Annotated in this window: 49 protein-coding genes and 1 pseudogene (1 of these 50 running past the window's edge); 36 read left to right on the top strand and 14 right to left on the bottom strand. The window is 40.1% G+C overall.

The features are described from left to right. Nucleotides 1-3,101: BapA/Bap/LapF family large adhesin (locus AC1M83_RS08690; protein WP_481590467.1), on the top strand; the 3,101-nt coding region annotated here is incomplete at its 5' end. Nucleotides 3,102-3,917: 816 nt separating this feature from the next. Here AC1M83_RS08690 and AC1M83_RS08695 read toward each other — a convergent pair. The 3 genes from AC1M83_RS08695 to AC1M83_RS08705 form a co-directional block, all read right to left on the bottom strand. Beyond that, nucleotides 3,918-5,201, bottom strand: coding sequence for a ribonucleotide-diphosphate reductase subunit beta (locus AC1M83_RS08695; protein ID WP_035267248.1), 1,284 nt, complete (start codon nucleotides 5,199-5,201; stop codon nucleotides 3,918-3,920). A gap of 145 nt (nucleotides 5,202-5,346) precedes the next feature. Next, nucleotides 5,347-5,478 carry a preprotein translocase subunit YajC gene (locus AC1M83_RS08700; RefSeq protein ID WP_481587302.1) on the bottom strand — a complete coding sequence of 44 codons (132 nt, stop codon included), beginning with the start codon at nucleotides 5,476-5,478 and terminating at the stop codon, nucleotides 5,347-5,349. Between the two features lie 370 nt (nucleotides 5,479-5,848). Further along, entirely contained in the window at nucleotides 5,849-8,674 is a 2,826-nt protein-coding gene (locus AC1M83_RS08705; RefSeq protein WP_481590468.1) for a ribonucleoside-diphosphate reductase subunit alpha, read from the bottom strand. Nucleotides 8,675-9,277: 603 nt separating this feature from the next. Between AC1M83_RS08705 and bfmR the strand changes: the two genes are divergently transcribed. Further along, nucleotides 9,278-9,994, top strand: coding sequence for a response regulator transcription factor BfmR (bfmR, locus tag AC1M83_RS08710; RefSeq protein WP_035267251.1), 717 nt, complete (start codon nucleotides 9,278-9,280; stop codon nucleotides 9,992-9,994). Nucleotides 9,995-10,041: 47 nt separating this feature from the next. Beyond that, nucleotides 10,042-11,691 carry a sensor histidine kinase BfmS gene (gene bfmS, locus AC1M83_RS08715; RefSeq protein WP_035267252.1) on the top strand — a complete coding sequence of 550 codons (1,650 nt, stop codon included), beginning with the start codon at nucleotides 10,042-10,044 and terminating at the stop codon, nucleotides 11,689-11,691. 56 nt (nucleotides 11,692-11,747) lie between these two features. On the opposite strand, the gene AC1M83_RS08720 is transcribed toward bfmS, so the two are convergent. Continuing rightward, nucleotides 11,748-12,104 (bottom strand): hypothetical protein, encoded by a 357-nt coding sequence (locus tag AC1M83_RS08720; RefSeq protein ID WP_481590469.1) that lies wholly within the window; start codon nucleotides 12,102-12,104, stop codon nucleotides 11,748-11,750. A 469-nt stretch (nucleotides 12,105-12,573) separates the two neighbouring features. On the opposite strand from AC1M83_RS08720, the gene ndhC reads away from it, so the two are divergent. The 15 genes from ndhC (at nucleotide 12,574) to AC1M83_RS08795 (ending at nucleotide 29,575) form a co-directional block, all read left to right on the top strand. Then, entirely contained in the window at nucleotides 12,574-13,122 is a 549-nt protein-coding gene (gene ndhC, locus AC1M83_RS08725) for an NADH-quinone oxidoreductase subunit A (protein ID WP_035267255.1), read from the top strand. 6 nt (nucleotides 13,123-13,128) lie between these two features. Then, the gene (locus tag AC1M83_RS08730) at nucleotides 13,129-13,809 is read left to right on the top strand and encodes a NuoB/complex I 20 kDa subunit family protein (protein WP_035267257.1); all 681 of its coding nucleotides are present in this window, start codon (nucleotides 13,129-13,131) and stop codon (nucleotides 13,807-13,809) included. A gap of 88 nt (nucleotides 13,810-13,897) precedes the next feature. Beyond that, nucleotides 13,898-15,685 carry an NADH-quinone oxidoreductase subunit C/D gene (gene nuoC / locus AC1M83_RS08735; protein WP_035267259.1) on the top strand — a complete coding sequence of 596 codons (1,788 nt, stop codon included), beginning with the start codon at nucleotides 13,898-13,900 and terminating at the stop codon, nucleotides 15,683-15,685. A gap of 12 nt (nucleotides 15,686-15,697) precedes the next feature. Continuing rightward, on the top strand, nucleotides 15,698-16,207 hold the full coding sequence (gene nuoE, locus AC1M83_RS08740; RefSeq protein ID WP_035267260.1) for an NADH-quinone oxidoreductase subunit NuoE: 510 nt from the start codon (nucleotides 15,698-15,700) through the stop codon (nucleotides 16,205-16,207). Continuing rightward, nucleotides 16,204-17,535: an NADH-quinone oxidoreductase subunit NuoF gene (gene nuoF / locus AC1M83_RS08745; RefSeq protein ID WP_035267262.1), complete on the top strand. Its 1,332-nt coding sequence runs from the start codon at nucleotides 16,204-16,206 to the stop codon at nucleotides 17,533-17,535. Before nuoE ends, nuoF begins: the two co-directional genes overlap by 4 nt. Before the next feature lie 11 nt (nucleotides 17,536-17,546). Next, a complete protein-coding gene (gene nuoG / locus AC1M83_RS08750) occupies nucleotides 17,547-20,225 on the top strand; it encodes an NADH-quinone oxidoreductase subunit NuoG (protein WP_035267264.1) in 2,679 nt (892 codons plus the stop codon). A 3-nt stretch (nucleotides 20,226-20,228) separates the two neighbouring features. Continuing rightward, on the top strand, nucleotides 20,229-21,239 hold the full coding sequence (nuoH, locus tag AC1M83_RS08755) for an NADH-quinone oxidoreductase subunit NuoH (RefSeq protein WP_035267266.1): 1,011 nt from the start codon (nucleotides 20,229-20,231) through the stop codon (nucleotides 21,237-21,239). Between the two features lie 18 nt (nucleotides 21,240-21,257). Continuing rightward, a complete protein-coding gene (gene nuoI / locus AC1M83_RS08760; RefSeq protein ID WP_035267267.1) occupies nucleotides 21,258-21,800 on the top strand; it encodes an NADH-quinone oxidoreductase subunit NuoI in 543 nt (180 codons plus the stop codon). Then, nucleotides 21,800-22,318 (top strand): NADH-quinone oxidoreductase subunit J, encoded by a 519-nt coding sequence (nuoJ, locus tag AC1M83_RS08765; RefSeq protein ID WP_171076777.1) that lies wholly within the window; start codon nucleotides 21,800-21,802, stop codon nucleotides 22,316-22,318. Before nuoI ends, nuoJ begins: the two co-directional genes overlap by 1 nt. Then, a complete protein-coding gene (gene nuoK / locus AC1M83_RS08770; RefSeq protein ID WP_004695395.1) occupies nucleotides 22,318-22,626 on the top strand; it encodes an NADH-quinone oxidoreductase subunit NuoK in 309 nt (102 codons plus the stop codon). The genes nuoJ and nuoK overlap by 1 nt, the downstream gene beginning before the upstream one ends. After that, nucleotides 22,623-24,518 carry an NADH-quinone oxidoreductase subunit L gene (gene nuoL / locus AC1M83_RS08775; protein WP_481590470.1) on the top strand — a complete coding sequence of 632 codons (1,896 nt, stop codon included), beginning with the start codon at nucleotides 22,623-22,625 and terminating at the stop codon, nucleotides 24,516-24,518. Before nuoK ends, nuoL begins: the two co-directional genes overlap by 4 nt. 1 nt (nucleotide 24,519) lies before the next feature. After that, the gene (gene nuoM / locus AC1M83_RS08780; RefSeq protein ID WP_092766950.1) at nucleotides 24,520-26,139 is read left to right on the top strand and encodes an NADH-quinone oxidoreductase subunit M; all 1,620 of its coding nucleotides are present in this window, start codon (nucleotides 24,520-24,522) and stop codon (nucleotides 26,137-26,139) included. Nucleotides 26,140-26,142: 3 nt separating this feature from the next. Next, the gene (gene nuoN / locus AC1M83_RS08785; RefSeq protein WP_035267275.1) at nucleotides 26,143-27,699 is read left to right on the top strand and encodes an NADH-quinone oxidoreductase subunit NuoN; all 1,557 of its coding nucleotides are present in this window, start codon (nucleotides 26,143-26,145) and stop codon (nucleotides 27,697-27,699) included. A 132-nt stretch (nucleotides 27,700-27,831) separates the two neighbouring features. Beyond that, nucleotides 27,832-28,467: a uracil phosphoribosyltransferase gene (upp, locus tag AC1M83_RS08790; RefSeq protein WP_035267277.1), complete on the top strand. Its 636-nt coding sequence runs from the start codon at nucleotides 27,832-27,834 to the stop codon at nucleotides 28,465-28,467. Nucleotides 28,468-28,585: 118 nt separating this feature from the next. Further along, nucleotides 28,586-29,575, top strand: a complete 990-nt coding sequence (locus AC1M83_RS08795; protein ID WP_035267282.1) for a hypothetical protein — start codon at nucleotides 28,586-28,588, stop codon at nucleotides 29,573-29,575. Nucleotides 29,576-29,603: 28 nt separating this feature from the next. Here AC1M83_RS08795 and gigC read toward each other — a convergent pair whose 3' ends face one another. Continuing rightward, entirely contained in the window at nucleotides 29,604-30,482 is an 879-nt protein-coding gene (gene gigC / locus AC1M83_RS08800; protein WP_180028048.1) for a LysR family transcriptional regulator GigC, read from the bottom strand. 84 nt (nucleotides 30,483-30,566) lie between these two features. On the opposite strand from gigC, the gene AC1M83_RS08805 reads away from it, so the two are divergent. Next, nucleotides 30,567-31,328 carry a ferredoxin--NADP reductase gene (locus AC1M83_RS08805; protein WP_035267285.1) on the top strand — a complete coding sequence of 254 codons (762 nt, stop codon included), beginning with the start codon at nucleotides 30,567-30,569 and terminating at the stop codon, nucleotides 31,326-31,328. 102 nt (nucleotides 31,329-31,430) lie between these two features. On the opposite strand, the gene AC1M83_RS08810 is transcribed toward AC1M83_RS08805, so the two are convergent. Further along, on the bottom strand, nucleotides 31,431-31,853 hold the full coding sequence (locus AC1M83_RS08810; protein ID WP_035267287.1) for a hypothetical protein: 423 nt from the start codon (nucleotides 31,851-31,853) through the stop codon (nucleotides 31,431-31,433). Nucleotides 31,854-32,011: 158 nt separating this feature from the next. On the opposite strand from AC1M83_RS08810, the gene AC1M83_RS08815 reads away from it, so the two are divergent. From AC1M83_RS08815 to AC1M83_RS08825, 3 genes are all read left to right on the top strand, one after another. After that, nucleotides 32,012-32,263 carry a hypothetical protein gene (locus AC1M83_RS08815; RefSeq protein ID WP_035267289.1) on the top strand — a complete coding sequence of 84 codons (252 nt, stop codon included), beginning with the start codon at nucleotides 32,012-32,014 and terminating at the stop codon, nucleotides 32,261-32,263. A 201-nt stretch (nucleotides 32,264-32,464) separates the two neighbouring features. Then, the gene (locus tag AC1M83_RS08820) at nucleotides 32,465-34,144 is read left to right on the top strand and encodes a mechanosensitive ion channel (protein ID WP_481590471.1); all 1,680 of its coding nucleotides are present in this window, start codon (nucleotides 32,465-32,467) and stop codon (nucleotides 34,142-34,144) included. Nucleotides 34,145-34,210: 66 nt separating this feature from the next. Then, nucleotides 34,211-34,420 carry a hypothetical protein gene (locus AC1M83_RS08825; RefSeq protein WP_092766956.1) on the top strand — a complete coding sequence of 70 codons (210 nt, stop codon included), beginning with the start codon at nucleotides 34,211-34,213 and terminating at the stop codon, nucleotides 34,418-34,420. 118 nt (nucleotides 34,421-34,538) lie between these two features. Here the strand turns inward: AC1M83_RS08825 and AC1M83_RS08830 are convergent, their stop codons facing one another. Next, entirely contained in the window at nucleotides 34,539-35,738 is a 1,200-nt protein-coding gene (locus AC1M83_RS08830) for a BaiN/RdsA family NAD(P)/FAD-dependent oxidoreductase (protein ID WP_092766957.1), read from the bottom strand. A gap of 102 nt (nucleotides 35,739-35,840) precedes the next feature. Continuing rightward, complete coding sequence (locus tag AC1M83_RS08835; RefSeq protein WP_481590472.1) at nucleotides 35,841-36,701, bottom strand: 1-aminocyclopropane-1-carboxylate deaminase/D-cysteine desulfhydrase; 861 nt, start codon at nucleotides 36,699-36,701, stop codon at nucleotides 35,841-35,843. 144 nt (nucleotides 36,702-36,845) lie between these two features. On the opposite strand from AC1M83_RS08835, the gene AC1M83_RS08840 reads away from it, so the two are divergent. From AC1M83_RS08840 to AC1M83_RS08850, 3 genes are all read left to right on the top strand, one after another. Further along, nucleotides 36,846-37,040 carry an NF038215 family lipoprotein gene (locus AC1M83_RS08840; protein ID WP_092766959.1) on the top strand — a complete coding sequence of 65 codons (195 nt, stop codon included), beginning with the start codon at nucleotides 36,846-36,848 and terminating at the stop codon, nucleotides 37,038-37,040. A gap of 187 nt (nucleotides 37,041-37,227) precedes the next feature. Then, the gene (locus AC1M83_RS08845) at nucleotides 37,228-37,851 is read left to right on the top strand and encodes a LysE family translocator (RefSeq protein WP_481590473.1); all 624 of its coding nucleotides are present in this window, start codon (nucleotides 37,228-37,230) and stop codon (nucleotides 37,849-37,851) included. A gap of 133 nt (nucleotides 37,852-37,984) precedes the next feature. Next, nucleotides 37,985-39,103: a DUF6670 family protein gene (locus AC1M83_RS08850; RefSeq protein ID WP_481590474.1), complete on the top strand. Its 1,119-nt coding sequence runs from the start codon at nucleotides 37,985-37,987 to the stop codon at nucleotides 39,101-39,103. Nucleotides 39,104-39,165: 62 nt separating this feature from the next. On the opposite strand, the gene AC1M83_RS08855 is transcribed toward AC1M83_RS08850, so the two are convergent. Further along, nucleotides 39,166-39,522 (bottom strand): hypothetical protein, encoded by a 357-nt coding sequence (locus AC1M83_RS08855; protein ID WP_035267298.1) that lies wholly within the window; start codon nucleotides 39,520-39,522, stop codon nucleotides 39,166-39,168. A 75-nt stretch (nucleotides 39,523-39,597) separates the two neighbouring features. Further along, complete coding sequence (locus AC1M83_RS08860) at nucleotides 39,598-40,569, bottom strand: MBL fold metallo-hydrolase (protein WP_481590475.1); 972 nt, start codon at nucleotides 40,567-40,569, stop codon at nucleotides 39,598-39,600. Nucleotides 40,570-40,904: 335 nt separating this feature from the next. Between AC1M83_RS08860 and AC1M83_RS08865 the strand changes: the two genes are divergently transcribed. After that, entirely contained in the window at nucleotides 40,905-42,065 is a 1,161-nt protein-coding gene (locus AC1M83_RS08865; RefSeq protein ID WP_481590476.1) for a toll/interleukin-1 receptor domain-containing protein, read from the top strand. A 62-nt stretch (nucleotides 42,066-42,127) separates the two neighbouring features. Here AC1M83_RS08865 and metG read toward each other — a convergent pair whose 3' ends face one another. Then, complete coding sequence (metG, locus tag AC1M83_RS08870; protein WP_481590477.1) at nucleotides 42,128-44,188, bottom strand: methionine--tRNA ligase; 2,061 nt, start codon at nucleotides 44,186-44,188, stop codon at nucleotides 42,128-42,130. 184 nt (nucleotides 44,189-44,372) lie between these two features. Here metG and AC1M83_RS08875 point away from each other — a divergent pair, with 184 nt between their 5' ends. Both AC1M83_RS08875 and AC1M83_RS08880 read left to right on the top strand, forming a co-directional pair. After that, nucleotides 44,373-45,179: a hypothetical protein gene (locus tag AC1M83_RS08875; RefSeq protein ID WP_481590478.1), complete on the top strand. Its 807-nt coding sequence runs from the start codon at nucleotides 44,373-44,375 to the stop codon at nucleotides 45,177-45,179. Nucleotides 45,180-45,327: 148 nt separating this feature from the next. Further along, a complete protein-coding gene (locus tag AC1M83_RS08880; RefSeq protein ID WP_092766966.1) occupies nucleotides 45,328-45,678 on the top strand; it encodes a hypothetical protein in 351 nt (116 codons plus the stop codon). A 39-nt stretch (nucleotides 45,679-45,717) separates the two neighbouring features. Here AC1M83_RS08880 and AC1M83_RS08885 read toward each other — a convergent pair whose 3' ends face one another. Continuing rightward, on the bottom strand, nucleotides 45,718-45,987 hold the full coding sequence (locus AC1M83_RS08885; protein ID WP_481590479.1) for a hypothetical protein: 270 nt from the start codon (nucleotides 45,985-45,987) through the stop codon (nucleotides 45,718-45,720). Nucleotides 45,988-46,372: 385 nt separating this feature from the next. On the opposite strand from AC1M83_RS08885, the gene apbC reads away from it, so the two are divergent. The 8 genes and pseudogenes from apbC to AC1M83_RS08925 all read left to right on the top strand — a co-directional run bounded on the left by apbC (nucleotide 46,373) and on the right by AC1M83_RS08925 (nucleotide 55,415). Beyond that, entirely contained in the window at nucleotides 46,373-47,656 is a 1,284-nt protein-coding gene (apbC, locus tag AC1M83_RS08890; protein WP_481590480.1) for an iron-sulfur cluster carrier protein ApbC, read from the top strand. Nucleotides 47,657-47,799: 143 nt separating this feature from the next. Next, entirely contained in the window at nucleotides 47,800-47,955 is a 156-nt protein-coding gene (locus AC1M83_RS08895; RefSeq protein ID WP_155756999.1) for a hypothetical protein, read from the top strand. Between the two features lie 272 nt (nucleotides 47,956-48,227). After that, nucleotides 48,228-48,821: a LysE family translocator gene (locus AC1M83_RS08900; protein ID WP_035269555.1), complete on the top strand. Its 594-nt coding sequence runs from the start codon at nucleotides 48,228-48,230 to the stop codon at nucleotides 48,819-48,821. 114 nt (nucleotides 48,822-48,935) lie between these two features. Further along, nucleotides 48,936-49,505, top strand: a complete 570-nt coding sequence (gene dcd / locus AC1M83_RS08905) for a dCTP deaminase (RefSeq protein WP_004694514.1) — start codon at nucleotides 48,936-48,938, stop codon at nucleotides 49,503-49,505. A gap of 218 nt (nucleotides 49,506-49,723) precedes the next feature. Further along, nucleotides 49,724-51,133, top strand: a pseudogene (locus AC1M83_RS08910) (hypothetical protein); the annotation flags it as partial. 106 nt (nucleotides 51,134-51,239) lie between these two features. After that, nucleotides 51,240-51,929 (top strand): hypothetical protein, encoded by a 690-nt coding sequence (locus tag AC1M83_RS08915; protein WP_481590481.1) that lies wholly within the window; start codon nucleotides 51,240-51,242, stop codon nucleotides 51,927-51,929. A gap of 25 nt (nucleotides 51,930-51,954) precedes the next feature. Continuing rightward, nucleotides 51,955-54,423, top strand: coding sequence for a DUF6160 family protein (locus tag AC1M83_RS08920; RefSeq protein ID WP_481590482.1), 2,469 nt, complete (start codon nucleotides 51,955-51,957; stop codon nucleotides 54,421-54,423). Between the two features lie 32 nt (nucleotides 54,424-54,455). Next, nucleotides 54,456-55,415 carry a DUF6160 family protein gene (locus tag AC1M83_RS08925; RefSeq protein WP_481590483.1) on the top strand — a complete coding sequence of 320 codons (960 nt, stop codon included), beginning with the start codon at nucleotides 54,456-54,458 and terminating at the stop codon, nucleotides 55,413-55,415. 36 nt (nucleotides 55,416-55,451) lie between these two features. On the opposite strand, the gene AC1M83_RS08930 is transcribed toward AC1M83_RS08925, so the two are convergent. Together AC1M83_RS08930 and AC1M83_RS08935 are read right to left on the bottom strand one after the other, a co-directional pair. Beyond that, the gene (locus tag AC1M83_RS08930) at nucleotides 55,452-57,167 is read right to left on the bottom strand and encodes a proline--tRNA ligase (RefSeq protein WP_481589083.1); all 1,716 of its coding nucleotides are present in this window, start codon (nucleotides 57,165-57,167) and stop codon (nucleotides 55,452-55,454) included. Nucleotides 57,168-57,261: 94 nt separating this feature from the next. Continuing rightward, nucleotides 57,262-57,671, bottom strand: partial view of an efflux RND transporter permease subunit gene (locus AC1M83_RS08935; RefSeq protein WP_481590484.1) — the 3' portion only. The gene runs 2,695 nt beyond the window's last position; only the last 410 of its 3,105 coding nucleotides appear in the window; its start codon lies off the right edge, out of view; it ends in the stop codon at nucleotides 57,262-57,264.

The following is a 57,671-nucleotide window of genomic DNA, read 5'->3' on the forward strand; positions in this document are numbered from 1 at the left end:
CAGCGTTACCTGAGGCAGTACAAGCAGCAAAAGATGCGCTACAAGGTCGTTTAAATGATCTGGTTGATATCACTTTACCAACAGTAAATGATCAAAATGAAAATGATATTTCTGATGATATTGATACTTTACTAGCGGGGGTCGAAGCTTTAATAGAAAGTGCTGAAGAAGCTTATACAACGGCTGAAGAGGATTTAGCTGACGCCTTGCAAGACGGTACTGTAACACAGGCAGAGGCTGATAAATTGCAAGAGTCCCTAGAAGCTGCTCAGGCAGCAAAAACTCTTGCACAACAAGCATTAGACAATATTGATCAAACTTCAGACGCGATTGAAGCTGCAAAAGCTCTATTGCAAGAAAGAATAGATGATCTCGTAGATATTGAGGTACCTGAGCCATTTGCAACAGCGAATAATGATGTGCAATTGGTATTGGATATCACACCGACTGTAGATGTTAATGAAACACCAACAGAGCTTAACTCAACAGGATTTACAGTGGGTTCTGTTGGCTTAGGTCCAGTGTTAAATGCAAGTGTGCTTGAAAGCGTATTTAGCTCTTCAGTTTCCCTTTCAGTCGAAGAAGGCACCGAAAGAGATATTAGTTTCTATGCTGATGCTGGTGGTCTTACAGCAGGGACGATGAACTTATTTATGTATAAGTTAAATGAGTCAACTGGTGAATATGAATTAAAAGAAAAAATTGATAATTGGTATCTCGTTGTATTAGGTGGTGTGTCAGAAACGATAAGTCGTTCTTTAGATGAAGGAGAGTGGCTCATTGTATTAGGTAACGGCCAAGGGTTGTCAGCTGCTACGGGGTATACATTAAGATTTGAATCAGATGCTGTACGTGATTTTAATAATCCAGAAGCTGTGACAGGAACAATAAATGGTAATGTGATTACGGATCAGGATTATCAAAATGGTACAGATGTCGTCCCAGAGGGTAGTAAAATCAGTGGAGTTATTCATGGTGAAGATACCATTAATCAATTTACAGATGGTATTGCAACAATTAAAGGGGAGTATGGCACTTTAACTATCTCTGAAAATGGACAATATACATATACAGTAGATCCATTATTTAGAGATTACGGTGAAGTTGATCGTTTTGTATATGAGGTAACGGCACCAAATGGTGAAAAACGCACAGCTGAATTAAATATTGAATTAGTGCGTGTTGCCACAGATGAAAATGCCATCATTGATAATACAGTATTACTTGATGTTACTCCTGATTTAACTGAAACCACAGGCGAAGCATTAGGTATTTCAAATGCAGTCGCATTGAATTTACTTGATCTAGGTATTGCTGGTGATGTGTTGTCTGCAAGTGTAATTGGTACGGAAGGTGTCATGGACTTCACTGTTGAAGACGGTACTTTCCAAGAAATGACCTTTACCGGTTCCGCGGGCGGGGTAACGATACTTTCAACATTTAGTTTGGTTATCTATCGTTTAGATGAGAATACTGAACAGTTGGTTCAAGTACACGAAATTCCAAATTTTGTTCAAGTGCTCATTGGCGGTGGTGTTTCAACCCCGGTAACATTGAGTTTTGGTGAGGGTACTTACGTTGGTATTATCAAGCAAACTAGTGGTGTAAACGTAATTGGAGGAGCTTCAGCTCAAGTTACAGATGTCAATATTTACGATTATGCAAACCCAGAAACGATAACTGGATCAGTTCAAGGTGATGCGACTCCGATTACGACAGATAAATTAATATTGGTAAATAACACTGATGTGGTTGAAGGTGAAGCTTTAGTTGTACAGGGTCAATATGGCTCACTCAATATTAATACTGACGGTACTTATACCTACAATGTTACAGTTCCACAAAGCACAGTGGGTTGGACTCCACCATATGGTGAGATTGATCGTTTTGAGGTTGTAGTGGAACGAGCAGATGGTACAACTTACATTGAAGTTCTCAATATTAAGATTGATACCAATACAGTAGCTAACGATGCAGAAGTTGTAGAAGTTCAAGCTGCAAACTATTCAATGCTCAATGAATCTGTAGAATCTGGAATTATTGGATCTGCAAGTCGTACATTAGAATTTAAAGTTGAAGAAGGATCTTATATTAGTAGCTTAGATCTCCAAGGGAATATCACTCGTACTTTAACTAATGATAATCCTTCAATGAGTGTTGTGATTAATAAGGTGACTACTCAGCTTGTCAACGGCGTTGAACAGCAAGTGCTTGAACAAGTTTATACCGGAAATGTTAGTATTACATGGCCAGCTGGAACAATATTGAATCCTTCGACATCAACGACTTATGCCTCAGAAATTATTTTAGATGATGGCAAAGTGCTCGATGCAGGTGATTATGTTATTTCAATTAACACAACGAGTGGTACATTTAATTCAGTGAATGTATCTAGTGCATCAATTACTGGAATAATGGTCAATAATATTACTCCAACTGATACACCATTGCTTGAGGGTGATTTATTTGAAAATGATACAGCTATCGACCAAATTGATATTCTGAAAATTGGATCTAAAGAGCTTTATGTAAATGATCCAGCTAAAGGTGGTCAAGAGTTCACAGTTCAAGGTAAGCACGGTGTCCTTACTGTGTTCAAAGATGGCACCTATGAGTATCAACCATCAGGTTTAAGTGGAGGTCTTGAAACATTCACCTATACAACAGTTTCTAAAGCGGGAACATCACAATCTGCAACACTTGAAATTAATGTTTCGATGACGTTAACTGGAAGTGATGAGGCAGATACCGTACAAGCATCTGCTTCAATCGATACTTTTACTCTTGGTGAAGGTGCTGATACAGTCCTTTATGATGTGCTCAATCAAGCTCAACATACCGAAAGTCCAGATATTTGGACTGACTTTAATCAAGCTGAAGGTGATCGAGTTGATATTTCTGCTTTATTAAAAGATCAGAATGTTACATCGTCTAACATTGGTGAATTTGTAACGATCAAACAAGATGGTGCAAATACGGTGATTAGTGTTGATACTGATGGGGCTAAAACGAAATATAACCCAACTGAGCTTATTGTTCTGCAAAATACAGATAGCAGTCTTTATGCGATCGATGATCTGTTAAAATATAATCAAATTTAATTAAACAAATGAAAAGAGGTCTTTCGAGACCTCTTTTTATTTTTAAAAATGTGAAATCAAAAGTAATTGGTATGAAAAAAATAAAATTCTAATAATTTGAATAAATTAATTTTTGAAGAACAAAAATTTTATTTGTTATTTCGTCATTTGAAAAATATTCTAATAAAATAAAATTCATTATGGAGACGCGATTGCAACAAAAAAATCATATCCAAGCACCATTTTATAGAGCTTTATGTGTTAGTTATCAGGGGTAGACTTAATCATAAAAAAATGTTGTTTAGTATTTATTGATAATAAAAAATGGTAATGATTAAAAAAATTAAATTCCTACTCCAAAGAGATTTTCATCTCTATATTTAGACCTGTTTTTTGAACGTTATTAAATAGAATATAGAAATAAACACTCGCTCCGTTAAAAAAAGTTAACCTTGCTCATTTTTATTTGTGTTTTCAGGTGGCTAGTATGGAGGTAGTAGTAATGTCTAATTTTATAACTCGATATGTGTTGCAGAATTAGGTTATAGAGATCATTTTGCCTGAGTTTGAAGAATAATCCGCTCATTACTCATTATTCACATTGGATTTAAAGGAGTGCTTGCATAATTCGATATTCTTAAATTGGTTGAAAACTCAGTGCTTTAACTTTGATTGATTTTGATGCTTAAATAAACATGTGAATATGAAAATTTTTAATCTGAAAATTTAACCCTGCTATTTTATTTTTTTTATTCTTGTACCTTACACCTACTTGAGTCTAAAAAATAAAAGAGCCATATAAGGCTCTTTTATTTTTAAATACAATAGCGTGATCTATTACCAGCTTAACGCACCACCAGTTTGATAGTCTGTTACGCGAGTTTCGAAGAAATTCTTCTCTTTACGTAAGTCCATCATTTCTGACATCCACTGGAATGGATTGTTCACACCAGCAAATTGCTCAGGTAAACCTAATTGAGCTAAACGACGGTTTGCGATGAACTTCAAGTATTCTTCCATCATTGCAGCATTCATACCTAACACACCGCGTGGCATTGTGTCACGTGCATATTCGATTTCAAGCATTGTACCTTCAAGAATCATCTGAATGATTTCTTCTTGGAACTCAGCAGTCCACAAATGAGGGTTCTCAATCTTGATTTGGTTAATCATATCGATACCAAAGTTTAAGTGCATTGACTCATCACGTAAGATGTACTGGAATTGCTCAGCAACACCATTCATCTTGTTACGACGACCCATTGACAAGATTTGAGAGAAACCACAGTAGAAGAAAATACCTTCAAGAACACAGTAGAATGCGATCAAGTTGCGAAGCAAGATTTGATCTGTTTCCGGTGTGCCTGTTTTGAATGTTGGATCACTTAATTCTTGAGTGTACTTCAAGCCCCATGCAGCTTTACGCGCAACTGATGGAACTTCGCGGTACATGTTGAAGACTTCGCCTTCATCCATACCTAAAGATTCGATGCAGTATTGGTAAGCATGCGTGTGAATCGCTTCTTCAAATGATTGACGCAAGATGTACTGGCGGCATTCAGGGTTAGTAATGTGTCGGTAAATCGCAAGAACCAAATTATTCGCGACCAACGAATCGGCAGTAGAGAAGAAGCCTAAAGAACGCATCACGATGGTACGCTCATCTTCAGTTAAGCCATCTTCTGACTTCCAAAGTGCGATATCGTGGTTCATGTTAACTTCTTGTGGCATCCAGTGGTTTGCACAACCATCTAGATATTTTTGCCAAGCCCATTCGTATTTGAATGGTACAAGTTGGTTCAAGTCAGCGCGACAGTTGATCATTGCTTTATCATCAACTTGAACACGTTGAGCGCCCATTTCTAACTCTTCAAGACCTGGAGCAACGTCCAAATGTTCTAAGGCGTTAGATGCTCTTGCCAACGGATCGGCTGAATTTGTTGTTCCGTTTGAACTGGTTCGAGCGGGTTGTGCAGCTGCCACACGCGTCGGTTCGTTGCGTGCATCAGATACCACTTGTGGATTAGGCGCTTTTTGCGGTTCGATGGGCGCAGACTGCTGTGCTTGTGCAGTTTGTTTCGGTTCATCATCTTCGAAATCGTCCCAACTGAGGATAGACATATCAATTCTCTCTACGTTGCTTATATCTTTTATTCAGACATCTCAACGTGAGACATCCTACTATACGCTTATATTGTGTAAGCAAAATTAAGTTTTGCCGATGTATGTACTCAATTTGTTCGTTTGAGTAGATTGAATTTCCGCACTACTTATTTTGCTTACGCTTCTGTTGTTTGCGAATGGCTAAAAAGGCATAGACCATCGGGGTGTAGAAAAAAATAAAGGCAAAGACCAGTACCGCAAGTCCTAACATATAGTTATGGGTCATATGGTGCATGGTCTTTTCCTTATACGTTTATCTATTTTTGTGCTCAGTTTCGTAATAGTGATTATGGTTAATATTGTAAGTGACATTCTGGACAGAAGAATGGTCTAAGCTATTTGAGCCATTTTTTGTGTTCTGTACCAGAGAGTCATTGCTAATATTTTTGGTTTGGGAGTTTGATAAGTAAAATCCTCCACCAATTCCAGTTAATCCTAAAACAAGACTGAAAATAGATGTTCTTAATCTATTCATTTGCTTTCTCTAAAGAAAGCATGCTGAAAGTCATTACATCTAAACCAATACAACTATTCAGACATCTGACTCAAAACATGCTGTCATGTTGATTATCATCTTTATCTCAATGTAGCTGTATAAGCTTAAATTACTGACAAGCTTCACAATCAGGATTGTCAATTGAACATGCCATTGGCACTGGCGCTGCTTGTTCGAAGCCTTCTTCTGACGCTGCTGCTTCAGGTTTAGCTTCTTGAGCAACCACTGCCACTGGCGCTGCAACTGTCGCAGGTTTAACTGCGTTTAATGCACCTGTGTTAATCGTAGATTTCTCAGCAGATGTCGCACCCAATGCACGAAGGTAATAAGTCGTCTTAAGACCACGTAACCATGCCATCTTATACGTGATGTCCAATTTCTTACCGTTTGCACCAGAGATGTAAAGGTTAAGAGATTGTGCTTGGTCGATCCATTTTTGACGACGTGATGCAGCATCAACAATCCAACGTGCTTCAACTTCAAATGCTGTCGCGAAAATTGCTTTTAACTCTTCAGGAATACGCGCAATTTTTTGTACTGAACCTTCGAAATGTTTCAGGTCATTGACCATTACAGAATCCCAAAGACCACGTTCTTTTAATGCACGAACGAGGTAAGGGTTGATGACAGTGAACTCACCAGACAAGTTCGATTTCACATATAAGTTTTGGAATGTTGGCTCAATAGATTGAGATACACCACAAATATTTGAAATGGTTGCAGTCGGTGCAATTGCCATCACGTTCGAGTTACGCATACCATCTTTTTGAACCTTGGCACGTAACGTGTCCCAATCCAAACGTTGTGTGCGATCGACTTCAAACATACGTTCTGGGCGAGATTTCGCAACGAGCTCAAGAGAGTCAATTGGTAAAATACCTTGATCCCACAATGAACCTTTAAATGTTTCATACGTACCACGTTCAACCGCCAAATCGCTTGAAGTTTGAATCGCGTAGTAAGAAATCACTTCCATAGACTCATCTGCAAACTCAACCGCTGCATCAGAACCGTAAGCAATTTTCATTTCGTATAGTGCATCTTGGAAGCCCATGATACCCATACCCACTGGACGGTGTTTCAAGTTTGAATTACGCGCTTGTGGTACTGCATAGTAGTTAATGTCGATGACGTTATCGAGCATACGAACTGCAGTTTTAATCGTGCGAGCAAGTTTCTCACGGTCTAATTGACCACCTTGAACGTGTTGAACAAGGTTGATTGAACCCAAGTTACATACCGCAATTTCATCTTTGCTTGTGTTCAATGTAATTTCAGTACACAAGTTAGAAGAGTGCACCACACCTACGTGTTGTTGCGGTGAACGTAAGTTACATACGTCTTTGAATGTGATCCACGGGTGACCCGTTTCAAATAACATTGATAACATTTTGCGCCATAAGTCTTTCGCACGGACTTTCTTATGAAGCATGTCTGTTTCTTTCGCAATGCTTTCGTAGTAAGCATAACGTTCTGCGAATTCAGCACCCGTTAAATCGTGAAGATCTGGTGTTTCAGACGGGGTGAAGAGTGTCCATTCAGCATCTTCAAATACACGCTGCATGAACAAATCTGGAACCCAGTTTGCAGTGTTCATATCGTGTGTACGACGGCGGTCATCACCCGTGTTCTTACGAAGCTCTAGGAATTCTTCGATATCCAAGTGCCAAGTTTCAAGATATGCACATACCGCACCTTTACGCTTACCACCTTGGTTAACTGCAACTGCTGTATCGTTCGCTACTTTGAGGAACGGAACAACACCTTGCGATTTACCGTTAGTACCTTTGATGTATGAGTTCAAGGCACGAACTGGTGTCCAGTCATTACCTAAACCGCCTGCCCATTTAGACAACATTGCGTTATCACGCATAGCGCCATAAATATCGAACAAGTCGTCATCAATCGTTGTTAAATAACAGCTTGATAACTGAGGACGTAATGTACCTGAGTTAAATAGAGTTGGCGTAGATGCCATGTAATCGAAGCTAGAAAGTAAGTTATAGAATTCGATTGCACGATCTTCACGGTTGTCTTCATTGAGCGACAAGCCCATAGAAACACGCATGAAGAATAATTGTGGTAATTCGAAGCGTACGCCATCAGAGTGGATGAAGTAACGGTCAAATAATGTTTGAAGACCTAAATATGTAAATTGATTAGAGCGTTCTGGTTTAATCGCAGCCGCTAATTTTACAAGGTCAAAATTTAATAATTCTGGAGAAAGAAGCTCTAGCTCAACACCTTTTTTCAAGAAGGTTTCAAGCGCATCATTTTCAAGCGTGTCTTTAGATAAACCAAGAAACTCAAGACCTGTTGCAACTAAGTTGTCACGCAATAAACGTGCAGTGACATACGTATAGTTTGGTTCTTGTTCAATACGTGTACGTGTTGCCATCATCATCGTTGTAGAGATGTCTGATGCTTTAACGCCGTTGTATAGGTTTTTTACAGTTTCATCGATGATTGCTTGAACATCAATGCCTTCTAAGCCTTCGCTAGCTTTTTCAATCTTCGCTTGTAAACGACTCAAATCTAATGGTTGGAGCTGACCATTTTGACCTGTGATCTGAAGAGTAGGGTGATGATGAGCACCTAACTCTTTACGCGCTTCAGCACGTTGTTCACGATAGATCACGTATGCACGTGCCACTTTTTGTTCACCTGTGCGCATTAAAGCTAATTCAACTTGATCTTGAATTTCTTCAATATGAATCGTGCCACCTGAAGGTAAACGACGCTTAAACGTGTTCATCACCATCTCAGTCAGCTGAGTAATACGATCGTGAATTCTGCTCGAATCTGCACTTGGTTGACCTTCAACAGCCAAAAATGCTTTACCAATTGCTACAGAGATTTTATCTGCATCAAAAGTGGCAACATCACCAGTGCGTTTAATCACTTGAAGTTGACCAGGGGTTGTATTAGCGCTCATTTCAGCGTCGCTCCATTCTCATCATTTTTATGCTTATGGACCATTTGAATCGGATACAAACTCAAAAAATGAGCTATCGCGATATTTGAGGGTAAACACAAGACTTAGTGGTTTAATGTAAATTAAGACACAAGATACGGTAAATTTCAGGGTAGATCAATATTGACATTTTGATAATTTTTTTTCTGAGTTTAACACTCAAATTTCCCTATACTTTTTCCATGTTCAGCCATTTTGTTATGTAGTCAGCGTCACAGGGTGCTAAGCATAACAGAGACTTTTTAGAGTGCTTATAGATAAGTTTGTGGATAACTCTGAAAGTGCAAATTGCTTCTCGAAAATAATTTTTTTGAAATATTTTGTTTAAAAAATCATCAAATTGATTTGTGTTTGAAAGTTTAAAGTTGATTGAAAATATTGATCGACTTGGCAAAACTATCTATTTATCAATAGTTAATAAAAAGATAACAAAAGACTACGCTCGTGTATCAGTTTCGTGAACAGGCTCTTGTTTACAATGTAAACGTGTGTATATTGCAAAACATATCGATGTAAATCTGTGAAGTTTAATCAGCAGATATCGTAACAATATAGGGGCATTCTATGAGCCAAGAAGAAAAGTTACCAAAGATTTTGATCGTTGAAGATGACGAGCGTCTTGCGCGTTTAACGCAAGAGTATTTAATTCGTAATGGATTAGAAGTTGGGGTAGAACCAGACGGTAATCGTGCAATCCGTCGTATTATCGCAGAGCAACCGGATATGGTGGTGCTGGATGTTATGCTTCCTGGTGCTGATGGTCTAACTGTTTGTCGTGAGGTTCGTCCACATTATCATCAACCGATTTTAATGTTGACTGCTCGTACTGAAGACATGGATCAAGTATTGGGTCTTGAAATGGGTGCAGACGATTATGTTGCGAAACCAGTTCAGCCACGCGTTCTATTAGCGCGTATTCGTGCTTTGCTTCGTCGTACAGACAAAACACCAGAGGATGAAGTTGCTCAACGTATCGAATTTGATGATTTAGTGATTGATAATGGTGGTCGTTCTGTAACCTTAAACGGTGAGCTTGTAGATTTCACAAGTGCAGAATATGACTTATTATGGTTGTTGGCATCTAATGCTGGTCGTATCCTTTCACGTGAAGACATTTTTGAGCGTCTACGTGGTATTGAATATGATGGTCAAGACCGCTCAATTGATGTTCGTATTTCTCGTATCCGTCCAAAAATTGGTGATGATCCTGAAAATCCTAAACGTATTAAAACCGTGCGTAGTAAAGGATATTTATTCGTTAAAGAAACCAACGGGATGTAATCACATCCCCGCGGTAATGCCCTCACTCCTCAGAAGGTCATACCTTAGTGTCTAAACACAGTATATTCCTGCGTATCTACGCAGGTCTCGTCATTTTGGTGGTGCTGGTTGCCATATTTGGTTATTTGCTTGTGCAAATCATCAACTATCAACGCGCGCAGGAATACCGTGAGTCATTGACTGATGGGATTTCGTACGTCATTAGCGAGGGTGTTTCAAGACAACAAACCATGCAACAAAGAATGGATTGGATATCAGATGCATCTGATTTGCTCGAACTTCCAATCTATTATCTAGAATCTGATAAAGTCGAACTTTCACGCACCGAAAAATACCGTTTAGAAAAGCGCAAAGCAGTGGTGCGCTATGACGCCAAAGAAAGTATTGCTTATGTCATTATTGGTTTAATAGATGACCCTGAGCATTTACTTTATGTGAAAGTGGATAATATCGGTGAGCGTCAAATGAAGGCCTTGCCAATCTTTGTATGGGAATACTTGGTTTATTATCCAGGGCAGGAAAGGGAATATCTTGCAAAAATTAAGCAACACTTTTCTTATGATTTAAGCATTCAAAATCTGTCTGATCTCAATTTAGATTCCGAGCAAATTGGTCGTTTACGTGCGGATCAAGGGGTTATCCTGTATCAGGATAGCGCTAGCATTCGTGGTACTACGATTTCTGTCATTTCTCCAATGACGAATTCGTCTGGTGATGTCTTGGTGATGGGACCAGTGCCAATGTTCAATTGGATGCCATTCCAATTGGCGGCAGGGATTACTTTGCTGAGTATGTTTATTTTGTCGCTTGGTGTGTATGGTCTGATTGTCCCAATGCAACGCAAGTTGAAGCAAGTTAACTCAGCCTTAAATGTTATGCAAAAAGGGGATATGTCCGTTCGCGTTCCTGTCGAAGGATATGATGAGTTAGCACATTTGGCAGCCAGCTATAACAGTATGTCAGATCATATACAGCGTTTGATCGAAGCTCAGCGAGAGTTAATGAGAGCTGTATCACATGAGCTGCGAACGCCAGTCGCACGTATTCGCTTTGGTATGGAAATGTTGGTTGATGAAGAGGATTATGAGTATCGTCAGCAACAAGTAGAAATGATTGATAAAGACATTGAGGCTTTAAATACGCTCATTGATGAAATTATGACCTATGCTAAACTTGAGCAAGGCATGCCCTCTATTGATTTTAAGGAAATTCGACTATACGAAGTGCTTGAGCAAGTCGCTATTGAAACTAAAGCATTAAAAACCAATAAAAATATTCAATTACACTTGCCATCACAAGCTTTGGTGGTGGATGCGGAACGCCGTTATTTGCATCGTGTAGTACAAAACTTAGTCGGAAATGCGATCCGGTACTGCGATGATACAGTGCTGATCACTGGTGGAATTGATGCTCAGGGAATGGCGTATATTTCAGTTGAAGATGATGGTCCGGGGATTCCAGAAGAGGATCGTAAGCGAGTGTTTGAAGCTTTTGCTCGCTTGGATGATAGTCGTACACGTGCTTCAGGTGGATATGGTTTAGGCTTGTCTATTGTAAGTCGAATCGCTTATTGGTTTGGCGGTACGATTCAAGTAGATCAAAGTCCTAAAATGGGTGGTGCACGATTCACCATGCAGTGGCCAGCCAAAAGATTTAAAAAGAAGAAGATTGTTCAAACCAGTCAAACGTCAGAGTAAAGCGAGAATTAAAAAAAAGCGCGATTAAGCGCTTTTCTTATAATTTTTATTGCCTTTTATTGATAATTATTGGCATTGGGTTCAATAATGCGTTTTCCTTCCTTAAGTGCATTTAAGGCATCGGCATTGAAATCGATCAGTAAACTGTTATTGGTTGCATCAACATGATAATTGCTTATCAGTTTTTGATCGCCGTGAAGGGTCTCAACTGTATATTCATCTGCGATGTTGAGAATAGCATCAAGATTAGTGGTTGTAGAGGCGAGGTCTTGGCGGAAAATTTGATAAATATCGCGTAAATCAAAAATAGCATTCGTTGCATCAGGATGTTTTTTGATATAGCTGTCTAAATGATGGACGATCAACTGAGCAAATAAAAAATAGTTAGGTTTGTGTGTGAATTCTAGACTCATAGATCTTCTCCTTATTATTTAATTGAGCATATAACGAAAATCAGCACGATTTGTATAAAGTTAATTAAAACATTGTAAGCAATTAAAATTTAAAACTTTTAAAATAGAATAAATCAAAAATAATTGAGCCATATTGGTGCAAAAAAAGCTGACCTAACACGAATGGTAAAACTAAAAAAGTGATAGTGTCTGGATTGACGCCTCTTGAATTTTTTGAATGATTATTCGGAAAAAATAATCAGTTGTATCACCTTAATAACTTTCTACGATTAAATAAGGTTTTATTGACTTTAATCACCATGAAATCTGGAAAAAGGGCAAAATTCATCCTAAAGACTTAGAGGGATTGGCTAGCAACAGAAATCATAAATCAGGTACAATTGGCGGGATTAATTTTGTGTTTGGTGTATTTGAAGGCCAATACATACATTCTTTGTTAATAAATAGGCCTGCCAGGAGTTATCCCCGCATGAGTGCCATTACTCCATACGATTGGGCAATAATTGCCTTCGTGATCGGCGTTACATTTTTATGCGTCTTTATGCTCACTGTCCCGCTACTCCTAGGGGGTAAATCGTGGGGACGTGCTAAGCAAGAGCAGTTCGAGTCAGGCGTAGTTAGTGCTGGTGGAGCACGAATTCGTCTATCTGCAAAATTCTATTTGGTTGCAATCTTCTTCGTTGTGTTTGACTTAGAAGCGCTCTATCTCTATGCATGGGCTGCGTCAGTTCGTGAAGTGGGTTGGATCGGTTTTGCAGCAGCAGCTGTATTTATTTTAGTTTTACTCGTTGGCTTGATTTATGAGTTGTCTACTGGTGCATTAAATTGGGCGCCATCTGATAAGCGTAAAGCAGCAGGGATTAAACCTAAAATTGGTTCGCCAAATATGGATCTCGCAGAAATTACTCGCTTCAACTCAATTGAGGAGTTGGTGGTTGACCCTACAGGTCAAATTCCAGCGCAATCATCTGGTCGTGTAAAAGCTTCGCCAACGACTACATCATCTGATAAGGAGTAATACGGGATGAAATATACATTAACCCGTGCGAATCCGGATGCTGATCAGTATCCACTTCAAGAGCGTATCGTTGTAGAAGATCCGCTTCTACAAGAAGAAGTGAATAAGAATGTGTTCATGACTCGTTTAGAGGATTTGGCGCATACAGCAGTAAACTGGGGTCGTAAAAACTCAGTTTGGCCGTTCAACTTTGGTACATCTTGCTGCTACGTAGAGTATGCAACGACTTTAACAGGCGTGCATGACTTGTCACGTTTTGGTGCCGAAGTAATTCGTGCTTCACCACGTCAAGCGGACTTGATGATTGTTGCGGGTACATGCTTCGTCAAGATGGCACCTGTAATTCAACGCCTTTATGAGCAAATGTTAGAACCTAAATGGGTGATCTCAATGGGTGCATGCGCAAACTCTGGCGGTATGTATGACATTTACTCGGTTGTACAAGGTGTCGATAAAATCATTCCAGTGGATGTGTATATTCCAGGTTGCCCACCGCGTCCTGAAGCATTAATCCAAGCGTTGATGTTATTGCAAGACCAAATTCAATTAGAGCGTCGTCCGCTTTCTGCGGTGATCGGTGATGATCTTAAGCCAGTTTATAAGCCAAAGATGCAGCCTGAACGTGACCGTAAGAATGCTGAACGTATTGCAGTAAAACACTTACGCTCTATGGATGAAATTAAATAATCTTAACGGCAAATAATATTGATGCACCCGCTTGGGTGTAATTGTCGTTTTGGTTGAATGAATTTGTATTAAATAGGAAGCCAAGCCAATGGCTGAAACTGACATTGCTATGCCAGAATCAACTCCAGTTGATTCACGCCCAGCATTTGCAATTGTAGAAGAGCTCAAAACCAAGTTTGGTGAGAATTTCTACGTGCAAACGACTTTTGAAGACTTTCCAACAGTCTGGGTTGAGCGCTCACGTGTACAAGACGTATTAATGTTCTTGCGTACAGTGTCACGTCCTTACGTGATGTTGTTTGACTTGTCAGCGGTAGATGAGCGTTTACGTACTCACCGCGATGGGTTACCTGCGTCTGACTTCACTGTGTTCTATCACTTGTTGTCACTAGAGCGTAATACGGATATTCGTATTAAAGTTGCGTTGAATGAGTCTGATCTCAATATTCCAACAGCAACCAACATTTGGCCAAATGCCAACTGGTACGAACGTGAAGCTTACGATATGTTCGGCATTAACTTCGAAGGGCATCCAATGCTCCGTCGTATTTTATTGCCAACGTATTGGGAAGGTCATCCGTTGCGTAAAGAATATTCTGCACGTGCGACTGAATACACACCTTATCGTCAGAACCAAGCGAAACAAGATTTCGAACAAGAGCATTTACGTTTTGTACCTGAAGATTGGGGTCTAAAACGCGGTAATGCTGATGAAGACTTCATGTTCTTGAACTTGGGTCCTAACCATCCATCTGCGCATGGTGCATTCCGTGTGATCTTGCAGTTAGATGGCGAAGAAGTGAAAGACTGTGTGCCTGATATCGGTTATCACCACCGTGGTGTGGAAAAGATGGCTGAACGTCAAACTTGGCATTCATTCATTCCGTATACTGACCGTGTTGACTACTTAGGTGGTTGTGCGCAAAACATGCCTTATGTGATGGGTGTGGAGCAGATGGCAGGGATCACTGTGCCAGAACGTGCGCAATGTATTCGTGTCATGATGTCGGAACTATTCCGTATTAATAACCACTTGCTTTATATCGGTACAGCGATTCAGGATGCCGGCGGTATGACCCCAGTATTCTATATGTTCGCCGATCGTCAAAAGATCTATGACGCGATTGAAGCAATCACGGGTTACCGTATGCACCCAGCATGGTTCCGTATCGGTGGTACTGCACACGATCTTCCAAACAACTGGCAACATTTGATCCGTGAAATTTTGGATTGGATGCCTAAACGTTTGAAGGAATATCATACTGCAGCACTTAAAAACTCGGTATTTGAAGGTCGTACCCGTAATGTTGCGCAATACGATGCAAAATCTGCATTGGCATGGGGTGTAACAGGTACAGGTTTACGTGCAACAGGTATTGATTTTGACGTACGTAAATATCGTCCATATAGCGGTTATGAAAATTACGACTTCGAAGTGCCTGTAGAATACGAAGGCGATGCATATGCACGTGTGATCGTTCACTACCGTGAAATCGAACAATCTTTAAAAATCATCAAACAGTGCTTGGATAACATGCCATCTGGTCCTTATAAAGCGGATCACCCATTGGCTGTTCCACCACCGAAAGATAAGACACTACAAGACATTGAAACTTTGATTACGCACTTCTTAAGCGTGTCATGGGGTCCTGTCATGCCAGCAGGTGAAGCATCTGTTATGGCGGAAGTGGTAAAAGGTGCATCGAACTACTACTTGACTTCAGACAAGTCAACGATGAGTTACCGTACCCGTATTCGTACACCAACCTTCACGCACTTACAGCAAATTCCTTCTGTAATTAACGGCAGTCTTGTATCTGACTTAATCATTTATTTAGCGACGATTGATGTCGTAATGGCTGACGTGGATCGCTAAGGGGTACGCATTATGATGATTTTGACTGATAAAAAGCCACGTGTGAATGTCGAAGGGATTTTAACTGCGGAAGAAATCCACGAAATCGAGCATCACATTGGTCATTACCCATACCCACGTGCGGCATGTTTAGATGCACTTAAATGTGTTCAACGTCGTAATGGTTGGGTGGATGATGCGCAAATGAATGCGATTGCGCAGATGTTGTCAATGAGCCTTGCTGATTTGGAAGGTGTGGCAACATTCTATAACCGTATTTACCGCCAGCCAGTAGGTCGCAACGTAATTTTGCTTTGTGATTCTATTGCTTGCTTCTTGATGGGTGCAGAAACTTTAGCAGAAGCATTCCAACGCGAACTCGGGATTTCATTTGGTCAAACGACTGCTGATGGTCGTTTTACTTTGCTCCCGATTTGCTGTTTAGGAAACTGTGATAAGGGTCCAACCTTGATGATTAATGAAGATACTCACGGCCTAGTAGAAGTTTCTTCAGTGAAACAGTTATTGGAGAAGTATGTATGAATACTGAACCAAAACCGATTTATGGCGACGGTAACCCAGAAACTCACCCATTAACATGGCGTTTGAGCAAGCAAGAATTTGTTCATAGTGTAGAAGACTATGAATCTCTTGAAGGGTATGAGGGTTTCAAGAAAGCACTCACAATGCCGCCTAAAGATGTATTGGAAATCATTAAAGCAGCGACTGTTAAAGGTCGTGGTGGTGCTGGTTTCCCTGCAGGGATTAAATGGTCGCTCATGGCGCCAAATGACAATTCAGGTCCTCGTTACTTGATTTGTAATGCCGATGAGATGGAACCAGGTACATTCAAAGACCGTTTGTTGATGGAAAAACTTCCTCATCAATTGATCGAAGGGATGTTAATTGCAGGTTATACACTTGAAGCAACCCATGGTTATATTTTTATCCGTGGTGAATACATCGAAGCTGCGAAGTATTTGAACCAAGCTTTAGAGCAAATTCGTGCCAAAGGTTACTTGGGTGAAAACATCCTTGGTTCTGGCTGGAACTTTGAACTACATGTGCACACTGGTGCGGGTCGTTATATCTGTGGTGAAGAAACTGCATTGATCAACTCGCTTGAAGGTCGCCGTGCAAATCCACGTACAAAACCACCATTCCCACAAGTTGCAGGTGCTTGGGGTCGTCCTACGATTGTGAACAACGTAGAGACCTACAATAACTTACCTGCAATTATGCTGCGTGGTCCTGAGTGGTATATCAATTTATCTGCAGGTAAGTCGAAAGATCCAGGCACTAAAATTTATGGTGCATCAGGTAAAGTGAAATTCCCTGGTCTTTGGGAGCTTCCATTCGGTACAACTGCACGTGAAGTGATTGAAGAACATGCGGGTGGTATGCGTGATGGCTTAAAGCTTAAAGCATGGTTACCAGGTGGTGCATCAACTGACTTTTTGGCAGCTGAACACATCGATCTTCCAATGGATGCGGAAAGCATCATGAAAGCAGGTTCGCGTTTAGGTACGTGTTTGCTCATGGTGGTTGATGAAACTCAATGTATGGTTTCAGCAACACGTAACTTAGAAGAATTCTTTGCGCGTGAATCATGTGGTTTCTGTACACCATGTCGTGATGGTTTACCTTGGGCGGTGAAAGCGCTTAAAGCACTTGAAGATGGTACAGGCAAGAAAGAAGACATCGATCATTTGCAAGAGCTTACACGTAAGCTTTGGATTGGTAAGACTTTCTGTGCTCACGCTCCTGGTGCTATGGAACCACTCATGGGTGCACTCAAATATTTCCGTGGCGAATTTGAAGCAAAAGTGGTGAATGCCGCTGCTCAAGTTAGCAACGTAGAACAAGCTTAAGGAATTCGACTATGGCTACAATTCATGTCGATGGCAAATCGTATGAAGTCAATGGCTCAGAGAACTTGCTACAAGCATGCTTGTCTTTGGGTATTGATATCCCGTACTTTTGTTGGCATCCATCCTTAGGTTCTGTCGGTTCTTGCCGTCAATGTGCTGTAACTCAATACGCGAATCCAGAAGATACTCGCGGTCGTTTAGTTATGTCATGTATGACACCTGCAGCTGACAATACCTACATCTCGATTGAAGACAAAGAAGCAAAAGATTTCCGTGCATCTATTGTTGAATTCTTGATGACGAACCACCCACATGACTGTCCAGTCTGTGAGGAAGGTGGTCATTGTCACCTTCAAGATATGACTGTGATGACACAACATGACCGTCGTCGTTACCGTTTCACGAAACGTACGCATTACAACCAAGAACTTGGTTCGTTTATTGCGCACGAGATGAACCGTTGTATCGCATGTTACCGTTGTGTTCGTTACTATAAAGACTACGCAGGTGGCACAGACTTCGGTGTATATGCAAACGCTTCACGTGTTTATTTTGGTCGTCCAGAATCAGGTACTTTAGAGTCTGAGTTCTCGGGCAACTTAACTGAAGTATGTCCGACGGGCGTATTCACAGACAAAACACACTCTGCACGTTATAACCGTAAATGGGACATGCAGTATGCGCCAAGCGTCTGCCAAGGCTGTTCTTCAGGTTGTAACATCTCTCCGGGTGAGCGTTATGGTGAATTACGTCGTGTAGAAAACCGTTTTAACGGTGAAGTCAACCAATACTTCCTGTGCGATAAAGGCCGTTTCGGTACGGGTTATGTGAACCGTGAAGACCGTCCACGTCAACCGCAATTCCGTTCAGGTAGCAATGTAGAGACTGTTTCAGTTGATACAGCGTTAGACACCGTGATTGAGAAAATCCAAGGCAAAAAAGTATTGGGTATTGGTTCTCCACGTGCATCTCTTGAGTCTAACTTTGCGCTTCGTGAATTGGTTGGACAAGCAAACTATTCAACAGGTATGTCTCAAAAAGAGCAAAACTTGGTTGAACTTGCTGCATCCATTATGCAAACTGAGGGTGTATATAACCCAGGTATGCGTGAAATTGAAAGTTACGATGCTGTCTTAATTCTCGGTGAAGATTTAACTCAAACTGCACCACGTATGGCATTGTCTGTACGTCAAGCTGCGAAAAACAAAGCCAAAGAAATGGCTGCAGAACGCCGTACACAAGAATGGTTGGCTGAGCCAGTACAACGTATTGCTCAAGACGAAAAATCACCAATTTATATCTTGGCTGCGACTCAAACACGTTTATCTGACGTAGCTACTGGTGAAGTCGTTGCTTCTCCAAATGATATCGCACGTTTAGGTTTTGCTGTTGCTGCGGCGGTGAAAGGTGAAAGTATTACCGGTTTAGAAGAAGATGCAAAAGCATTTGCTCAAACCATTGCTGACACTTTAAAAGCTGCAAAAAAACCATTGATTATCTCTGGTACAAGCTTGCAAGAAGCTGCAATTATGGAAGCTGCTGCACAAGTTGCACAGAATCTGGGTAATGCGGGTCTAACTTTGACTGTTCCTGAAGTGAACTCAATGGGCTTAGCAATCTTTGGCGGTAACAGCCTTGAGCAAGCATTTGCACAAGACTATGACACTGTCGTGATTGTAGAAAACGACCTTTATCGTCGTTTACCTGCAGTGCAAGTAGATGCTGCTTTGTCTGGTAAAGACGTGATCGTGCTTGACCATTCAGAAACTGAAACGGTGAAAAGAGCGAATATCGTTCTTTCTGCAGCGAGCTTTGCTGAAGGTGACGGTACTGTGGTATCTCAAGAAGGCCGTGCACAACGTTTCTATCAAGTATATGACCCAAGTTACTACAAACCAGAACTTGCGATCAAAGAATCTTGGCGTTGGTTACATGCCATTGAAACTGGCGTGAAAGGCAAAGCAATTTCTTGGACTGTGCTTGATGATGTCATCGAATCAGTTGCCAAGAATGTACCTGCGCTTGAAGCGATTCAAGATGTAGCACCAGATGCAGGATTCCGTGTCCATGGTCTTAAAGTGGCACGTGAACCACGTCGTTACTCTGGTCGTACTTCACTTCGTGCGCCGTTATCTGTCCATGAGCCTAAACAACCAACTGATCAAGACTCTGCATTAACATTCTCTATGGAAGGTTATGTCGGGAACCAAACGCCGTCAGCGTTAGTTCCATTTGCATGGTCAGCAGGTTGGAACTCGCCACAAGCTTGGAATAAGTTCCAAGAATCAGTGGGCGGTTCTTTAAAAGGTGGTGATTCAGGTATTCGTTTATTTGATCGCCTTGCGAAATTACCAGCACGCACATACGTTGCACCAGCACCAGTTCTTGTAAATGCTGAGAGTTTCCGCCTTGTTCCAATGCATCATATTTTTGGTTCTGGTGAATTCACAGTGAAAACACCTGCAATGGAGTCTCGTATTCCAGAAGCGGTATTTGCAGTGGGTGAGCAAGATGCAGCGCGCTTGAATGTGAAAGACGGCCAAAACATTACTGTGAAAGCAGGTGAGGCTTCGATCGTTCTTCCTGTTCAAGTCATTGAATATTTACCTACAGGTTATATTGGTTACCCAATTGGTCTCGCGCCAACGGTATCGTTAGCTGAGCCTGTATCAGTCGCGGTAGGAGCATAATTCATGGAACAAGAATTAATCCGTCAAACGCCGCTTTGGGCTGAGAACTGGCCAATTGCCTACTCTGTAGTTCAAGCGATTGTGATCTTGCTCGTTGTAGTTTTGATTGCTGCGTTGATGTCTTTCATTGAGCGTCGTTTACTTGGCTTGTGGCAAGACCGTTACGGTCCAAACCGTGTAGGTCCTGGGGGGATGTTCCAGATTGTTGCCGACATGCTGAAAATCATGTTCAAAGAAGACTGGACACCAAAGTTTGCAGATAAATTGACTTTCCGTTTAGCTCCAGCAGTTGCGATGGCAACTGCGGTGCTATCGTTCATGGTTATCCCTGTATCACCTTATTTAGGTGTTGCAGACATGAGTATCGGTCTATTGTTCTTTATGGCAATGGCGGGTATTGCAGTGTATGCAGTTTTATTTGGTGGTTGGTCATCAAATAACAAATATGCATTACTCGGTGGTCTTCGTTCAGCAGCGCAAACGATTTCTTATGAAGTCTTCTTAGGTATTTCTTTGATGGGTGTGGTTGCGATTGCAGGCTCATTCAACATGCGTGAAATCGTAGAAGCTCAAAAAGATGTATGGTTTGTTATTCCACAGTTCTTAGGTTTCTTAATCTTCGTGGTCGCTGGTGTTGCGGTAACGCATCGTCATCCATTTGACCAACCAGAAGCGGAACAAGAATTGGCGGAAGGTTACCATGTCGAATATGGTGGTATGAAGTGGGGGATGTTCTTCGTTGCGGAATACGTCAACGTTGTCCTGATCTCAGCTTTGATCGTAACCTTATTCTTCGGTGGTTGGTTAGCACCATTTGGTCTAGATTTCCTACCTCCAGCATTCTGGTTCATGATTAAAACAGCATTCTTTGTGATGATGTTTGTCTTGGCACGTGGTTCATTAATGCGTCCACGTTATGACCAAGTGATGAACTTTGGTTGGAAGATTTGTTTGCCTTTAGCGTTGGTCAACTTGTTGGTGACTGGTGCTGTGATTCTGATGAATCAGGCCTAGGACAGCAGGGAGAACATTATGTATAAAATTCTAGCTGGGTTTGGGTCAATTGTACGTTCGTTGTGGATGGTATTCAGCCACGCAACACGTAAACGTGACACTATTTTATACCCTGAAGTTAAAGCAGAAGAAATCGTTCCACCACGATTCCGTGGCCGTATCGTATTGACACGTGACCCAGATGGTGAAGAGCGCTGTGTAGCTTGTAACTTGTGTGCTGTAGCTTGCCCTGTTGGCTGTATTTCATTACAGAAAGCTGAGAAAGAAGATGGTCGTTGGTATCCGGAATTTTTCCGTATCAACTTCTCTCGTTGTATTTTCTGCGGTATGTGTGAAGAAGCATGTCCTACAACTGCTATTCAGATGACACCTGATTTCGAACTCAGTGAATACGTTCGTCAAGACTTAGTTTATGAGAAAGAAAACTTGCTCATTTCTGGTCCTGGTAAATATCCAGACTATAACTTCTACCGTGTAACGGGTATGGCTGTAGCTGGTAAAGACAAAGGTCAGGCTCAGCGTGAAAGCGCACCTGTCGATGTACGGAGCTTATTACCATGATGTGGCCATTTTATTTGATGGCACTTGTGGCCATCGTTTCTACGGTTCGTGTTGTGACTAATGCGAATCCAGTACACGCACTTTTAAGCTTAATCGTTTCGTTACTTGCAGTTGCTGGTATGTTCATGATCGTTGGTGCACCATTTGCAGGTGCACTTGAGATTATTGTTTACGCTGGTGCAATTATGGTTCTTTTCGTCTTCGTTGTGATGATGTTGAACCTTGGTTCTCAAACTGTTGAACAAGAACGTAAATGGTTAACATCTGATGCTTGGGCTTACCCTGCATTGATGAGCTTTTTAATGGGTCTGGTTTTAGTTTGGACAATGACTTCAGAGCACAGCATTTCTGGTCCTTTAATGGGTACAGAAGTTGTAGGCCCTAAAGAAGTTGGTCAAGCACTCTTTACACAATATTTATTATTGGTTGAAGTTGCCGCAATGTTATTGCTTGCTGCGTTAGTTGCTGCATTCCACTTAGGCAAACGTGAACCAAGTGCAGAAGAGGAAAAAGAATAATGGGTAATATCCCTTTAGAGCATGGTTTGATTGTTGCAACCATTCTTTTTGCACTCGGTTTCTACGGTGTAATGGTGCGACGCAACCTTTTATTTATGTTAATGAGCCTTGAGATCATGATGAATGCAGCAGCGCTTGCATTCGTCCTTGCTGGTAGTGCATGGGTGCAACCAGATGGTCAGATCATGTTTATCTTGATCTTAACGCTTGCTGCGGCAGAAGCGTGTATCGGGCTTGCGATCGTCCTTCAGTTCTATCATCGCTTCCATCATTTGGATGTAGATGCTGCTAGTGAGATGCGCGGATGAGTTTATTAGCATTAACCATATTATTTCCGCTCATTGGTTTTATCCTTTTAGCGGCAGGGCGTAATAAGCTTCCTGAAATTGTAGCTGCCATTATTGGTGTGGGTTCAGTTGGTCTTTCTGCACTATGTGCATTATTGGCTGGTATGAATTTCATCAACAGCGGTGAAACATCTCAAGTGACTCACCTTTGGTCTTGGTTCAGTGTGGGTGGTTTTGAACCAGGCATTAGCTTGCACTTAGATGGTTTATCTTTACTTATGCTTGGCATGATTACGGGTGTGGGTTTCTTAATTCATATCTTTGCATCATGGTATATGCGTGGTGAAGAAGACTTTGCACGTTTCTTTTCTTACTTCAACTTATTCGTAGCAAGCATGTTATTGCTTGTGTTGGGTGATAACCTTGCGTTGTTATTCTTAGGTTGGGAAGGTGTTGGTCTGTGCTCATACTTGCTGATTGGTTATTACTACCAAAATCCAGCAAATGGTGCTGCTGCAATTAAAGCATTCACCGTGACACGTATAGGTGACGTTTTTTTACTCATCGCATTGTTCTTAATTTTCCAACAATTTGGAACATTGAATATTGCTGAAATCGTTGCTGCTGCGCCTGTGGTAATGACACAAAGCTCATCGTTAACCATTTGGACTGCATTAATGTTGTTCTTGGGTGCTGCAGGTAAATCTGCGCAAATCCCATTACAAACATGGTTAGCAGACGCGATGGCGGGTCCTACACCAGTATCTGCATTAATCCATGCTGCAACAATGGTAACAGCAGGTGTTTACCTATGCTGCCGTATGTTTTCTGTATTTGAAATGGCACCAGAAGTCATGGTGTTTATCTCAATCACAGGTGCGGTAACATTATTAGTTGCAGGTTTTGCTGCACTGGTTCAAACAGACATCAAACGTATTCTTGCTTACTCTACAATGAGTCAGCTCGGTTATATGTTTATGGCTGTAGGTGCTGAAGCATACCAAGCAGGCTTGTTCCACATGTTGACTCACGCATTTTTCAAAGCGTTGTTGTTCTTGTCATCAGGTGCGGTGATTCTTGCATACCATCACGAACAAAACATTTTCAAAATGGGTGGTTTGTTCAAGCGTAATAAATTCTTATTTGCTTGTTTCGCGATCGGTGGCGGTGCCTTAGCAGCGATTCCATTCTTAACGATTGGTTTCTTCTCAAAAGACGCAATCTTGGCGGCTGTGTGGACACAAAGCCATATCGCAGGCTTACCTGTATTCAATACATTGTATTGGGTCGGTGTTGCTGGTGCATTCTTAACATCAATCTACACGTTCCGTTTAATTTGGATTGTGTTCTTTGGCGAAGAGAAAACGCCTTATCACGAAATCAAAGGTGCAACTTACTGGGCTCCTTTAGCGATTCTCGCTGTCCTTTCTACAGGTTTGGCAATCGTACTTAAAGCGCCAGTCATGAGTATTCTTGATGCAGCACAAATCCCTGCATTTGTTATTCCTGAAGCGCTAGAAGCTGGTGCGCATGGTGCAGAATATGTCGCTATTGCAATCGCACTTGCTGGTTTAGCGGTTGGTGTTGTCTTATTTGCTTTTGCTTATAAAGCAGTTCAAGGTTTTGCTCGCACTTCATTGGGTGCTGGACTTGCAAATATCTGTCGTAATGCGCTTGGTTTCGATGCGTTATATGACCTCGTGTTTGTAAAACCTTACTTATTTATTGCAAAAATGATTGGTCGTGACCCGATTGATGGCGTATGGCTTGTATTGCCAGCGATTGTTAAAGGTGGTCATAGCTTCACTAGTTCACGTCAAACAGGTTCTTTGCGTGAGTACGCATCGAGCATGGCGTTCGGTATCGTGGTGATTATCATGATTCTGATCGTGACTCAGATCGTGGGGAAATAAGATGGAAAACATCAATAACTGGTATTTACCCGCGCTGATCCTCATTCCGTTCATTGCTGGTTTTATTTGTTGGGTCGTTGATAAATTAGATCAACACCTACCACGTTATATCGCACTTGTGGGTATGCTCATTACTTTGGGCATGACCGTTGCTTTATGGCAATCAGGTACCTACAGCTACCAAATTGGTGAAACTGTACCGACTTGGTCTGCAGAGTTCTATGTACCTTGGATTCAAACCCTTGGCATTAACATCCACTTAGCGGTGGATGGTCTTTCACTTCTCATGGTCGGTTTAACTGCTTTACTAGGTGTATTGGCGGTTGGCTGTTCTTGGGGTGAAATTCAGAAGAACGTTGGTTTCTTCCACTTAAACCTTTTATGGTCTTTAGGTGGCGTGATCGGTGTATTCTTGGCTGTTGATTTGTTCTTGTTCTTCTTCTTCTGGGAGATGATGCTCGTTCCAATCTACTTCTTGATTGCACTCTGGGGCCACAAAGGTGCTTCTGGTAAATCTCGTGTTTACGCTGCGACTAAATTCTTTATTTACACGCAGGTGGCTGGTCTGATCATGTTGATTGGTATCTTAGGTCTTGTGATCTACGGTTTCATGATGACAGATACAATCAGCTTCAGTTATAACCATTTACTCGCTGTTGCGAATACATTGGATGCTAACCCACAAACGTCATCAATTGCCTTTGCATTTATGATTTGTTTGTTTATTGGTTTTGCAGTCAAACTTCCTGTTTTCCCATTGCATGGTTGGTTACCAGACGCGCACGCACAAGCACCTACAGCAGGTTCTGTAGACCTTGCGGGTATCTTAATTAAGACAGCGGCTTACGGTTTACTTCGTTTCGTCATTCCATTCTTCCCAGTTGCTTCAGCGCAGTTTGCTGATGTAGCAATCATTTTCGGTTTAATCGGTATCTTCTACGGTGCTTGGTGTGCTTTCCAGCAAACCGATATGAAACGTTTGTTGGCGTATACGTCGATTTCACACATGGGCTTTGTTTTACTTGCAATCTACGCAGGTAACATCCTGACCTTCCAAGGTCTGATGGTCATGATGTTGGCTCACGGCTTATCGTCAGCAGCATTATTCATTATGTGTGGTCAAGTGTATGAGCGTCTTCACACACGTGATTTACGCTTGATGGGTGGTATTCGTGGTCAATTCCAGTATTTACCATTCTTCTTGATGTTCTTTATTGCTGCGCTTGTAGGTATCCCTGGCTTAGGTAACTTCATTGGTGAGTTCCTCATCTTGATGGGTGCATTTGCTCAATTCCCTACATTCACGATTATTGCTGCGATCAGCTTAGTATTTGCGGGTCTATATGGTTTAATCCTGATTCATAAAGCGTTATTTGGTGTGCCAAACGAAGAGCAAAAACAACACTATGCGAACCCATTAAAAGATCTTAATGCGCGTGAGCTTGGTATTTTGTTAATTTGTGCGTTCGGTCTGTTATGGCTTGGTTTGTATCCACAAAGCTTCCTTGATATTTCAGAATCAAGTTTGGCTTGGATTGCGAATAGCTACATTCCAGTACAAGAAGTAGTTGAAGTGGTTGAACAAGCCACAACTCAACTCGAAAATGTGGAGATGCAATAAGTCATGAACTTCACACTATCATTTTCTGAGCTAATGCCATTAGCTCCTGTGATGATTGTTGCTTTAACAGCAATCATCGTAATGATTTTGACTGCAATCAAACGTAATCATAATTTGATTGCGACAGTATCTGTTATCGGTCTTAACCTTGCATTGTTGAATATTCTATTCACGTTGTTTACAGGTTCTCAGATCTCACCAAATGTCATGAACCTATTTATGGTTGATGCTTTTGGTCTGTTCTATCAAGTGATTATTTTGATTGCTGCATTGGCTTGTTGCACACTGTCACATGCATATATCGAAACCTATAAAGATAATCGTGAAGAACTTTATCTATTAATGTTGATCTCTGTTTCAGGGGCAATGTTAATGGTAACAAGTTCACACTTTGCATCATTCTTCATTAGCTTAGAGTTAATGTCGATTCCAGTGTACGGTCTGATTGCTTATACCTACCAACGCGGTAAGTCACTCGAAGCGGGTATTAAATATCTTGTACTTTCAGCAACTGCTTCTGCAATGTTGTTGATGGGTATGGCTTATGTTTACTCAGTTCTAGGTTCATTATCATTTGCGGGTCAAGTGGATGATATGTTCTGGGCGTTAACTAAGTCTCAAGATCCTCAATTGATGATGGCGCTGCAAGCTTATATTCCTCAATTTGGTGAGAAACTTACCACTGTATTTGGAATCTTAGGTCTTGGTTTAATCATCGCAGCTGTTGCATTTAAATTGTCTTTAGCGCCATTCCATAAATGGACGCCAGATGTGTATGCAGGTGCTCCAGCACCAATTGCAACATTCCTTGCTACTGTAGCTAAAGTTGCAATGATTGGTTTATTCGTACGTTACTTACTGTCTTCAGGTGTAATTGGTATCGAATCGATCAAAACGATTTTGATCGTCATTGCAGTGTTATCAATCTTGATTGGTAACATGCTTGCAGTGAAACAAGTGAACTTAAAACGTATTTTGGCATACTCGTCAATTGCGCATTTTGGTTACTTATTCCTTGCTGTTGTTACGACATCTTTCTTAAGCTTAACGTCAGTAAGTTTATATGTATTAACGTATGTATTAACGACGATTGGTGCGTTTGGTGCTGTAGCGTTGATGTCTAGCCCATACAACAACAATGACGAAGCAGAATCACTTGCAGACTACCGTGGTCTATTCTGGCGTCGTCCAGTATTGACGGCAACACTGACTGTGATGATGCTATCTCTTGCAGGTATTCCGTTAACTGCAGGCTTCATCGGTAAATTCATGCTGATCATGACAGTTGTGTCTGAAGCACATTGGTTCTTCGCTGCGATGATCATTGTGGGTTCTGGTATTGGTCTATACTATTACCTACGTGTCATGATCGTCATGTATATGACGCCACCAGACACACCACGTATTGATGCTGATAAACATTGGGGTCAAAAAGTGGGTGGTATTATGGTATTGCTTGCTGCGCTTGCAGTGCTTGTAATCGGTGTATATCCAGATCCAGTCATTGCGATGGCAAATCAAGCACAATTGATCGCGCCATTACATATCGTTCTTCAATAGTTGATCGATTAATCTAAAAAAACTATTGTTGTTAACAAAAAAAGCCCTCATTCATTGAGGGCTTTTCTTATTTCTTATATTAAAAACATTTATAATAGACAGAATTTACATTTATACTTCAGGTGTTCTCCCGTGCCAATCCAAGAAATTCGTCATCCGCTCATTCGTCATAAATTAGGTTTATTACGCCGTGCAGATATCAGCACGAAGAACTTCCGTGAGTTAGCGCAAGAAGTCACAATGTTACTGACTTACGAAGCAACCAAAGATTTACCTGTTGTAGATCACGAAATTAATGGCTGGAATGGCCCGGTGACAACACAGCGTATTGCAGGTAAAAAAATTACTGTTGTACCAATTTTACGTGCTGGCATTGGTATGCTTGATGGTTTCTTAAATCTTATTCCAAGTGCAAAAGTTTCTGTTCTTGGTTTAGAGCGTGATGAGGAAACATTAGAAGCACGTACATACTATAAGAAATTGGTACCTGACGTACAAAACCGTATAGCGATGATTATTGATCCAATGCTTGCGACTGGATCATCATTGGTTGCTGCTATTGATGTCCTTAAAGCGAGTGGTTGTAAAGATATCCGAGTGATGGTTTTGGTTGCAGCACCAGAAGGTATTAAACGTGTGGAAGAAGCACATCCTGATGTTGTCATTTTTACCGCAGCTGTGGATAACGGGTTAAACGAGAATGGTTATATCGTTCCGGGTCTTGGGGACGCTGGCGATAAAATTTTTGGTTCTGTACAAAAAGATTAAAATTTGATTAAATTATAGAGGAGGCTAAGGCCTCCTTTTTTATTAAGATTTTGATTCAACGATAAATTTAAAAAAACTAATTACTAAGAATCAATCTTTTTTATGCTGGGGAAATAACATGTTTTACAGGGGTGTTTTACATTCGTACGACCCTGCATTGAAAGCAGGAATTATCAAAATCAATGATCATGATTTTGATGTACATTTCGTATTGAATGACATGGCAAATTCCAGTATCGCGCCTCAAATTGGTGAGCGTGTGAAATGTATCGTGGTCGATAAAGACGACCAGCGTCATGCAAAATTTATCGTGCGGTTAGACAATAAACATGCACGCGTCGAACAACCCTTGAATCAACTTTTTTATCGTGCGCACGAAGATTTAGAAGGTGAGTCTAAGAAGTTTGAACAAGAGCTAGATGAGCTGATCGAAAAGCGTCTTGCAGATCAGGAAAGTACGCTTGACTCACAAACACAAATCCAAGATTTTGAACTAAATTTTAATACACTGAGTAAAGAATCAATCGTGTTGGATGGTTCTGGTGCTGAACATCATGCAGATCAAGTTTCAGATCCAGTATCTAAAATTTCCTTAGGTGAACCTCTTGAGGAAGAGCAAATTAAAGAAATGCTCGAATCAAAGCCAAGTCGCCGTGTGCCAGTCTTAGATGAGTCAGCTGTCGTACCACTTACGAAAGTTCAACCTTTGAATGAGAGTGCGCCTGAAGAGAACGTAGATGATCATCTACCCGAGCCAACCCATGCAAAAGGGCGCCCACCAAAAGTTGTACGTAAAGAAATTCCTGATGTTAAAACGCATTTTCAATTAAAATTTAATGCGCAAAAATTCATTACGAGTTCGCGTGTTGATGAATTCGGAGCTGATAAAAAATCAAAGAAAAAAGCCAAGAAGATAAAAGATCCAAACAAGCAATTTAATCCATGGATATTTGCAAGTATTGTCCCTATTTTAGTGTTTATTAATCTGGGTGTTTGGGGATTTCAAAAATATGAGCAATACAGAGAAGAGCAAGACGCAAAAGCAAAAATTTATGCGGTAGAACAAGAACACATTATCAAAGAACAAAAGAAAGAAGCTGAGAAATAAAAAAAGCTCCAATGAGGAGCTTTTTTTATTAAGCATCACAGAATTTCATAAAGGCTTTTAAACCAGGTCCCTGATATTTTTGACGGTGTACTAACATAAATAAAGGACGTGTGAGTTGCCAGAACGGCGTTTCTAAAATCACCAGTTGCTCTTTTTCTCTTAATGGTTCAATAGCTAATTTTGAAATACATGACATGCCTAAACCACCAGCAACAATTTTCAAAATAGCTTCATTATGACCCAAAGTTAAACGAATATTGGCATTCGGTAAGTCTTGCAGGATTGCGTTGTCAAAGACTTCACGAGTCCCTGAACCTTCTTCACGTAAAATCCATTCAGCCTGTTTAAAGTCTTCAATGGTCAGAGGGCGGTCTAATTTCGCCAAAGGATGGTCTGGTGAGCAACACACAGCAAGCTCATCATCACGCCAGTGGATCGATTGTAATTGAGGTAAGTGACATGAACCTTCAATAAGGGCTAAATCAAGTTGGAATTGATTAACAGCTTCAATCATTTGACGCGTATTGCCCACTTGAAGTTGCAAATGTGCTTGTGGTTGTAATTGAAGAAAATCAGCCATTAAATCAGGCATCAAATAATCACTAATGGTCAAAGTCGCCCCAATACGGAGATCAATACTTTGAAGCTCGCCTTTTGCCGCTTGTTCAAATGATTCACATCGACCTAAAATTTCAAGCGCCTGTGGAAGTAAAAAACGACCCAAGTCATTCAGTTGTAATCGTTTTCCTAAGCGATCAAATAATGGTGCACCGAGACCATCTTCAAGATCTGCTAACGCCATACTTGCAGCACTTTGTGTGAGTCGTACAGCATCACTTGCTTTAGTTACCGTACCCTCTTGAGCGACAGCTACGAAAACAGCCAGTTGGCGTAATGTCATGCGCATGAATGAAGCCTTAATGTGAAAAAATATTAATAAATTATATTGTCATGCTACCATGAGCGCAGTCTGTCATGCCACGTAGAAATTATGTCAATTGAAAAATTTAGCGTAGAAAAAGTCCTTTCTGTACATCGTTGGACCAACACTTTATTTAGCTTTACCATGACGCGTCCCGCACATTTTAAATTTACCGCAGGGCAGTTCGCGCGTATTGGTTTGAAAGTTGGCGATGATTTGGTGGTACGTGCGTATTCTGTCGTTTCATCGCCTTTTGATGAAACCTTAGAATTCTTTTCAATTGTTGTACCAGATGGTGCTTTTACATCAAATTTACAACATCTCAAAGTTGGTGATGAACTTTATTTGGAAAAGATTCCTTATGGATTTTTGACGTTAGCACGTTACCAGTTACCTATGCCAAATGACCTGTGGTTATTGGCGACAGGCACGGGGCTCGCACCATTTATTTCTATGTTGCAAGACTTTGAAGTATGGCAAAAATATAAAAATATTCATTTGGTTTACAGTGTGAGGACAGCAAGCGAATTGGCTTACGTAGACCGAATTCAGGAAGTCGCGGATACCTTTGGTGAAGGTCATACAGGATTTAAATTTGTGCCAATTATTACACGTGATCCAAATGCACCATTGCATGATCGATTGCCAGTATTAATCGAAAATAGAGCGTTAGAGAAAACCGTAGGTGTCGATTTTAATCCGCAAACGTCACATATCATGCTGTGTGGGAATCCCCAAATGGTTGAAGATACAAAAGAGGCTCTGAAAGCACGTGGCCTGACCATGAATCGTCGTGGTGAAGGAAATATTGCGGTAGAGAACTATTGGTAAGTCCAAATCACCCTATCCTACGAGGAGAGGGAATTGAGGCACAAAAAAACCTCCATCTCGGAGGTTTTTTTCTAAATTACATAAGAATACTATGCGACATACTTAATGGACAAACATATCCATAAATTGACGAATCTCTTGAATCGCAGTATCTACATCACTCGTGAGCCAAGTCGGTTCAAATAAACCTGCATAATGCTCCAAACGATCGTGTGGAACCACTAAACGAATTGGGCATTCTTCCTCGAGTAAACGCCAAGGAATAATGGGCACTTCATTATCTAAGAAGCAAGCGATGTTACGAATGTCGATGATCATGCCGTTGACACATTCAGGAAAGGGCATCACCGAAAATTCTTCAGTGCGACGGCGGAAATACTCTAAGTCACCCCACTTCAGCACATAGCTTGGTTTCGTAAACTCAATAATTCCAATCAAATGCCCATCACGGGTATGATGCAAAGAACAGGCATGAGTGACATCTGTGTCTAAATCTAAAGAGACACTTTGTCGGCGATAGGTCATACAGATCGACAATAAAAATGAGGAGGGTGCATATTATACTCTATTTTGCATCACAGCTCATGTGCTTTGATCAGTACGAATTGATAATGTTTTTTCACACAAAACAACATGATAGATTGCTAGTATAAAAAATCATCAAAATACATAAGAGGGGCATCATGGTAGATCAATCCAATCATCCGACCCATAATGATCAAAAGAAGAAAAGTAAGATCCCAGTGTATATTCTGATTATCGTTGGTATTTTTTTAGCAGCCTTCATTTTCTATATGCTCGCTGATCGTGAACCAACACCAGGTCAAATTCCTGCTGATACGACTATTCCTGCAACTCAAGATAATGCAGATACAGCAACGGCAACAGATTCAGCAGTGGATAATACCGTTACTGCGGTCGCAAACGATCAATAAACCACTACACTTTTCACGTTTAAACCCAGCTTCGGCTGGGTTTTTTCTTGATTTGCAACAATGTGTTGTATTTATGATGCTTTGAGTTGATTAAAAAATATTCGAAATTTATGGTGTGATGACGCGATCGAAAAATGATCTAGGGAAAAGAATTAAATCAATCGTAATTCAGAACACTTAACATAAGAAGAGGCGTAACCAATGAATGATGAATATAACGGCTTCACTCGAACTGGGGGCTTTGATGCAATGTATTATTGGGAGCAATTCCAACCAATTATTGCTGCAGTGGCCATTTTACTCATAGGATGGATCATCGCTTTAATCGTTGCCGCAGGGGTTAAGAAGGTACTTGCAAAATTAAATACCAATCAAAAATTGAGTAGTGCGACAGGACATCGCTCAAATATAGAAAATATCATCTCCAGAGTCGTTTTCTGGCTGATCCTCATTATTGCTGTTATTGGTTCACTCAACGTTTTAAATCTGACCAGTGTGAGTGGTCCTTTTAGTAATATGGTTCAACAATTCTTACTATTTATCCCACAATTATTGGCTGCTGTAGCAGTTGGTTTTATTGGATGGATCGTAGCAAATTTAGTCAAAGTTGGATTAACTCGACTACTCAGTCGTACGCAACTGGATGAAAAACTCAGTCAAGATGTCGGTGTGAGCTCATTTAGCCAAAATATCAGTGAAATTGTTTACTGGCTCATTTTATTGCTGTTCTTACCGATCGTGCTGTCTATTTTGGGCTTAAATGGTTTGTTATATCCAGTTCAGAATATGGTGACTGAAGCCGTTGCATACTTGCCGAATATCTTTATGGCAGGTGTGATTTTATTTGTTGGTTACATTTTGGCAAAAATTGTACGCGGTATTGTCGAAGGGTTACTTTCAAGTTTGAATGTTCAACAGCAGGCTGAAAAAATCGGGGTTTTTAAAAATTCCAATCTGCCTAAGCTATTAGGATCATTTGTATTTGCCTTAGTAATCATTACTTCACTGATTATTGCGTTTGAGACTTTGGGTGTAGACGCGATTTCACAACCAGCAACGGCAATGTTGTATGAAATCATGAATGCAATTCCGCATATCATTGCAGCAGGTTTAATCCTGATCATTGCTTATGTGGTCTCACGTTTCGTATCTAATCTTGTGGTTGAAGTGATCGCTGGGACAGGTGTTGATAACATTCCTCAAAAGCTCGATATGCAACGATTTTTGGGTCAAACCAAAATATCAAAAGTTGTCGGTCATTTGATTGTATTCTTCACCATGCTCTTTGCGGTGTCTGAAGCTGCGAATCGTTTGGGCTTCGATCAAATTAGTGATTTGATTGCGATGTTCATTTATTTCGGAGCGAATGTACTTTTAGGTGCAGTTATCCTCGTCATTGGTTTCTGGTTAGCAAATCTTGTCGCCAATGTGGTGAAGCGTGGTGAGACCAATAGCGCACATTGGTTAGCGAATCTTGTCCGAGTACTGATCATTGGTTTAGTCGTGGCAATGGGCTTGCGTGCAATGGGAATCGCTGACTCAATCGTAAATTTAGCCTTTGGATTAACACTTGGAGCGGTTGCTGTCGCTTTTGCACTTGCATTTGGTCTAGGTGGTCGCCAACCTGCAGAGCGATTGTTGACTGACTTAATCGATAAAGTGAAATCTGACGCGAATAAGCCAAGACCAAATCAGCCTGAACAAGTCACGCCACCACTTACTGAGCAAATGGATGCTTCAACTGTTGCGGAAGAATATCAAGACGAAGACATTTCACCCACGCAAATTGATGTAGAGGCACCAACTCAACCATTGAATAATCCTTATGGATCTACAGGAGAGTCGGATCAAAATACACCATCAAAAAATGACCTTAAATAACATGTAAATTTGTGTCGGGATCAGTCAGCATGGTTTGGCTGATCCTCATGAAAAAGAGTAAAAATTATGAGTAAGAAATTTAATAAATTATTCGCCCCAATAGTGATTGCAGGTATCACCGTGGGTTTTTTAGCAAGCGCTTACCGCTTTGTTTTTGCAAATTCAAAAGCTACTGAAAACAACAGACTCAATACACCATCTATTGATGATGCAGTAACAGATCCAACCACACAAATGCTTGATTCAACTGATACCAATGCCCAAAGACCCTCATAAATTCTGCTTTTAGAAAAGATAAATGAATAATGAAGCATTCGATTGATCAATAGGGATGATAGTCAAAGAGGGCGAAGGATGCCCCTTTAATTACAAAATGAACAATACTTGTTGTTAATTAGACATACTCAGATGCAGCATGTGCAGATGACCAAGCCCATTGAAAGTTAAATCCACCTAAATGGCCCGTTACATCGAGTATTTCTCCGACGAAGAAAAGCCCTTTTTGCTTTTTACTTTCCATTGTTTTTGAGGAAACTTCAGTGGTATCAACTCCACCTAAAGTCACCTCAGCCGTACGGTAACCTTCAGTCCCAGAAGGTTTAACTTCAAATGCATGAAGGCGCTGGGCAATCGCCTCTAGCTTCTCATCGCTGATATTCCCGATTGATATTTCAGCTTGATCCATCCAAATCAACTGTTGTAATTCAACTACGACACTCTTCGGTAAGTGTTCAGCGAGTAAGGTGCGAAGTAACACTTTAGGTTGATTTTGTTTTTTAGTTTTAAAAAAATTCAAGAGATCGATACTTGGTAAAAAGTCGACTTTAAAACTTTGACCGACATCCCAATAGTTTGAGAGTTGTAAGGAACTTGGACCACTTAAACCACGGTGCGTAAACAAGAGTGCTTCAGTAAAGCTATTGAGATGATTGCTTAATGTCACTTCAACAGCATTGCCACTAAGTCGTGTCGTCACTTCTTTGAAACCATCAGAAAAAGTAAAGGGGACTAGACCTGCACGAGTTGGATAAACATAGTGTCCAAATTGTTTAGCAATCTCATAGCCAATGCCTGAGCCACCAAGCGTCGGAATTGAGAGACCACCAGATGCGACCACGACAGATTCAACTTCAAAAAAACCTAAATTGGTTGCCACCTGAAAACCGTGCTCCTCAAGGGCGTTGACGGCTTTCACCTCGCAACTGGTTTTGATGTCGACTAGACCGGTTTTGTCACATTCAGCAAGTAACATGGCTAAGATTTCTTTCGCGCCGTTGAGGGTAAAGAGCTGACCGTGTTTACGTTCTTCGTATTCAATGCCATATTCGCAGACCAAGCCAATGAAATCCCAATTGGTATAACGAGTGAGTGCTGAGATAACAAAATGCGGGTTATGTGAAATATAGTTATCAGGCTCAACATACAGATTGGTAAAGTTACATTTACCGCCACCTGACATAAGAATTTTTTTCCCTACTTTATTGGCTTTTTCAACCACCACGACACGACGCCCACGTTGAGCAGCCATATATGCGGTCATTAAACCAGATGCACCCGCACCTATTACTAAAACATCGTATTGCTTGGAAGACATGAAAATAATCAAAAAACGAAACAGCGCAATTATAACGGTAAATTACGATGAACTGAGCATTATCGGATTAATTCAAGCGAACAGAAGCAGAAGCAAGATCAACTAAATCGTTCGACCTTGAAGCCCGCCCGAATGAATGACTAAAACTTTAGCGTTTTTGGGGAAATAGTTTTGTTGTATAAGATCATGAATGCCCAACATCATTTTTCCAGTATAGACTTGTTCAAGTGGAATACGGTATTCATATTCAAACTTTTCAATAAATTGAATCAGTTCAGGTCGGGTTTTGGCATAGCCTCCGAAGCAATAATCATCCGTGATATGCCAGTTGTTTTTACCCGTTAGTAGTTTTACTTCATCATTCAGAAAATTGCCTTTTAATGCAGAAAATCCAATAATTCTTTGATGGTTTAAACTGCGCTCAATCAATCCTGAAATCGTACCGCCTGTTCCGACAGCACAACAAATGAAGTCATAAGTTTGATCAGCATCTTTTAAAATTTCTTGAGTGCCCTGAATGGCAAGCGAGTTGGTGCCACCTTCTGGAATTAGATAACTTTCAGGAAAGCGTTGCGCTAAGTGAGCTAAAAACTCAGGATCATTTTTTTGTCGATATGCTTCTCTCGAGATAAAATGCAGCACCATACCGAAACGTTCTGCGGTGGCGAGGGTGTGATTGCGGGCTGAGTTCTTGAGTTCTTCACCACGAATGATCCCAATAGACTGAAAGCCAAATTGATGCGCAGCAAACGCTGTGGCGGCAATATGATTTGAATAAGCACCACCAAAGGTCATTACATTCTCAAAGCCTTGACGTTTTGCCTCAATAAAATTGTATTTCAGTTTATAAAACTTATTTCCAGAGATATGTGGATGAATTTGGTCTAAACGGCGAACGGTGATGTTTAAACCGTTTAAAGAAATTTCCTGATCTTGAACCTGTTGGGCTATCGTATCAAACATAGTGCGAGAATTTGGTTTTTTAAGAGTATAGCGGATTTCGAATCTTAGCTCTTACTCGGATAAATTGAAAAACAGTGAAAAAATATGTTTAAAAAATAATCAAAAGTGCTAATCTGAAAGAAAACGGAATTTTGGGAGGGTGGCATGAAGCAATCTCTATCCATTTTATTATTGGGTTTGTTTATTTTAACGGCCTTAGGCTGTGAGCAGGATTTTCTAAACAAACCAAAAACTGAAGCACGAAGTATGATTATTGCTGGCGTACCTGTACAGGAAAGGGACTATCGTCTGTCTCCGCACGAAACTGCATATAATGAAGCACTGTCAGATGATGATTAGCATGACTTGGCTATTTTTATAAAATCAATTGTATTTAATTTATACAGTAAACTAATTCGCTAAAAATAATAAAATAAATAGTGAATAATTTTAATATTTAAAAAAAACACTCAAATAATTAGGGAAATATTCATAAGGCTTCCAAGTAGAATAACCCGATAAATCAATCATCTACTATGGAATTAATGTGGAATCAATTTGGATTTTAGGTTCGATTGCAGCAGCACTTTTACTGGGCGCAATGAGTCCGGGGCCGACTTCAATCTATGTCGCTAAAAATTCAATCGCTATTTCGCGTAAACATGGTTTATTTACTGCACTAGGAACTGGTCTCGGTGCTGCGATTTTTGGTTTATTGGCAGTATTAGGTTTACAGGCATTCTTAGTTGCAGTGCCTTCAGCATATTTGGCTTTGAAAATCTGCGGTGGATTATATTTATTGTTTTTGGCTTATAAAATTATCAAACATGCCAAAGATCCAATCGAAGCTGATCATTCTGCATCGCATCCGATGAGTTTACGACGTGCATTTACCACAGGCTTAATTACTCAATTGTCGAATCCTAAAATCGCGATTGTACTTGCCAGTATTTTCACAGCTTTATTACCCAAAGAGATTCCCTTGTATTTTAACTTTGTGTTACCAATGCTGTGCTTTTTTATCGATGCTGGTTGGTGCTCGTTGGTGGCGGTTGCATTATCAGCGGAAAAGCCGCGTGCGGTATATTTAAAATTTAAGAAAGTATTTGATCGTGGTGCGGGCATTGTGATGTCTGTGCTCGGATTGAAATTGATTTTTGGTGTGAAGTAGATCACATTTTTAATCTTGTCTAACAATTTTTATGATCTGACCTGAATTCACATTTGCCAGTCCTGATCAGCTATAAAGAACTGAGGAGAGGTTGTTTAGGGTGTAAATATCTCTCATTGTTTGTGAGTTTGTTATGTATTCTCTCCTCAGTAGTCATTCCAAAAATAAAAGTCTACAACAAAAGTTCTACTATCAATTGGGTCAAATGGCCAAAAACCTTTTGGGTGCAGTAGAGCCAGAAGAACAAGCACTTTTACCGCGCGAATATAATTTAGAAGCGCATGTTTTTCATCGTCAATTCGCGAGTACGCATTATGGAATTATGATTCCAGATTTGCCTGAGCCTTTTCGATATTTGTCCTATGCTTCTGTCATTGGTGATGTTGGTGTGAAGATAACGCATTTACCCAAGTCGATATCGAGTCTTAGTCCTGAAAATACCGCTACTTTGGTTCATGGAACAGCCTTATCGACAGATGAAGAAGCCTTTCGCATTTATAATATTCAAGACGAAATTGTATTTCATCAAAAGCCATTTAAGGTTGAGTTTGGTCGAGAATCTTTCCTTGCTGAAATTGAAGGGAGTTATCATCTAGTATCTGAACGTGATGATCTGCAAGTTGATCTTTGGTTAACCCCAACGCATGCCATTACGTGGTTTGCACATAGCATGTTATATCAGCACTTTAGTGTATTGATGCAATATGAAGGTCATTTCACCCAACATGGAAAACGTGTTGAAGTTAAAGGACTATGTACACTAGAACATTGGAAAGCAGTCTCAAGCTCAATGTTGCCGAGTCCCATTAAACCGACCACAGGATTGGTGCCTTTAGACAGTTTTAGTTATCAAGTCATCAACATAGATGATGAGTCACAATTGGTCTTGGCGTATATCGGTTTTGCAGGTGAACCTACTTATACCGCCGTGTCTTATCGCCATATTGATGGTACTTCTATTCAATATGATGGTGAGGTTGCTTTTCAAGTGATTGCATTAAAGCCTGATCCGAAAATAACACCTGACGGTTTTGAAATGGAGGTGCCTCAGTCTTTTAGATGGATTGCGCATCATCAAGGTGAGAAAGTGTTAGATATTCTTGCGGTGGCAGATACGGAATATTGTTATGGTTTAGCCGCAGGTTATGTGAGTTCTTATCAGTGGAGTGGTTTGCTGAATGGAACTGAACGTAAGGGGCGAGGTTATGTTGAATATATTGACCGAAGACAAAACGTAAATTTAGATACCTAATTTTTGAATTAAATACGCCCTTAAAAAAAAGCCTCTAAACGTATTAGAGGCTTTTTAAAATCTTATTTCTTACATTCAGGCTGTGAACGGTCAATTACTTGTGTACCTTCTACACGATAACCAATTTGACCAACAATGAATGCTTGATTCAATTGAGTGATCACCACATCAGAAAGAGCCACAGCGCAACGATTTTTTTCAATAGCACGATCTACAGCAGTTTTAAAGTTTGGAACCCCTAAAGGGAACAAGACAACTGGGACCTTATCTTCACCTGTTACACGTTCACCTTTCACGAACTGATTAGAGTTAAGATTGTAGTTTTTAGTTGAAGCAACTGTCATATCAGCCATACGAACTGAACAGCCTGTCGCCAATACTGAAGTTGCTGCGATAATTGAAATTAATAATTTTTTCATTAGTTTACCCCCGTTTTTAAGCGAGGGAACTTTAAATAAAAATACTTGAAATTTCAACCATTGCATGACTTTAGTTTAATCTTTAAAGTGAACCGGTATCCATTGGTAGCTTTGTCCATCTTTGGAATAAATGTGCCCAAGCCCCGGGAATGGTAAATGTGGTGCTGCAATCAAATGTCCATCTTTGGCATATTCAGCAAAATGTTTTAAACGTGTGTGGATTGCCGTTTGTGGATCGATATCGAACTCAATCGCGGTTTCAGGTTTGTCGAACTGCAAGGTATGTGAATGTACGATGTCACCAATAAACACCACGTCTTGTCCATCAGCTTTCAGTTTAAAGCTGTAATGTCCTGGGGTGTGACCAAAGGATGGTTTAAATTCGATATCACCAAAGCTTAAAGATTTGTCTGAGAAGACTTTAATCTGTTTCGCTTTTTCATATGGTGCAAGCGCTGCTTTGATTTTTTCGACTGTTCCTAAAAAACCTGCTTTTTTGTCTTTTGGCAGTTTTTTTACGGTATTTGGACTCAGCCAATAGTCATATTCCGTTTTTGAAATATGCAGCGTTGCATTTGGATAATTCGCTACGCCGTTGTTTGAGATACCGCAAACATGGTCAGGGTGTAAGTGAGTGAGGAAAATACCATTCACTTGCGTAGGCTGATAACCCGATGCTTTGAGGTTGTTATAGATTGAACCTAAGTGTGCGCCAAAGCAGCTTGCTGCACCGCTGTCGACCATCAATAGTTGGTTGCCTGTATTGATGAGAAAGGCATTGACTGAGGTTTGGATGCCTTTGTCATTCGCCGCAGCGTATTTTTTAAGAATCTCAGTTTTTTCACTGTCGCTTAAGCCTTTAAACATGGATGGATTAAGGTAGTTTGTACCATCGAGTAGGGCGGTGATTTGGATATTACCAATTTGGTGATGGTAGTAGCCAGCGACTTGTTTTTGCGTTGGGATGGTAGTGGGTTCAACGGCTTGGGTGGCGATGGCTGTGGTGCTTAGGGCGAGTGTGAGAAATAATGATTTGAACGTTGTCATAGCTTTGTTGTCGTTTTAAAGGAATCTTTATTTTTTATCATATTTATTACGAAAGTTTAAAATTAATTGGAAGCTCCTTCTCTTACGCCATATATGGCTCAGGGAGAAGGTTGGGATGAGGGCTATATTTTATTTGCCTTACTTTTGTCGGGGCAAAAGTAACAAAACCCTTTTGTTCGTTAGAGGGCACGTCCGTGTGCCCCTAACAAACGGGCGACATCCATGTCGCAGGTGATGTAATTTTAAAATTTTGTATGTATAGAAAAGAATGTAAACTAATTTACAGGAAAATTATCAATTTGTTGATTGTGTAAGAGAGGGGTATATAAATAAGCATGCAAAAAAATTATGAAGAAAAAATTAAGCTGATACACAATATTTTAATTGCTGTTTCTACAGGTACAAATATAACTCCGATTTTGAATCAAAATTATGTTCAACTTAGAAGTGAATTGTTATCTTCAAAATACAAGGATTCACTGCCAATTTATATAAAAAGTAGTTTGGACTTAAAACAATTTTGGTCAGTAATTAAAAATGAAAGCCCGACATATCAAGGGCGTCGAGATATTCTAAACAAAGATTTTCTAAAATTAGAAAGTTTATTCAATAGTAATATTTCTGAAAAATATCATCTTAAAATTACAACGAAGTCTAAAAAGAAATTTTATAGATGTGATATGACATTTGATGAATTACAAAAAATTGTAAATTCATATCATTATGCTGAAGATTTCGTAATACAAGGAAATACAATACTCGCCTCTGATATAGAATCAATTACTCTCAAAGTGAGTTATGAGTATTTCGAAAGATATGAAACAGAAGCAAAAGATGAATTAGATAATAAACGTCAAAAAGATTTAAATAATGGGGTGGTGATTGTAGGCGGCTACGATACCCGAGGTCATGCTTTTAGCAAATTGGAAAATGTTACCGATAAATTTATCGTACATCCATTAGGAGCATTAAAAACTAAAAAACAGTCTGAGCTTTCAACTGAAAAAAAGAGTGATCTAGTAAAAAAAATCTTTATTAGTCATGCAACTAAAGATAAAGAAATCATAGAAGAATTGATTGATTTATTAGAGAGTATTGGTATTAATTCTGCACAAATTTTTTGCTCTTCATTTGAAGGATACGGAATACCTTTAGGTGATAATTTCCTAGATAAAATTAAACAAGAGTTATCATCTGAAGTACTTGTTCTATTTGTAATCACAAATAACTTTTATGAAAGTAAAGTTAGTTTATGTGAAATGGGGGCAGCTTGGGCTTTGTCTAAGGGGCATATTCCGATTGTGGTGCCACCATTAACTTACTCTGATATACAAGGTGTGATTCCTTTAACTCAAGGATTGTTAATTAATGACGTTTCCAAATTAAATAGTTTGAAAGAGAAACTAGAAAACGATTTCGGGCTTCAGCCAATTAATTTAAATTCTTGGGAGCGAAAGAGGGATAAATTTATTAGAAATATTAATAAATTTGGTTGATTAATAATAAAAGAAAAAAGCCCCTACATCAGTAGAGGCTTTTTCCTATCTTAATCTATAAATTAAGACACTTTATCACCTGGTTTAGCACCAGTTTCAGGTGAAATCACCCAAACACCTTCGCCATTACCCGCAGCTAACACCATACCGTTAGAAATACCAAAACGCATCTTACGTGGTGCAAGGTTAGCAACCATTACCACCAATTTGCCTTTTAAGTCTTCAGGTTGATAGAACTCACGAATACCGCTAAACACGTTACGTGGCTCAGCTTCACCGACATTTAAAGTCAATTGAAGAAGTTTGTCAGAACCTTCAACGTGAGCGGCTTCTAAAACTTCAGCCACACGTAGGTCAACCTTCATAAAGTCTTCGATGCCAATAATTTCAGCTTCACCAACTTTAGGCTCAGGTTTCTTCTCAGTAGCTTTCTTTTCTTTTTTCTTTTCCGCTTTTGGTACTTCCGCAGGTGCAGCTAAAGAATCTTTAGATGCATCTACCATTGCAGCAACTGCTTTCGGGTCTACACGTTGCATTAACGGTTGGAACAATGCAATTTCATGCGCAACCAATACTTGCTTACGAGACTCAAAGTTGAAGCTGTCTAACTGTAAGAACGCTTGAACTTGCTCTGCCAATGTTGGAAGTACAGGCGCAAGGTAAACCGCCAATTGACGGAATAGGTTAATACCTACAGAACACACGTCATGAACTTGTTGTTCTTCGCCTTCAATTTTCGCTAAAGCCCAAGGCTTTTTCTCATCGATGTATTGGTTGGCTTTATCTGCAAGCGCCATGATTTCACGAATGGCAGTTGAGAATTCACGTGATTCGTATGCTTGCGCAATTGAATCGCCCGCATCAATAAAGCTTTGAACCAACTCAGGCTCTGCACAAGTCGTAGACAATTTATTGTCAAATTTCGTGTTAATGAATTTCGCACAACGACTTGCGATGTTCACCACTTTACCAACAAGGTCAGAATTCACTTTTTGAACGAAATCATCAAGGTTTAAGTCAGAATCTTCAACTTTGTCAGAAAGTTTAGATGCAAAGTAGTAACGTAAATATTCAGGGTTTAAATGCTCTAAATACGTTTCCGCTTTAATGAACGTACCACGAGATTTAGACATCTTCTGACCATTTACAGTCAAGAAACCGTTTACGAATAAGCTTGTTGGGGTGCGGTAGTTTGCACCTTCAAGCATTGCAGGCCAGAACAATGCGTGGAAATAAACGATGTCTTTACCAATGAAGTGATAGACTTCATTTTGAGAATCTTTTTTCCAGTAATCATCAAAGCTTAAGTCAGGACGCTTGGTTTTGATGTAGTTTTCAAAGCTCGACATATAGCCGATTGGCGCATCGACCCAAACATAAAAATATTTATTTGGTGCATCAGGAATTTCAAAACCAAAATATGGCGCATCACGAGAAATATCCCAATCCGACAAACCTGCTTCAAACCATTCATCGAGCTTGTTGGCAATCGACACAGGTAAACGACCTTCGTCACGTGTCCATTTTTGTAGGTATTCACCAAAGTTCGGCAGTTTAAAGAAGTAGTGATCTGAAGATTTCTCAACAGGAGTCGCACCGCTTAAAGTCGATTTTGGATTGAGTAATTCAGTTGCGTTGTAGGTTGTGCCGCAGACTTCGCATGAGTCGCCGTATTGATCTTCCGCTTTACATTTCGGGCATGTGCCTTTAATAAAACGGTCTGATAAGAACATGCCTTTTTCAGGGTCAAACAATTGCGTTACAGGGCGCACCGCAATATTGCCTGCTTCACGGTTCTTAATATAAATCTCAGAAGCGCGAGCTTGGTTTTCAGCGCTGTTGGTTGAGTCGTAGTGATCGAAATCAACCTTGAAGCCGGCAAAGTCACGCTCATGTTCTTTTTGTACATTGGCAATTTGCTGTTCTGGAGTAATACCGTTGGCTTCAGCACGTAGCATAATCGCTGTACCGTGAGCGTCGTCCGCGCAGACATAAGTCACGTTATGACCCATTGCACGCATCGCACGTACCCAAATATCTGCTTGGATATAACCGAGTAAGTGACCCATATGGATCGGGCCATTGGCGTATGGAAGGGCGTTAGTGACTAAGATATTACGCACGGATCTGACTCTCTCATTCGTATTTTATGCAATGGGCGATAATTTTACATGAGATAGAGCAGACTTGCATAAGGCTTTTGGTGAATTCTTTTTCAATAACAAAGTTGCACATCCCAGAAATGCTACTTTGTGGCAAGATTATCGGGGATAATGCCCCATTCGCAATTTGCTTGAGTGTTTGACCATGTATGATGATTACCACGATTTTGAAGACGATCAATCCGTTACACGGATTAAATCCAATATCAAAGAACAGCAAACAGCAGGCAAACGCATTCTTGAAAATGCGCAGCAATACTTAGATCAAATCGCACAAGGTGAACATACGTTTTTAATCGACACATTACGTCATTTGGCACAGCAAGATGAATACTTTAATGTCTTGGCCGATCAGCTCGATCAACCCGTTGGTTCAAAAGTGGCAAATGATGCGTTGAACTTGATGCACTTCTGGCAACAGATTCATCGTCATGAAGATGTCAAAGCCTTTAACTTACTTGATGTTATTAATACTGAAGCTTTTCAAAAAGATGTATTGACCGCTTTCGATGCTATGCAGATCAATGAGCAGAATAAAGCCTTGCGTCGTCCTGTGATTATAGAAGCTTTTAAAATGTATAAACTCGGCTGTTATGCAGGTTGTGTACCATTACTTTATGCCCAACTTGAAGGTTTACTGACAGATGTGCTGATTCAACAAGGTTTCTTAAAGCAAAATGGCACGAAGTTAGTCGATGTTTATAAAATTGTACCGGGTTTGAAAGGCAATGAAATTAAGAGCCTTTGGCATAAATCTAAGATTGCCATTGAGCTTAATCCATACTTTGCTGAACTCGCGGCTTATAAAATGGATTCAAGCTCGAATGTGACTGCGACACGTCATAATATTTTGTATGGCACGGATGTCGAGCATTTCACACAAGCACGAAGCTTTATTTTATTTATTTGGTTGTTTTCTGCATTGAACTTTATGTCGAATATTCGCTCCTAAATTCATCATTTTCAACTCAAAAGTTACAGCGTAGTGTTGTTCTACATCATCATGTGAGAAATTGTAGTGATTCGAAACATTTACGATGAGCACTGCAAATCTTCGATATAACTAAGATTCACTATCAAAGCGATAAAGAGGATTGAAGATGTCGAATAATAAAATTGATGACTTAAAAAACAAAGCTTCAGAACTCGGTGATGATCTGAAATTAAAGGCGAAAGAAGCTGAGCTGAAAGGCGAGAAAGCATTGGATCAAGTGAAGCATGGTGCAGCAGAAGCCAAGCTTGAAGGTGAAAAAAAACTGAATGATCTAAAACATGACACGCAGCAAAATTCTTCTGAAGCGCATTCAACTTTAGATGATTTAAAACATAAAGCGGTAGATTTAAAAGAGCAAGCAGCAGATAAATTGCATGACCTGAAAGATCAAGCGAGTGAAAAATTTGCGGATCTTAAAGCAAAAGCATCAGAAAAAATTGATCAACTGAAAAAGTAAATTGATCACAAAAAAGCTCATCATCAGATGAGCTTTTTTTTAATTTTTTCTAATCCATTCGATTTTTCTAATTTCATTATTCACCACAGTAAAGGTGTAAATCAGATCATGAAATTCGTAGGTATAGCTATAAGCCGTAAAACGATTTTTTCCTTCTTTCCATTCATAATGTTGTGTTGAAGTCGGCGTCTGCTTCATGTGTGAGCTTAATTTTGCATAAGAGTCACCTAAGCTGATGATTTGTCCTGAAGGAGTACGAAAACTTCGGGATTCATTGGCGGCATAGCCTGAAATTGGTAGAAGGAGCATTGTGCTCATTAGGGCAGTTATTGAGCGTGTTTTTAATTTAAGTTTCAGATTTATTTGTTTTAAAGACATATCGTAGCGTTATCTTGGTTTTATATTCTTTTCAATTTTAATGTTAAAAATTCGCTATTGTGTTGCTATTTGTTGAAAGCATGAATCACTTGCAACATGAATCAAGGCGTTTAACAGTGAAATCAAGTTTATAGCCTGTATCAATGACATCAATCGAGATACGCCAATAAAAATAATAAAAAAGCTGACTAATTTAGTTGGAATTCGACTAACATATTTCTATTCAAACGGGGATCAATATATTGTTGCTTAACCTTGTTGATATTTCTCGTTAAACTATTTCTTTATCAGTTTCTGTCCAGACTTGGAGTACGGTATGTCGTGGCTTTCTTCACTCAAATCTGTTTTTTCACCCTCAAAGGAGGTGAATGAAGAGGCTGTACAACACGTATTACAACACTACGTTTTGCCGAATTCTGACAATTTTTTGAAAGATCGAATCACACAGGTCAATGTTGAAGGTGATGTACTTCAAATTACCATTAATACCGTGCCAAGTGAAAAAGATCAGTTACAGCAAATTCACGATGAACTGGCTGATGCTTTGGAAAAGTGTGGGATTAAAGAGCTGAATATGCATGTCATTCAGCAGAAAACTGGAAGTCATGCTCAACAACAAGGTGGCTGTGGGCACAACCATGCAGCAGGTGAAAGCTGTTCAAGTAAAAAAGCTGATGCCCCAAAATCTAATCTGCCTCCTGTTGTAGATGCATCTGCAAGCCAGGATGCGGTAAAACAAGCGAATGCGAATTACCAACCTCAACAAGAAGAAGCACCGATTCAAAAAGCTGCACCACAGCAACGTGATGTACCTAAGCATCCACGTATCCAGAACGTGATTTTAGTTTCGTCTGGTAAGGGTGGTGTAGGCAAATCAACCACTACGGTAAATTTAGCTTTGGCATTACAAAAGCTCGGGCTGAAAGTAGGTGTATTGGATGCAGATATCTATGGTCCAAGTATCCCAACGATGCTTGGCAATGCCGGTAAAACCCCAATGATCGAGGCAGAACATTTTGTACCGTTGGATGCTTTTGGTATGGCGGTATTGTCGATTGGTCATCTGACAGGAGATCACAATACTCCTGTGGCTTGGCGTGGTCCAAAAGCAACAGGTGCATTGATGCAACTGTTCAACCAAACCCTTTGGCCTGATCTTGATGTATTGATGATCGACATGCCACCAGGAACAGGGGATATTCAATTAACTCTGGCACAACGTATTCCAGTGACCGGTGCAGTGATCGTGACGACACCACAAAATGTCGCATTGATGGATGCGACCAAAGGTATTGAATTGTTTAACCGTGTTCAAATTCCTGTGATGGGCGTGGTGGAAAATATGTCGACACATATTTGTTCAAACTGTGGCCATGAAGAGCAAATCTTTGGTACTGGTGGTGGCGATAAGTTATCGGAACAATACGATATTCCATTACTTGGACGTTTACCATTGAATGCGAAAATCCGAGAGCATGCCGATGAAGGTAAACCATCTGTATTGATTGGTGATGATGCAGCAGATAGTTATATTGAAATTGCACAGAAGATTGCAGCTGCATTGCCTAAAGCTGAAAGAGATCAAAGTCGGATTTTCTAAGTATTTGAAAAGACCCAATGTTAAACCTGTCTAAGTCTGACTTAGGCAAGTTTTTTTGTTGACCGTTCGTCGTTTTAGGATTATTTACTCTAATTTTTCTACCTAAAATATTTTGTGAAATTTCACGTTATATGGGTATAGAAATGCGTTCAATCACTGCAATGAAGATGGTTATGATTTCTCTCATTCTGTCAACGACAGCTTCAGCTGCCATTATTCCTTATGTTGATTATCCTAAAGAATTCCAAAAGAAATCTTTAAATATTCAGGTTCAAGAAGCTGAACAACAGTCAAATTAATGCTTGAACTCAGCATCACAGCGTGAATGGACTGTGATGCTGAATTTCATCGATGAAGAACGTGCTATAAGCATTTTTGCAAGAGTACATCATGTTTTTCGTTTCGATTACATTGTGTGACTTCAGAGTTATAATTTAAATGACAAACTAACCTGATGAAAAATATTACAAAAAAAATTGTGTTTCATTCTTGAGAAATTTTCACACAAATAATATTTTGCCAATTGAAATAATCCTGATTAATCTGAGCGCATTATCAGCGAGGTCATCCTATGATTTCATGGCTCTTTATTGCGTTGGTTACCACGATTTTATTCACACCCGGACCAACCAATACTTTACTTGCATCTTCAGGCATACAGGTAGGTATTAAAAAGTCATTTCGCTTAATACCCGCGGAAGCATTAGGTTATCTTATTGCCATCACTGCATGGGGATTTTTAATTGGTCGTGTCACCACTCATTTGCCAATTTTGCCAGTGATATTAAAATTATTTAGTTCATTCTATATTATCTATCTGGCCATCAAATTATGGCGCACTGCCAACGTAGAACATCAGTTGAATCAGCCCACCATCAAGGCTTCTGAATTATTCTGTGCAACTTTACTCAATCCTAAAGCTTTGCTTTTTGCCTCGGCTATTTTCCCTGCAATTGTTTGGGTGAGTGTAGATTATTATATTGCGCACATGTTGATGTTTATTTTATTGATCCTACCCATCGCTTTTATTTGGACACTCATTGGGTCGCTGTTAGCCAATAATAAAATTAAATGGTTAAACCAGTCCAATATGCAAAAAACAGCATCCTTAGTCCTGATGAGTTTCTCAATTCCAATGAGTTATTCGGCATTGTTAAGTCTTTAAGATGATTCACCGCAGCAGACTGAATAGGAATACAAATCGTGGGTTATTTCCATTGACGGGGTTTTCAGTTAAAGTACAGCGCAGTAATTGAATATGTATTCTGGGAATAAATAAATGGCAATTAAGTCTGATCGTTGGATTCGCGAAATGAGCGAAAAACACGGCATGATTGAACCGTATGCAGAAAACCAAGTTCGTTTAGACGAAAATGGTCAAAAACTCATTTCATATGGCGTTTCAAGCTATGGTTATGATGTTCGTTGTGCGCGTGAGTTCAAAGTGTTCACAAACGTTCACTCTGCTATTGTTGACCCAAAAAATTTCGATGATAAAAGTTTTATCGATATCGAAGCTGACGTGTGTATTATTCCACCTAACTCATTTGCACTTGCTCGTACAGTAGAGTACTTCCGTATCCCACGTAATGTCTTGACGGTGTGTTTAGGTAAATCAACCTATGCACGTTGCGGTATTATTGTAAACGTGACGCCACTTGAGCCAGAGTGGGAAGGTCATGTGACCTTGGAATTTTCAAATACAACCAATTTACCTGCACGTATTTATGCTGGTGAAGGTGTTGCTCAAATGTTGTTCTTTGAGTCTGATGAAGTGTGCGAAACATCTTATAAAGATCGTGGTGGAAAATATCAAGGTCAAACAGGTGTAACTTTACCTAAAACCTAAGTATTGAATTGTAAGACTTCATGCAAAAAGCAAACTCAATGAGTTTGCTTTTTTTATAAGTATTTGAAAAAATGAATTTATTCATTTATCGGAAAAAATGCCAACCCAATCGCAATTTTTTGCAAATTCTACTTCATTTATATACTATAAACTGTGATGTAATCTTAATATTAAAAGAGAAGCATGGAATTCTTCTCTGAACAATTAAAAATATAAATATGGTGCAAGGCATCGTATACGGGAAGGTCGAGATGGCACTTAATTATACGAACATATTTAATCAGACTTTACTTGCAAGTTTAATGACGCTTACTACGGTTTCGGTCTATGCATTGCAGCCTCTTTCGGATGAAAATTTAAGTGCGACGACTGGTGAGGGTGTCGCCATGATTCCTCAAGATGCTTATTTTGTTTTTCAAGGGGAAAATTCAACTGCGGCAGATTTAATGAATCGCCAAAAAGATACCGGATATATTCATCTCATTCCAGTGGGTCCTTTAACGGATGCGGCATTGGATACCAATAAAAATGGAACAGTAGGGTCAGAAGATCATTCCGTGGGTAAGGCTGATTTGTTCGTGTATGGTCTCGCATTATCTAAATCTGATAATAATCACAATACGCGCTTAGCTGCGACAGATAAAGATGCACGTATAGGATCATGGGGAACAGCAACCAATCCATGGCTACTTCGAGTCGGTACTGAAAATCAGGTTCCAAATTTTGATTTAAATAAAACATGTATAAGTAATGATCCTAGCTGTCAGGTTCCATTCTTGACGCTTGAAGCTCCATTAATGGACACAGTTCGTCCTACGGATGCAGCCAATGGTCTTGATGCTTACAGATTGAAGATGGCCATGTGGGCGGATGCTTTTGTTCTTGATCCATCTCGTAAAGAAGGGGATCCACTACTTTACCAATTGGGTGAAAAAGCAGGAACGAGTAATGCGGATCGTGCTAATCGACTTCGTTTACAGGCCATTTGGAATAATTTTTCCATTAATGGAAGTAATATAAAAATCTTTCAAACTTTAAATGGTGCAAGTAACCAAGCAGGCATGAGTGCATTTTATAACAACACCTTGGGGGTTGCTGGACTTGTGCGTTTGAACTCAGGTGATGGTCAAAATCTGACGACGGGGAATAAAACAGCCAATATTCTTAGACTGAGTACGCGTGAAACATCAGACACTCCTAATTTACAAACCCCTGCCATCAACAATACTCTGGCACCAGTATTTGATGCCAATGAGGGTATCTTTATTCATAATTTGAATGCCAATATCGTATTGGGTTCACTCTATCAGCCTTTGATTCTAGGCTCTGATGGTAAAAACTTTAGTTTGGAACTCACGCGTATTCCAAATAAACCTGAAATTTATAAAAAAATATACACAGATTATAGCAATCCAAACTCGACAGAATATGCGGGCTCAACCTGTAACTTTTATAAATGTGGTAACAATGGTTTGAATGGCTATCAAGGGACGAATGCAACACATAGCAGTATCACTATTGGAAGTACTTCTTATAACGCTGCGAATAATACTTTAAGTGCTTATAAAGGATCAGATGCAGTAGGTATAAGTTTTGGTGCAGTCAATCCAATTCCCCAAACGCCTAATGCCGCATTGCCAGCATCAAATTTTAAAAATATGGGTTCTGCGGTCATTGATGGTGTTCTTATTCAGCATATGAAAATCACCACAAAAGGATTATAGGAGAGCATTCATGAAAAATTCATTAGTCGCTGTCCTATTCAGTGTTATAGCATCAATGACTTATGCACTTGAGCCCATGTCAGATGAAGCTTTAAAAAATGTTGAAGGACAAGCTGGAGCTGATCTCTCATTAAAACTTTCTTTAAACCAAAAGTTAGTGACTGAGAATAATGTTCAACGTTATGTGTTTGATGATGCACTGTGTAAGGATGTGGAATATTGTCGTCTCGCGCTTGCTGTCAATAATCGCTATATCAAAGATGGTCAAGCAAGTAGTACGGATGGTTTTAAATTATGGCTTGTTTTTAAAGGGATTCAGGGCACTCTAAATATTCAAAAGATTGGCTTGGATGGTGTAGATCTCAGCTATAAAAATGATTCTGGTACTGATCAGCTTAAAGCAGCGATGCAACTGAGCTTTGATGCATCTAAGCCAATTCAAATTCGTAATTTTGGTTTTGATGCTTTGGCTTTTGGTCAGGATAAATTTACCAGCAATGCCACCACTGAGGGTGTAGGAACAAGTTCTGCTGACTATGGTTACCTGCAAGTGACACGTTATGATTCATCTAACGCTCCTCGTTCTGCATATGACCATGGGCGAGAAACTGGTTTTATGGGTTTAAAAATGAATGGTAATTTAGCTGTTCAGGGTAAAGTCATGATGTTTGGTTGTGACGGCAGTCACCAGCGTTGTTGAAATTAAAGATGCATAAGGAAATGTGATGAACAATAAAAAATATAATCACAGCTCATTGCTGGTTATGAATGCATTAAGCCTGAGTATCTTGCTTGCAAGCGGTCATGCCATGGCTTTAGAAGTGATGCATGACGAAGCTTTGCGAAATGTCAATGGTCAAGATGGTGTGCATATCTCGACAACATTGACTGAAGCCAACATGGATCAGGTCTATTGGCAAGATCAAGCTGGTCGTGGCAGTAGTGGAGCAACCAATAATACATTGCAGGCAACAGCAGATAATGTCTCTATTCGAAAAAGTAATGTCACTAATCAAACATTAGGGGCAGATATTAAAATTAATGCTGGAAGCAATGCGAACCAAGCAGGTTTAGACTTCAATGCCAGTGTGACACCTGCTTTAGTGACCATGAATAATCTCAGAATTTGTGATAACGAGAGTTCAAGCCGTTGTAGTTTTTCAATGGGTCAATTGGGTTTACAAACTACTTCGAATACTGATTTATCGCTTAGAACGATTCACGGATTATTCAGCAAAGAGAATCTTAGCGAAATCGCACTAGGGATTAAAAATGCCAATATCTATTTAGGGCAGACTGACGCACGAAACCAACTCAACCAACTTGTTTTAAACAACTTCAATTTCAACTTCAAAGCACGTGGTGCCATGTTTGTGGATGAAGTTGAGGGATTGAGAATGCAGTCGAATACACGTACAGGGTCGACAGATAATGTTGCCGGTATGAGTAGTACGCCTAATGATAATTTGGGTTATGTGGATTTAAACCGTGTTGCAAATTCGGCTTCAAAAAAAGCAGGATTTATTAACACAGGAACCTATGGCAATGGTAAGTCAGGTGCTGAGGGTGAAACAACAAACTCGGGTCTAAATATTGAAGTAATGTTGAATAAGAACGTGAGTTCAAATGACCCATATGCTTTAAATAGCAATACGAATAATCCTCAAGGAGCTAAAGGTCTCATCCGTGTAGGTGCCAGCGGGCGAATGGTCAATTCATCGTTGCAATTTCGTGGTACAAAAGGCAATGAAAGTGTTCTAGGAAATGCCAATAGTCCAACGGCTTCATCTAGTAATAGTGTAATTGGTGATTCTGGAATCGGATTCCGTATGAAAGCTGACTTTACCAAAGACAATGATTCAATGCTCGGAAGTGATGGACAAGCAACGACTTTAGAAATTGGTGGGGCAGGTCTAAATGCATACGGTTTTGAGTTTAGTAACTTAACAGGGTTAAGACCAAATACTCGAGCATCTTTTGATAGCGGTAACGTGTATCTCAATTTAGTCGATACAAAAACACTGCGCTTACCTGAAAACGAAGTGTTCCAAAAAAGTCGTTTTGGTAATGGAAGTTATTTAACCTTAGCAACTGATTATCAGCACCAAATTCATAATGCAGTAACTGGTGATAATCCATACAGCTTGATTGCTGCGATTCGTGGTGCTGAATTTCAGTCTATTTCCCGCCGTGGACGTTTTACCAATAGTGCAGGAACACCAGCAGCTAACTTGTTTGCGAATACAAATGTTAAAAATGAGTGGGGTTTGGCACTGCCTTTTTATAATCTGAATGCCAATCTTGCTCTATATGGAACATCAGTTCGTGCAGATCAAGCTTTTTATTACACTTTAGCAGGATCCGATGTTGTTAAAAACATGATTGCTACAACGGGTAATACCTCAAGAATTGGTTTGTCTTTTGCAATGAGTACCTCTGGGGTAGACCGAGCTAATGGTCAAGCGCTAGGTAATAAAACCACGTCAATTTTAGTGGTTGATGGCGGTAAGGTAGGCAGTGGAGATACGGCAACATCAACAGATTACTATATGGGTTTACGTAATATTGATCTGTACGCGAAGGGCACAGGAAATATGGGCGTAGAAAATGGTAGTGTAAATGTCAGCTTGCGCGATATGTTGATTGTTCTATCAACAGAAGTTGCTGCAGGATATCTGCCAGGTACCATTTATAAAACCTGTAAATTAAATAGTGGAGCAGCAGGATGTGCTACGCGAAGTTCATCACCAGACAACAATTTTGCTTTAGCTGATGATGTGATGTTTGTGGTGAAATCACGTCTTGGTGGTGATGTTGATTTTTCTTTAATTCCAAATAATGCTGCTGAAGATGGTCAGAACTTAACTTTTGTGGGTGAATTAGAGCTGAAAGGTGACAATAACACCTTCCAAATTACCGATCCTCATAATGGTTCAACACTTGGTTTAGACCGTTTGACAGGTAAAATTGCATTTAATAATGCATTGGTTGTTAGTAAAGATCAAAATGGTGCGGGACAATTTGGTGTGAATGCTGCCTTGATGTTCAATCCTCAAAAGACAACTTCGGGTGTTTTTAGAGCAAGAGACATCAACTTCTATCCTCCAACTGTAGGTGCTGGCGCTCGTTTAGGCGAACTGGCTATTACTGGCGGTCGTTTGAATAGTGAATTGCGCATTACACCTCGAAATTAATAAGTAAATATGGAAAGTTGAGGGATAGACTCATGAATATGATAAAAACAAGACGATTCATTTTACTTATTTTGACCACTGCGGTGGGATTCCCGTGTTTTGCTATGCAACCATTAGATGATCAGTCTCTTTCATCTACTACTGGTCAAGATGGGATCAGCATTGGTATTGGAATGGATAAGATCGAGTTCACACAGGCTGCGATCATTGATCAAGACGGAATTAAAGATCCAATATTAGGAAAAAATTATTCACAAGCAGCTGGCTTAGTGGTCGCAGGTCCAACTGGTAATCCAATTCAGGTTCAATTTTTAGGGCATACCCCTGGTTCGTCTACAATCAATGCAAAAATTGATACAGACGGAGGCAATGGCACGCCATTTGCCAATATAGGTATCACTTTTGCTGAGCAAATTACAGGGTTTAAATTGAGTCCATTCGCACTTTATATCGCCAGCAGTAATCAGGTGTCTAGTGCTACACAAACTAAATCGATTTATAATGATCTGAAGCAATTGGTGCCTGGTGTCGCTAAAATTTTAGAAATAGGCAGTGCTGATAGAAACTTTGAAATTACATTAAATCAATCCCAACGTCCTCAGATCAATGTTCAATTAGGCAATGTGCCACAAGGCTACATGGTCCAGTTTGGAGGCGCAATTCAATCAATCTGTGGCACAGGCTCAGGCTGTCCTATTGCATTCGTATCTGGTAATTCTTCTGCAAAATTCGATTTTCAGGCTAAAGCTACTGATCAAAACAATGGCTTTTCATTATCTGGTTTCCATGCAGGTGTTGCACCTTTAGGTATTTACGTCGGAAATACAGGACAATCTAGTAAAATGAATGTTGGTCTCAACAATGTGATGTTGGGACGTGAGGGGGCGAGTAGTCCGACGGTCTTTAATGGTTTAGCGAATGGCTCAATGGGGAGCTTTGGGGCTATTGGTACATCTGTGAAAGATTTGAAAGTGAATATCAACGGTCTATAAAAAATCCCGCGAATAGCGGGATTTTTTATGCTCAAATTATTGGGCGATTTTAGCGAGTATTTCTTCTTTACTCAGGTTGCTTGATTCAGTATCAGAACGACCTTTGTACTCAAAAGTACCAGCATCTAAACCTTTTTCACCGATAACAATACGGTGCGGAATACCTGTAATTTCGATATCGGAGAATTTAACGCCTGGTCGTTCATCACGGTCATCTAAAAGCACGTCATAACCAGCAGCTTGAAGTTCTGTATAAAGTGCTTCAGCAGCCTCTACAGTACGAGGTGATTTATGAGCATTCATCGGAACGATTGCGACATGGAAAGGTGCAATAGCAGCAGGCCAAATAATTCCTTTTTCATCGTAATTTTGTTCAATGGCAGCCGCGACTACGCGAGTCACCCCAATTCCATAACAACCCATTGTTACAGTGAATGGTTTACCATCCTTACCTAATACTTTGCAGCCCAAAGCTTCAGAGTATTTTTGACCTAATTGGAAAATATGACCAACTTCAATACCACGTTTAATTTGAAGTACACCTTTACCGTCAGGAGATGGATCACCCTCAACAACATTGCGAAGATCATAAACTTCAGTGAATTGAGCATCACGCTCCCAGTTCACACCCGTCGCATGTTTGTTTGCTTCGTTTGCACCTGCAACAAAATCAGACAAAACTGATGCTGCTCGGTCAACGATGACATTAATCCCTTTTTCGACTAAACCTTGAGGACCAACAAAACCAGCGGTTAAGCCTAAAGCACTCAGTTGTTCTTCAGTTGCAAATGCAAGTGGTGATGCAATCAGCGGATGTTTCTCAGCTTTGATTTCGTTTAGCTCATGGTCACCACGAAGGAACAGTGCCACGACAGGCGCAGTTTTACCTTCTTCAGCGACTCCTTGTACCAACAAAGCTTTGACAGACTGTTTTGCATCGGTACCTAAGAAAGCAGATACATCAGCTATAGTCTTTTGATTTGGTGTTTCAATAATTTTTAATTCTTGAGTTGGTGCAGCACGTTCACCTACAAGAATCGCTTCAGCCATTTCAATATTGGCTGCATAATCTGATTCAGTTGAGAATGCAATATCGTCTTCACCGCTTGATGCCAATACATGGAATTCATGCGAACCTGAACCGCCAATTGAACCTGTATCCGCCTGAACTGGACGGAAGTCTAAACCTAAACGAGTAAAAATACGGCAATAGGCATCGTACATCGTGTCGTAAGTTTCTTGTAATGAAGCTTGATCTGCATGGAATGAGTAAGCATCTTTCATCACGAATTCACGAGAGCGCATAACGCCAAAACGAGGACGAACTTCATCACGGAATTTAGTTTGTACTTGGTAGAAATTAGCGGGTAATTGTTTATAACTTTTGAGTTCGTTACGCGCTAAATCAGTAATGACTTCTTCATGTGTAGGGCCGAGAACAAACGGGTTGTTGTGACGGTCATTAAAGCGTAAAAGTTCTGGACCATATTGCACATAGCGACCAGATTCTTCCCATAAACTTGCCGGTTGGGTCACAGGCATCAATACTTGTAGTGAACCAGCACGGTCCATTTCTTCGCGAACAATCGCTTCGACTTTATTTAACACACGTACGCCCATTGGCAACCAAGAATATAATCCTGAAGCCAATTTACGAATCATACCCGCACGAAGCATCAGCTGATGAGAGATTACTTCAGCATCACTTGGGGTTTCTCTTAACGTTGCAAATAAAAAGCGACTCGCGCGCATGGAATTTGTCCTAATAATGAGCGTTAAAGCATAAGATTATACGATAAAAAATGAGGTGAGCATTTTGAATGACACCTCATGACAATTCTCTACATTATGACATGAATTTTCGTGTTTGACGTACCATAAAATTCTTAAAGTCATCTAAGTAGGTAAAGATAACGGGAACGACAACTAAGGTCAGCAGGGTAGAGGTAATGACGCCCCCAATGACAGCATGCGCCATCGGAGCACTTTGTTCACCTCCTTCACCCAAGCCTAATGCCAATGGCACCATACCCATAACCATCGCACTTGTGGTCATCAGAATGGGTCTCAGTCGTGTTTTACCTGCAGCAATAATGGCATCAAAACGTGTCTCACCGCGATCAATAGCTTTCTTAATAAAGTCAATGAGGAGAATTGCATTCTTGGTTACTAATCCCATTAACATGATGATGCCAATAATGGAAAATAAATTCATTGTCGAGTTAAATAAGAATAATGCAAGGAATACCCCGACCA

It is taken from the genome of Acinetobacter sp. 25-47-130 (genome assembly GCF_056779705.1).

What these genes read in the sequence shown, in the direction of transcription:
- AC1M83_RS08695 (WP_035267248.1), bottom strand. Translation starts at nt 5,201, where the DNA reads ATGTCTATCCTCAGTTGGGACGATTTCGAAGATGATGAACCGAAACAA.
- AC1M83_RS08700 (WP_481587302.1), bottom strand. Translation starts at nt 5,478, where the DNA reads ATGCACCATATGACCCATAACTATATGTTAGGACTTGCGGTACTGGTC.
- AC1M83_RS08705 (WP_481590468.1), bottom strand. Translation starts at nt 8,674, where the DNA reads ATGAGCGCTAATACAACCCCTGGTCAACTTCAAGTGATTAAACGCACT.
- bfmR (WP_035267251.1), top strand. Translation starts at nt 9,278, where the DNA reads ATGAGCCAAGAAGAAAAGTTACCAAAGATTTTGATCGTTGAAGATGAC.
- AC1M83_RS08720 (WP_481590469.1), bottom strand. Translation starts at nt 12,104, where the DNA reads ATGAGTCTAGAATTCACACACAAACCTAACTATTTTTTATTTGCTCAG.
- ndhC (WP_035267255.1), top strand. Translation starts at nt 12,574, where the DNA reads ATGAGTGCCATTACTCCATACGATTGGGCAATAATTGCCTTCGTGATC.
- AC1M83_RS08730 (WP_035267257.1), top strand. Translation starts at nt 13,129, where the DNA reads ATGAAATATACATTAACCCGTGCGAATCCGGATGCTGATCAGTATCCA.
- nuoC (WP_035267259.1), top strand. Translation starts at nt 13,898, where the DNA reads ATGGCTGAAACTGACATTGCTATGCCAGAATCAACTCCAGTTGATTCA.
- nuoE (WP_035267260.1), top strand. Translation starts at nt 15,698, where the DNA reads ATGATGATTTTGACTGATAAAAAGCCACGTGTGAATGTCGAAGGGATT.
- nuoF (WP_035267262.1), top strand. Translation starts at nt 16,204, where the DNA reads ATGAATACTGAACCAAAACCGATTTATGGCGACGGTAACCCAGAAACT.
- nuoG (WP_035267264.1), top strand. Translation starts at nt 17,547, where the DNA reads ATGGCTACAATTCATGTCGATGGCAAATCGTATGAAGTCAATGGCTCA.
- nuoH (WP_035267266.1), top strand. Translation starts at nt 20,229, where the DNA reads ATGGAACAAGAATTAATCCGTCAAACGCCGCTTTGGGCTGAGAACTGG.
- nuoI (WP_035267267.1), top strand. Translation starts at nt 21,258, where the DNA reads ATGTATAAAATTCTAGCTGGGTTTGGGTCAATTGTACGTTCGTTGTGG.
- nuoJ (WP_171076777.1), top strand. Translation starts at nt 21,800, where the DNA reads ATGTGGCCATTTTATTTGATGGCACTTGTGGCCATCGTTTCTACGGTT.
- nuoK (WP_004695395.1), top strand. Translation starts at nt 22,318, where the DNA reads ATGGGTAATATCCCTTTAGAGCATGGTTTGATTGTTGCAACCATTCTT.
- nuoL (WP_481590470.1), top strand. Translation starts at nt 22,623, where the DNA reads ATGAGTTTATTAGCATTAACCATATTATTTCCGCTCATTGGTTTTATC.
- nuoM (WP_092766950.1), top strand. Translation starts at nt 24,520, where the DNA reads ATGGAAAACATCAATAACTGGTATTTACCCGCGCTGATCCTCATTCCG.
- nuoN (WP_035267275.1), top strand. Translation starts at nt 26,143, where the DNA reads ATGAACTTCACACTATCATTTTCTGAGCTAATGCCATTAGCTCCTGTG.
- AC1M83_RS08795 (WP_035267282.1), top strand. Translation starts at nt 28,586, where the DNA reads ATGTTTTACAGGGGTGTTTTACATTCGTACGACCCTGCATTGAAAGCA.
- gigC (WP_180028048.1), bottom strand. Translation starts at nt 30,482, where the DNA reads ATGCGCATGACATTACGCCAACTGGCTGTTTTCGTAGCTGTCGCTCAA.
- AC1M83_RS08805 (WP_035267285.1), top strand. Translation starts at nt 30,567, where the DNA reads ATGTCAATTGAAAAATTTAGCGTAGAAAAAGTCCTTTCTGTACATCGT.
- AC1M83_RS08810 (WP_035267287.1), bottom strand. Translation starts at nt 31,853, where the DNA reads ATGACCTATCGCCGACAAAGTGTCTCTTTAGATTTAGACACAGATGTC.
- AC1M83_RS08815 (WP_035267289.1), top strand. Translation starts at nt 32,012, where the DNA reads ATGGTAGATCAATCCAATCATCCGACCCATAATGATCAAAAGAAGAAA.
- AC1M83_RS08820 (WP_481590471.1), top strand. Translation starts at nt 32,465, where the DNA reads ATGAATGATGAATATAACGGCTTCACTCGAACTGGGGGCTTTGATGCA.
- AC1M83_RS08825 (WP_092766956.1), top strand. Translation starts at nt 34,211, where the DNA reads ATGAGTAAGAAATTTAATAAATTATTCGCCCCAATAGTGATTGCAGGT.
- AC1M83_RS08830 (WP_092766957.1), bottom strand. Translation starts at nt 35,738, where the DNA reads ATGTCTTCCAAGCAATACGATGTTTTAGTAATAGGTGCGGGTGCATCT.
- AC1M83_RS08835 (WP_481590472.1), bottom strand. Translation starts at nt 36,701, where the DNA reads ATGTTTGATACGATAGCCCAACAGGTTCAAGATCAGGAAATTTCTTTA.
- AC1M83_RS08840 (WP_092766959.1), top strand. Translation starts at nt 36,846, where the DNA reads ATGAAGCAATCTCTATCCATTTTATTATTGGGTTTGTTTATTTTAACG.
- AC1M83_RS08850 (WP_481590474.1), top strand. Translation starts at nt 37,985, where the DNA reads ATGTATTCTCTCCTCAGTAGTCATTCCAAAAATAAAAGTCTACAACAA.
- AC1M83_RS08855 (WP_035267298.1), bottom strand. Translation starts at nt 39,522, where the DNA reads ATGAAAAAATTATTAATTTCAATTATCGCAGCAACTTCAGTATTGGCG.
- AC1M83_RS08860 (WP_481590475.1), bottom strand. Translation starts at nt 40,569, where the DNA reads ATGACAACGTTCAAATCATTATTTCTCACACTCGCCCTAAGCACCACA.
- AC1M83_RS08865 (WP_481590476.1), top strand. Translation starts at nt 40,905, where the DNA reads ATGCAAAAAAATTATGAAGAAAAAATTAAGCTGATACACAATATTTTA.
- AC1M83_RS08875 (WP_481590478.1), top strand. Translation starts at nt 44,373, where the DNA reads ATGTATGATGATTACCACGATTTTGAAGACGATCAATCCGTTACACGG.
- AC1M83_RS08880 (WP_092766966.1), top strand. Translation starts at nt 45,328, where the DNA reads ATGTCGAATAATAAAATTGATGACTTAAAAAACAAAGCTTCAGAACTC.
- AC1M83_RS08885 (WP_481590479.1), bottom strand. Translation starts at nt 45,987, where the DNA reads ATGCTCCTTCTACCAATTTCAGGCTATGCCGCCAATGAATCCCGAAGT.
- apbC (WP_481590480.1), top strand. Translation starts at nt 46,373, where the DNA reads ATGTCGTGGCTTTCTTCACTCAAATCTGTTTTTTCACCCTCAAAGGAG.
- AC1M83_RS08895 (WP_155756999.1), top strand. Translation starts at nt 47,800, where the DNA reads ATGCGTTCAATCACTGCAATGAAGATGGTTATGATTTCTCTCATTCTG.
- AC1M83_RS08900 (WP_035269555.1), top strand. Translation starts at nt 48,228, where the DNA reads ATGATTTCATGGCTCTTTATTGCGTTGGTTACCACGATTTTATTCACA.
- dcd (WP_004694514.1), top strand. Translation starts at nt 48,936, where the DNA reads ATGGCAATTAAGTCTGATCGTTGGATTCGCGAAATGAGCGAAAAACAC.
- AC1M83_RS08915 (WP_481590481.1), top strand. Translation starts at nt 51,240, where the DNA reads ATGAAAAATTCATTAGTCGCTGTCCTATTCAGTGTTATAGCATCAATG.
- AC1M83_RS08920 (WP_481590482.1), top strand. Translation starts at nt 51,955, where the DNA reads ATGAACAATAAAAAATATAATCACAGCTCATTGCTGGTTATGAATGCA.
- AC1M83_RS08925 (WP_481590483.1), top strand. Translation starts at nt 54,456, where the DNA reads ATGAATATGATAAAAACAAGACGATTCATTTTACTTATTTTGACCACT.
- AC1M83_RS08930 (WP_481589083.1), bottom strand. Translation starts at nt 57,167, where the DNA reads ATGCGCGCGAGTCGCTTTTTATTTGCAACGTTAAGAGAAACCCCAAGT.